The organism is Gemmatimonadetes bacterium SCN 70-22 (assembly GCA_001724275.1).
Lineage (GTDB): Bacteria > Gemmatimonadota > Gemmatimonadetes > Gemmatimonadales > Gemmatimonadaceae > SCN-70-22.
This window is the reverse complement of record MEDZ01000013.1, coordinates 1-57,671: the sequence shown is the minus strand read 5'-3', so window position 1 is coordinate 57,671 and position 57,671 is coordinate 1. Positions and strand designations below refer to the sequence as shown.

36 protein-coding genes (1 of these 36 running past the window's edge) are annotated in these 57,671 nt (G+C 68.9%); 17 read left to right on the top strand and 19 right to left on the bottom strand.

Annotated features, from left to right (window positions below):
- Positions 1 to 281, top strand: the end of a protein-coding gene (locus ABS52_08555; GenBank protein ODT03646.1) for a serine hydrolase. 958 nt of this gene lie to the left of the window's left edge; only the last 281 of its 1,239 coding nucleotides appear in the window; its start codon lies off the left edge, out of view; its stop codon occupies positions 279 to 281.
- 186 nt (positions 282 to 467) lie between these two features.
- On the opposite strand, the gene ABS52_08550 is transcribed toward ABS52_08555, so the two are convergent.
- Both ABS52_08550 and ABS52_08545 read right to left on the bottom strand, forming a co-directional pair.
- A complete protein-coding gene (locus ABS52_08550) occupies positions 468 to 1,100 on the bottom strand; it encodes a hypothetical protein (GenBank protein ODT03645.1) in 633 nt (210 codons plus the stop codon).
- 309 nt (positions 1,101 to 1,409) lie between these two features.
- Positions 1,410 to 3,563, bottom strand: a complete 2,154-nt coding sequence (locus ABS52_08545; protein ODT03644.1) for a hypothetical protein — start codon at positions 3,561 to 3,563, stop codon at positions 1,410 to 1,412.
- Positions 3,564 to 3,759: 196 nt separating this feature from the next.
- Between ABS52_08545 and ABS52_08540 the strand changes: the two genes are divergently transcribed.
- From ABS52_08540 to ABS52_08500, 9 genes are all read left to right on the top strand, one after another.
- Complete coding sequence (locus ABS52_08540) at positions 3,760 to 4,968, top strand: hypothetical protein (GenBank protein ODT03643.1); 1,209 nt, start codon at positions 3,760 to 3,762, stop codon at positions 4,966 to 4,968.
- A 209-nt stretch (positions 4,969 to 5,177) separates the two neighbouring features.
- Positions 5,178 to 5,777 carry a hypothetical protein gene (locus ABS52_08535; protein ODT03642.1) on the top strand — a complete coding sequence of 200 codons (600 nt, stop codon included), beginning with the start codon at positions 5,178 to 5,180 and terminating at the stop codon, positions 5,775 to 5,777.
- A 129-nt stretch (positions 5,778 to 5,906) separates the two neighbouring features.
- Positions 5,907 to 7,091: a hypothetical protein gene (locus ABS52_08530; protein ODT03641.1), complete on the top strand. Its 1,185-nt coding sequence runs from the start codon at positions 5,907 to 5,909 to the stop codon at positions 7,089 to 7,091.
- A gap of 186 nt (positions 7,092 to 7,277) precedes the next feature.
- Positions 7,278 to 10,241: a hypothetical protein gene (locus ABS52_08525; GenBank protein ID ODT03640.1), complete on the top strand. Its 2,964-nt coding sequence runs from the start codon at positions 7,278 to 7,280 to the stop codon at positions 10,239 to 10,241.
- Positions 10,242 to 10,263: 22 nt separating this feature from the next.
- A complete protein-coding gene (locus ABS52_08520; GenBank protein ODT03639.1) occupies positions 10,264 to 11,508 on the top strand; it encodes a hypothetical protein in 1,245 nt (414 codons plus the stop codon).
- Positions 11,509 to 11,721: 213 nt separating this feature from the next.
- Entirely contained in the window at positions 11,722 to 12,042 is a 321-nt protein-coding gene (locus ABS52_08515) for a hypothetical protein (protein ID ODT03638.1), read from the top strand.
- Positions 12,039 to 13,058, top strand: coding sequence for a hypothetical protein (locus ABS52_08510; protein ID ODT03637.1), 1,020 nt, complete (start codon positions 12,039 to 12,041; stop codon positions 13,056 to 13,058). The genes ABS52_08515 and ABS52_08510 overlap by 4 nt, the downstream gene beginning before the upstream one ends.
- 98 nt (positions 13,059 to 13,156) lie before the next feature.
- Positions 13,157 to 14,539 (top strand): hypothetical protein, encoded by a 1,383-nt coding sequence (locus ABS52_08505; GenBank protein ODT03636.1) that lies wholly within the window; start codon positions 13,157 to 13,159, stop codon positions 14,537 to 14,539.
- A 206-nt stretch (positions 14,540 to 14,745) separates the two neighbouring features.
- Positions 14,746 to 16,680 carry a hypothetical protein gene (locus tag ABS52_08500; protein ODT03635.1) on the top strand — a complete coding sequence of 645 codons (1,935 nt, stop codon included), beginning with the start codon at positions 14,746 to 14,748 and terminating at the stop codon, positions 16,678 to 16,680.
- A gap of 89 nt (positions 16,681 to 16,769) precedes the next feature.
- On the opposite strand, the gene ABS52_08495 is transcribed toward ABS52_08500, so the two are convergent.
- Together ABS52_08495 and ABS52_08490 are read right to left on the bottom strand one after the other, a co-directional pair.
- Complete coding sequence (locus tag ABS52_08495) at positions 16,770 to 19,904, bottom strand: glycoside hydrolase (GenBank protein ODT03658.1); 3,135 nt, start codon at positions 19,902 to 19,904, stop codon at positions 16,770 to 16,772.
- A 322-nt stretch (positions 19,905 to 20,226) separates the two neighbouring features.
- The gene (locus ABS52_08490; GenBank protein ID ODT03634.1) at positions 20,227 to 20,634 is read right to left on the bottom strand and encodes a hypothetical protein; all 408 of its coding nucleotides are present in this window, start codon (positions 20,632 to 20,634) and stop codon (positions 20,227 to 20,229) included.
- A 235-nt stretch (positions 20,635 to 20,869) separates the two neighbouring features.
- Between ABS52_08490 and ABS52_08485 the strand changes: the two genes are divergently transcribed.
- The 3 genes from ABS52_08485 to ABS52_08475 all read left to right on the top strand — a co-directional run bounded on the left by ABS52_08485 (position 20,870) and on the right by ABS52_08475 (position 25,958).
- On the top strand, positions 20,870 to 21,373 hold the full coding sequence (locus ABS52_08485; GenBank protein ODT03633.1) for a hypothetical protein: 504 nt from the start codon (positions 20,870 to 20,872) through the stop codon (positions 21,371 to 21,373).
- 239 nt (positions 21,374 to 21,612) lie between these two features.
- Positions 21,613 to 24,645: a hypothetical protein gene (locus ABS52_08480; GenBank protein ODT03632.1), complete on the top strand. Its 3,033-nt coding sequence runs from the start codon at positions 21,613 to 21,615 to the stop codon at positions 24,643 to 24,645.
- Between the two features lie 59 nt (positions 24,646 to 24,704).
- Entirely contained in the window at positions 24,705 to 25,958 is a 1,254-nt protein-coding gene (locus tag ABS52_08475) for a hypothetical protein (protein ID ODT03631.1), read from the top strand.
- Between the two features lie 115 nt (positions 25,959 to 26,073).
- Here the strand turns inward: ABS52_08475 and ABS52_08470 are convergent, their stop codons facing one another.
- Positions 26,074 to 26,769: a serine protease gene (locus ABS52_08470; protein ODT03630.1), complete on the bottom strand. Its 696-nt coding sequence runs from the start codon at positions 26,767 to 26,769 to the stop codon at positions 26,074 to 26,076.
- Between the two features lie 281 nt (positions 26,770 to 27,050).
- Here ABS52_08470 and ABS52_08465 point away from each other — a divergent pair, with 281 nt between their 5' ends.
- Positions 27,051 to 28,694: a dihydroorotase gene (locus tag ABS52_08465; protein ODT03657.1), complete on the top strand. Its 1,644-nt coding sequence runs from the start codon at positions 27,051 to 27,053 to the stop codon at positions 28,692 to 28,694.
- Between the two features lie 91 nt (positions 28,695 to 28,785).
- Here ABS52_08465 and ABS52_08460 read toward each other — a convergent pair whose 3' ends face one another.
- Positions 28,786 to 30,024 carry an oxidoreductase gene (locus ABS52_08460; GenBank protein ID ODT03629.1) on the bottom strand — a complete coding sequence of 413 codons (1,239 nt, stop codon included), beginning with the start codon at positions 30,022 to 30,024 and terminating at the stop codon, positions 28,786 to 28,788.
- A 297-nt stretch (positions 30,025 to 30,321) separates the two neighbouring features.
- Here ABS52_08460 and ABS52_08455 point away from each other — a divergent pair, with 297 nt between their 5' ends.
- Positions 30,322 to 31,833 carry a hypothetical protein gene (locus ABS52_08455; protein ID ODT03628.1) on the top strand — a complete coding sequence of 504 codons (1,512 nt, stop codon included), beginning with the start codon at positions 30,322 to 30,324 and terminating at the stop codon, positions 31,831 to 31,833.
- On the opposite strand, the gene ABS52_08450 is transcribed toward ABS52_08455, so the two are convergent.
- The 5 genes from ABS52_08450 to ABS52_08430 form a co-directional block, all read right to left on the bottom strand.
- The gene (locus ABS52_08450) at positions 31,830 to 32,366 is read right to left on the bottom strand and encodes an O-acetyl-ADP-ribose deacetylase (protein ID ODT03627.1); all 537 of its coding nucleotides are present in this window, start codon (positions 32,364 to 32,366) and stop codon (positions 31,830 to 31,832) included. The two genes, ABS52_08455 and ABS52_08450, sit on opposite strands and share 4 nt — an antisense overlap.
- The gene (locus ABS52_08445) at positions 32,360 to 33,163 is read right to left on the bottom strand and encodes a hypothetical protein (protein ODT03626.1); all 804 of its coding nucleotides are present in this window, start codon (positions 33,161 to 33,163) and stop codon (positions 32,360 to 32,362) included. Before ABS52_08445 ends, ABS52_08450 begins: the two co-directional genes overlap by 7 nt.
- A gap of 32 nt (positions 33,164 to 33,195) precedes the next feature.
- Positions 33,196 to 33,873, bottom strand: a complete 678-nt coding sequence (locus ABS52_08440) for a hypothetical protein (protein ID ODT03625.1) — start codon at positions 33,871 to 33,873, stop codon at positions 33,196 to 33,198.
- A gap of 4 nt (positions 33,874 to 33,877) precedes the next feature.
- The gene (locus ABS52_08435) at positions 33,878 to 34,081 is read right to left on the bottom strand and encodes a hypothetical protein (protein ODT03624.1); all 204 of its coding nucleotides are present in this window, start codon (positions 34,079 to 34,081) and stop codon (positions 33,878 to 33,880) included.
- A 102-nt stretch (positions 34,082 to 34,183) separates the two neighbouring features.
- On the bottom strand, positions 34,184 to 34,558 hold the full coding sequence (locus ABS52_08430; protein ODT03623.1) for a hypothetical protein: 375 nt from the start codon (positions 34,556 to 34,558) through the stop codon (positions 34,184 to 34,186).
- Between the two features lie 479 nt (positions 34,559 to 35,037).
- Between ABS52_08430 and ABS52_08425 the strand changes: the two genes are divergently transcribed.
- Positions 35,038 to 35,220, top strand: a complete 183-nt coding sequence (locus ABS52_08425) for a hypothetical protein (protein ODT03622.1) — start codon at positions 35,038 to 35,040, stop codon at positions 35,218 to 35,220.
- Between the two features lie 92 nt (positions 35,221 to 35,312).
- Here the strand turns inward: ABS52_08425 and ABS52_08420 are convergent, their stop codons facing one another.
- From ABS52_08420 to ABS52_08385, 8 genes are all read right to left on the bottom strand, one after another.
- A complete protein-coding gene (locus tag ABS52_08420) occupies positions 35,313 to 36,533 on the bottom strand; it encodes a hypothetical protein (protein ODT03621.1) in 1,221 nt (406 codons plus the stop codon).
- Positions 36,534 to 36,564: 31 nt separating this feature from the next.
- Positions 36,565 to 37,806, bottom strand: a complete 1,242-nt coding sequence (locus ABS52_08415) for an AAA family ATPase (GenBank protein ODT03620.1) — start codon at positions 37,804 to 37,806, stop codon at positions 36,565 to 36,567.
- Between the two features lie 278 nt (positions 37,807 to 38,084).
- Positions 38,085 to 39,017, bottom strand: a complete 933-nt coding sequence (locus ABS52_08410) for a hypothetical protein (GenBank protein ODT03619.1) — start codon at positions 39,015 to 39,017, stop codon at positions 38,085 to 38,087.
- 429 nt (positions 39,018 to 39,446) lie between these two features.
- A complete protein-coding gene (locus tag ABS52_08405; GenBank protein ODT03618.1) occupies positions 39,447 to 43,757 on the bottom strand; it encodes a hypothetical protein in 4,311 nt (1,436 codons plus the stop codon).
- On the bottom strand, positions 43,754 to 47,083 hold the full coding sequence (locus ABS52_08400) for an AAA+ family ATPase (protein ID ODT03617.1): 3,330 nt from the start codon (positions 47,081 to 47,083) through the stop codon (positions 43,754 to 43,756). Before ABS52_08400 ends, ABS52_08405 begins: the two co-directional genes overlap by 4 nt.
- A gap of 3 nt (positions 47,084 to 47,086) precedes the next feature.
- Positions 47,087 to 49,999: a hypothetical protein gene (locus ABS52_08395; GenBank protein ID ODT03616.1), complete on the bottom strand. Its 2,913-nt coding sequence runs from the start codon at positions 49,997 to 49,999 to the stop codon at positions 47,087 to 47,089.
- A 365-nt stretch (positions 50,000 to 50,364) separates the two neighbouring features.
- A complete protein-coding gene (locus ABS52_08390; GenBank protein ODT03615.1) occupies positions 50,365 to 51,984 on the bottom strand; it encodes a transcriptional regulator in 1,620 nt (539 codons plus the stop codon).
- Positions 51,981 to 55,568: an RNA helicase gene (locus tag ABS52_08385; protein ID ODT03614.1), complete on the bottom strand. Its 3,588-nt coding sequence runs from the start codon at positions 55,566 to 55,568 to the stop codon at positions 51,981 to 51,983. The genes ABS52_08390 and ABS52_08385 overlap by 4 nt, the downstream gene beginning before the upstream one ends.
- 968 nt (positions 55,569 to 56,536) lie before the next feature.
- Here ABS52_08385 and ABS52_08380 point away from each other — a divergent pair.
- Positions 56,537 to 56,800, top strand: coding sequence for a hypothetical protein (locus ABS52_08380; GenBank protein ID ODT03613.1), 264 nt, complete (start codon positions 56,537 to 56,539; stop codon positions 56,798 to 56,800).
- Positions 56,801 to 57,671: the final 871 nt, after the last annotated feature.

Here is a 57,671-nt window from a genome sequence, read left to right as displayed (position 1 = left end):
GCGGCGTGTGGGGCGACACGCGCATCCTGTCCGAGGAGTGGGTCAAGCGGTCGCTCACCCCTACCGTTCCGCAGCCGACGTACGGCTACATGAACTGGTTCCTCAACACCGACCGCAAGTGGATGCCGAGCGCCCCGGCGTCGGCCTTCGGCCATGTGGGGAACGGGACCAACATCATCTTCGTCGATCCCGAGCATGACCTCGTGGCGGTGATCCGGTGGATCGAGAACGGGCAGGTCAACGACTTCCTCGGGAAGCTGATGGCGGCAGTGGTGAAGTAGCGCCGCCCCGCCCCTTCACCGGCTCGCGGCTTTGTGCCTGGCGGCGGACGCCCGGGGTGCCGCGCGCCCACGGGCGGCTGTTCGGCGCTCCACGTCATCGCCGAGATGCGCCAGCGACCGTCCTGCCGCACCATCGTGAAGACGTCGACGCCTCGCCCGCGAGGAGGGAGCGCGTTTGTCTCCCGCCTACCGCCCGCCCTCCCGCGCGTACAGCGAGTCGAGCACCCGCTTGTACTCGGCGAGAGGTGGCAGGCCCAGCGCGCGCCGCCGAGCATCGACCCCCGCGGAATCCTCGATCGGGTCGATGATGACCTTGCCGTCGACGATCGTGGTCTGCGAGCCGTAGCGCTGCGGACGCCCCCGTGCCTTGGCGACGCGGTCGGTGAGGAGGGCGAGCTCCTGGCCGGTGACATCGCCCGAACGGTGGAGCGCTTCGAAGGTGGGGAGCATCTCGCCCTGGAAGTCGGGGGCCGCGTCGGCGTGCTGAACGAGAAGCGTCGCGGCCGCCACGCCGTCGCGCCCGACCTGCGCGTGCGTCGGGAATCCCTGGCTCCGCACGACCTCGCGCAACCACAGGAAATTCGCCGAGTCCACGCGCGACATCGAGGCGAAGAGCGCAGGGGTGATGGTTCCCGTCTGCCGCAGCTGCACCTGGAACGTGTCACGTACCGCCTGGTCCCGGGCCACGCGTGACAGCAGCTCCGCGCGCAGGGCGGGTTCGGAGTAGGGCCCGGTGTTGCGCCTCGAGCACGCCGTCAGGAGCAGGGTCACGATGCCGACCCGGTAGAGCGAGCGGCGTGGATGTCCAAGGAAGGGCATGTCGTCTCCGTCGGGCCGATGGCGACAATCTTCGTCCGTGCGCCGGGGGACGCCAGTCGCCGCTTGCCCATGCTGGCCGCGTGAAGGCGGCGACGCGCTTCGTGCACGCGGCCAACGACGACCGCGTCCCCTGGGCCGCCGGGCGTCGCGACCCGGGACGGCCGAAACCGAAGCCCCCGCCGGTGCGCGACGCGAGCGTCGGCCACGGCGGGGGAGGCGCTGGAGCCTAACGACCCAGGAGGTGTCCCACCACGTACCGGGCGTCTTCGTGCGCCGGTCGAGCTGCCCCAGGCGCGAGCAGGCTGCGACTCAGAAGCTGGTCCGCACCGACAGCACCACGTGCCGCCCCGGCTCGGGGCGGACGAAGGCGCTGTTGGCCGCCTCGGCGTAGAGCGCGTTGCCCACGTTGTTGATCGCGAGCGCCAGGTCCTGCGGACGCCCGCCGATCGTCGCCACGCGGAGCCCGCCACGCAGGTTCACCACCGTGAACGACGGCAGGACAGGGCCAATGGGCGACTCCCCGAGGTTGATGTCCTGTTGCCGTCCCTGGTGGCGCACCGCCCCCTCGGCCCAGTAGCGCCCGCTCGATGGGCGGTAGCCCAGCGCCGCGTTGAGCTTGGAGCTGTAGGTCCCGGCGACCGGGATGTCGGGGGAATCGGGGTTCTTCGTCTCCAGCTTCGTGTAGTTGCTGGTGAGGTCGAAGCCGCGCGTGAGGTCGATGCGGAGCGATGCCTCGTGCCCGTACGTGCGCAGGCGCTCCACGTTGATGTTCTGGTACTCGGCCTGCCGCCCGATCATGCGCCCGGTGGGGCGCGTCAGGATCCCGTCGCGCAGGTTGTTGCGGAAGTAGAAGTACTCCGCGTCGACGCGCTTGAAGTTGAAGCGGAGGCCGACGTCGACGTTCTTCGAGGTTTCGGGCTCGAGCGCCGGGTTGGCGATCTGGATCGCCGTGCCGTCGGTCGACGGCCCGGAGAAGTAGCGCTCGATGAGGTTGGGGGCGCGGAAGCCGCGGCCGTAGGTGGCCACCGCACTCACGTGGTCGGTGACGCGGTAGATCCCGTTCACCGCGTAGACGGTGGTGCGGTTGTTGGCCACCAGCCCCGCCGTGCTGTCGGGGAGCCCGGTGGTCTTCCGCGTCTCGGCGTGCACCTCGTGGTGGCGCACCCCGGTGATGAGCGAGAAGCGGTCGTGCAGGCGCCAGTCGCCCTGGACGAAGGCGCCGAGGTTGCTCATGTCGGCGTCGGGCAGCGAGGGGCGCGTGTTGGAGCTGACGATCGGCGCGGGGCCGAAGCCCGTCGTCCGCGACCAGGCCGAGTCCTTCGCCGTGGCGTCGTCGCGCACCGCGTCGACGCCGTAGGTGAAGGTGGCGCGGCTCAGCACCTTGGCGGCCTCGATGCGCAGCCCGGCGCTGTTCACGTCGGTGCGGTTGAAGCTGCGGCTGTTGATCACCGCCGTGCGTCCGGGACCGGTGGGGATGTAGACGTCCACGAACGAGTCGAAGTCGCGGTCGTTGCCCTGCGCGTAGAGGCTCAGGTCGACGCGGTCGGCGATCGGCGAGCCTAACGAGGAGAAGTTCACCCCGGCCGACGTCTTCTGCACCGACTGCCACGGGTACACCAGCTTGATGCGTGCCGACGTGTCGCCCAGGATGCGCGGCTCCACGAAGCCGAAGCCAGCGTCGCGCGCCACGTACCGATCGTGCCGGACCCAGGCGCTGCTGCGCCCCGTCCCGCGCCACGAGGCCTGCAGGTTCAGCGAGCGGTCGCGCACGCCGGAGTCCTCGAGCCTGATCCCGTCGGGAAGGGTGAGGTCGCCGAAGCTCCCCCCGGGGACCTCGTAGTTGCCGGCATTGCGCAGCGAGCCGCTGGCGGTGAAGGCGAAGGCGCGGCGCGTGAAGGTCACCGAGCCGTCGCCCCGCTGCTGGTCACCGGCCCCGGTGAAGCGGTACCCCAGGCTCCCGCGCACGCGGGTGGTGCCGTCGCTGCGCGGCGTGCGCGTGATGAGGTTGATCACCCCGCCGATGGCGTCGGAGCCGTACAGCACCGACGACGGGCCGCGCACGACCTCCACGCGCTCGATCTGGTCGACATCGACCAGCGCGGGGAGCTCGCCGAAGTCCTGCTGGCGACGATTGTTGTTGAGGCGCAGCCCATCCTGCAGCAGGAGGATGCGCTGCCCGCGCTGCCCGCGAATCGAGGGGCGCCCCTGGTTGGGCCCCGTCCCCACGACGTCGACGCCGGGGGCCTCGCGCAGGAGGTCGGCGGCGCTGTTGGGGGTCAGCTCGCGAATGCTCGACGAATCGAGCACCGTCACCGGCGCCGGCACCCGGCGGATGTCGGTCGGCTCGCGCGTCGCCGTCACGGTGACGGTGCGCAGGGTGCGAGTGGAATCGGCGGGGCGGGGGGGGCGTTCCTGCGCCGCCCCAGAAGTCGAAAGGGCGATGGCGAAGACCAGCGCCCCCATGAGAGGTCGGAAAAGTGGGTTTTTCGGCATGTACATACGATCTGTCGCCCGCGGCAACAGGTGAACTGTGGCAAGTACGTAGTGGTGCCGTCGGGCATGCCCCTACATGCCCCCGCGGCGTCGCGACGGGAGCGCGCGGGCTGGTGCCGCCGGGGTGCGAGGTCGAGCTTGTAGCACCCCTTCAGTGCCATCTCCCATGTTGATCGCCCCCCCGATCCTCGCCGTCGTGGCCGCCGTGTCCCTTGCGCCCGGCGTCCCCCCCGATGGCATGCCCCGAGTGTCCCAGGACGGCATCAGCGGCGTCGTCTTCGCCGACCGCAACGGCAATGGGGCGCGCGACGCCAGCGAACCGGGGATCGCCGGGGTCGCCGTCTCCGACCAGGACACGGTCGTCGTCACCGACGGCGCGGGGCGCTACCGCCTGGCCAGTCGCAACGGGACGGGGGTCGTCTTCGTGAGCGTCCCCGAGGGTTATCGCGCGGCGGGGCGCTTCTGGGCCCCCGCCGCCAGCGGGGCGATCGTCGACTTCCCGTTGCGCCGCCGCGCACCGTCGGCGCGCATCACGTTCATCCACGCCTCGGATGTGCACGTCGACCAGCGGTCGCTCCCGCGCATGCGCCGCCTCCTGGCGCTGGTCGACTCCATCGCCCCCTCGTTCGTGATCGTCACCGGCGACCTGGTGCGAGACGCGCTGCGCGTGGGCGAGGCGGAGGCGGCTGGCTACTACGAGCTCTTCGGCGCCGAGGCGGCGAAGGTGAAGGTCCCCCTGTGGACGGTTCCGGGGAACCACGAGATCTTCGGGATCGAGCGTGAGCGTTCGGGGGTGAGCGCGGCGCATCCCCTCTACGGGCGCGGCATGTACCGGCACTTCCGTGGCCCGGATTACTACTCGTTCAACGCCGGCGGCATCCACTTCGTCGGCCTCAACACGGTCGACATGGACGACACCCGGTACTACGGGCACGTCGATTCGTTGCAGCTGCAGTGGCTGGCCCGCGACCTCGCCGTGGTCCCGCCCGGACGGCCGGTGGTCACCTTCAACCACATCCCCTTCTTCAGCGCCCTCGAGGTCATCCATGGCTATTCCGAGGAGCCGCCGGCGCCGAGCGTGATCGACGTCGGGGGGAAGAAGTCGTTCCGCCACACCGTATCGAACGCCAGCGCGGTGATCGAGCGGATGAGGGGGCGGCCCTATCCGCTGGCGCTGGCGGGGCACGTGCATGCGCGCGAGTCGCTCCGGTACGCCGGCGTCGACACGCGCTTCGACCAGGGCGCGGCGGTGCTCGCCCCCACCGAGGGGGGAGGGGTCACCTTTCCGTCGGGGGTGACGGTCTATGAAGTGCGCGCCGGGAGGGTGGGAGAGGGGCGCTTCGTCCCGCTGGGGCTCGGCACGGCGGGGCGCTGAACGCGTCTCCCAGCCGCTCCTCGCGGCGCCGGATCGCGCGGCATCCGCCAACGTCCCTCGCGCCCCCAACCGGCTCCCCGGTACATTCTCCCGCTCGCTCCCGTCCACCAACCCGACCGCGCATGCCCACACCACGTCGACATTTCCTCTCCTGGCTCGGGGGCGCCTCGCTGCTGGGCGTCGCCGGCACGCCGTCGTTGGCGCGAGCCATGTCGGCGCCGACGCCGTTCCCCGACGATCACCCCCTCCCCGTGGCCGACACCTGGGACATGAGCTGGGTGTCGCGCGTGACCGGGAAGTACCGCGCCGTCTTCGACGGTCCCGAGATCTCGGATGGCGCGCCCATGGTGCGCGCCGCCGCCTGGGCCGACTTGTACAAGGAAGTGTACGGCGTCGAGAAGCGTGACATCACCTCGGTCCTCGTGCTGCGGCATGCGGCCATCGACCTCGTCATGAACGACGACTACTGGGCGCGCTTCGACCTCGGCAAGGAGCACAAGCTTCGCGACGACAAGGGGAAGAAGTGGACGAAGGTGAACCCGATCAGCGCCCGCTCCCGTCCCGACACCGAGCAGGCGCGCCGCTACACGCTCGAGACGTTCATCGCGAACGGCGGCATCGTCCTGGCCTGCGGCTGGGCGTTCCGCTTCGTCGCCTCGCGCATCCAGCAGGCAGACAAACTCGATGCTGCTGACGCGCGCCAGCGGGCTGCCGAACAGCTGGTCCCTGGGGTCATCCTGCAGCCTAACGGGATCTTCGCCGTCCTGCGTGCGCAGGAAGCGGGGTGTCATTTCGCGTCGGCGAGCTGACCGTGGCGCCGGGCGCGACGTGCTGATGTGACGCCTCTAACCGGGCGCGGCGCATGGGGCACCGGGGGGCCCTTGCTCGCCGGTGCCCCGCGTCCATATTGGGCGTCTTCTCGTCCGCATCATACCGCCGTGCATCGTCCGTTCCATCCGCTGCTGGAGCTTTCGCGCATGCAGGTCCTCCTCCCGTCCATTCCGCGCCGGGCATGGATGCCGGCCACGATCCTCGCCACCCTCGTGCTCGCTGGACCGGCGCTGGCGCAGTCGGGGGCGAACCGCGGCTCGGGCAACGGCGCCCGGCCGCGTCCCACCACCCGCGCCGAGTCGTTGTACGTCAGTGCCGACCCCGCCGACCATCCGCAGCGCAATCACGCCGCGGACATGAAGGACAAGGCGCGCATCGACAGCATCTATGCGGCGCGCAGTGCGGGGGTGATGGACTTCCAGAAGGTCACCTATCGCAGCGCCGCCGGCGACATGGACATCCCGGCCTACCTGTTCCAGCCGCTGAGCAAGCGCGGCCCCCGCGGGCACGCGGCGATGATCTGGGTGCACGGCGGGGTGCACGGCAACTGGGGGGCGACGATGCTCCCCTTCGTGAAGGAGGCGGTGGCGCGCGGCTACGTCATCATCGCCCCGGATTACCGCGGGAGCACCGGCTACGGCGCCGAGCACTACAACGCCATCGATTATGGCGGCAAGGAGCTGGACGACGTCTTCGGTGCGGTGGCCTACCTCAAGACGCTCCCGCACGTCGATAGCGAGCGCATCGGGATCATGGGGTGGAGCCACGGCGGCTTCATCACGGCGCACCTCCTCTTCCGTGGCGAGACGCCGCTCAAGGCCGGGGCCGCGATCGTCCCCGTCACCAACCTCGTCTTCCGCCTCGGCTACAAGGGGCCCGGCTACCAGCGCTCGTTCTCGACGCAGGCGGCCATTCGCGGGCTCCCGCACGAGAAGCGCGAGGAGTACATCAAGCGCTCCCCGCTCTATCACGTGGAGAAGCTGCAGCGCCCCATCCTCGTGCACGTCGCCACCAACGACGAGGACGTGAACTTCGTGGAAGACGAGCAGCTGGTGTGGAAGCTCCGCGCCCTCAAGCCCGACCTCGCCGAGACGGTGGTCTATCACGACCCGGCGCCGTGGGGATCGTCGGTGGGGCACGCCTTCAGCCGCCGGGTCGATTCGGAGACGCTGGAGCGGGTCGATTCGCCGGAGCAGATCGACTCGTGGAACCGCACCTGGACCTTCTTCGACTGGCACCTGCGACCGTACCTCGATCTCTCCAAGCCGCAACCACCGCTGCGCACACGCTAGGGCGTCGAGCGGCGATCCGACGGCGCGCTCCATCGCGCCGCGGCTCGCAGCGCGACTCGTCCCAATCCCGTTGCCTTGGTGACGGGGCGTGCTGCATGATGTGGCGCTTCCCGCCCCCGCCGTCGATTGCACCATCCGTCGTTCCCCCCCAGGAGTTCACCCCCCATGACAAGAGACTTCCGTCGAATGCTGCTCGGCCCGGCTTTGGCTGCCGGCCTCGTGTTCGCCCTCGCCTCACCACTCGCGGCCCAGGCCACCGGGTCGGTGCGCGGGCGGGTGACCGTCGAGGGAGCCAATCGCCCGCTCCCCCAGGCCCAGGTGGGCGTGGTCGGGACGACGATCGGCACCATGACCAACGACGAGGGCGAGTATCGCCTCAGCAACGTCCCCGCGGGTCCGCGCACGATCCGTGTCGTGCGCCTCGGCTTTGCACCTGCCACGGCACAGGTCACCGTGGTGGCCGGCGAGACGGCGACGCTCGACTTCACCATCCGCGAGGCGCCGGTGGCGCTGGAGCAGGTGGTCGTCACCGCCACCGGTGACGTGCGCCGCAAGGAGATCTCCAACTCCATGGCCACGATCTCGGCGGAGCAGATCCAGAACGCCCCGGTCGCCAACGCGCAGCAGCTCCTGTCGGCGCAGACGCCGGGGGTGACCGTCCTGGCAAACTCCGGGCAGCCGGGTGCGGGGGGGCAGATCCGCCTGCGCGGCAACAACTCCATCTCGCAGGACAACAACCCGATCATCTACGTGGACGGCGTCCGCATCTACAGCGGCAACAGTCCCACGGTCCCCAACGCTCGCCAGACCATCAACCCCTTCAACGACATCCGCTCGGAGGACATCGAGCGCGTCGAGGTGGTGAAGGGGGCGGCGGCGACGACGCTCTACGGCACCGAGGCTGCGGGGGGGGTGATCCAGATCTTCACCAAACGTGGCCGCTCGGGGAAGCCGCAGTGGTCGCTCGACCTCACCGGCGGGACCAACGACCTCGATTACCTCGACGTCAAGGGCGACCCCACCGCGGTGTACCTCAAGGATTGCCGCGGCCCGGAGCTCTTCGGCATCGACATCGTCCCCACGAGCGCGAAGTTCGGCGAGAACGTCCCGTTCGAGGATGCCACCTGCCCGTCGCGCGGCAAGTGGATCCGCACCGGGATGGTGCAGAAGGCGGCGCTCTCGGTGGCCGGCGGGACCGACGTCGCGCAGTACTTCCTGGCCGGGAACCTCTCCGACGAGCAGGGGGCGCTGGAGTCCAACGCGTACACCACCGGCGGCTTCCGAGGCAACTTCTCGTTCCGCCCGTTCCAGAAGCTCGAGCTCGCGCTCAACTCGTCGTACCAGAAGGGTGATCAGGACTGGGTGGCCGACGGCAACCTGGCCAATGGCTTCCTCCTGAACGTGGCCCGCGGGACGGCCGGCAACTATCGCGGCTCCGGGTGCAAGACCAGCGGCATCATCTGCATGAACAACAATGCCGCGCTCACCATCGGGACCAAGACGAAGTCGGACCACTACATTTCCGGCTTCACGATGAACTACAACCCGGTCGACGCCTGGACGAACCGCCTGTCGGTCGGCTACGACTACAACAACGTCGAGAACCGCTCGATCATCCCCTTCGGGCACCTGCGCAACGCGGTCGGGCAGCTCTCGCAGTCCGAGTGGGTGCGCCAGTTCCTCTCGATCGACTACGCCTCCACGTACAAGAAGGACTTCCGCGGGAACTTCACCACCGCCACGTCGCTGGGCGGGCAGCTCTTCCAGGACAACCTGGTCAGCACGTCGATCACGGGTGACGAGTTCTCGGGGCCGGGCGACCCCGTGCTCACCAGCGCTGCGCGGCGCACGGTGGGTGCCGATACGCGCCGCCGCGTCGTGAACGCGGGGCTCTTCTTCCAGGAGCAGGTGGGGTGGCGGGACCGCGCCTTCCTCACGTTAGGCATGCGCGTCGACGGCAACAGCGCCTTCGGCAAGGACTTCGGCCTGCAGTGGTACCCCAAGGTGGGCTTCGCCTACGCCCTCTCGGACCACGACTTCTGGCCCAAGGACAAGATCGAGACGTTCAAGCTGCGCGCCGCCGTCGGCGAGTCGGGGAAGGCTCCCGGCGCCTTCGACGCCGTGCGCACGTGGGACCCGATCGCCGGCGACGAGGCCAAGCCGGGCTTCACGCCGAACCAGCTGGGCAACAAGAATCTCGGACCGGAGCGCACGCGCGAGACCGAGGTCGGACTCGAGGCCAGCGCCTATGCCGGCCGCATCTCGGTCGACATGACCTACTTCAACACCCGCACCCAGGACGCGCTCATCCAGGTGCGGTACCCGCCCAGCCAGGGCTTCCTCAACCGGCAGCTCGAGAACATCGGTGAGGTCAACAACCGCGGCTTCGAGGCCAAGGTCGACGCCGGGCTCGTGCGGCGCGCCGCCGTCGATTGGCGCGCTCGCGTGAACTACACGAACATCAAGAGCGAGGCCACCGACCTGGGCGACGAGCCGCTCATCACCGTCGGCGGGTCGTTCACCGAGGTGCGCGTCGGCTATCCGGTGACGTCGCTCTTCGCCCGCAAGATCCTCAACGCGGGGAAGCTCGAGGCGCCGGTGCGGTCCGACACCAACATGTACATCGGCCCCACCTGGCCCACCAACATCCTCGGCCTCGGCTCCACGCTCACGCTCTTCGACAAGCTCACCATCGACGGGCTGGGCGAGTTCCAGAAGGGGGGTTACAACATCAACTACATCGGCTACCAGAACGCCATCCGTGGCAACTGGCGCCCGTGCTACGACGCGCAGCGCAAGATCATCGCCGCCGCCAAGGGGCAGGCCGGTGCCGCCGATGGCCTCACCGCCCTCGAGCGCGTGAAGTGCGGCTACAACTCGGCGCAGAACATGGCCGACGCGTGGATCGAGAAGATCGACTTCTTCCGCCTGCGCTACGTCTCGATGTCGTACAAGGTGCCCTCGCACTGGATCCCGGGGTCACGGGGCGGCACGCTGACCCTGGCCGGGCGCAACCTCTTCATCAGCACCGACTACACCGGGCTCGACCCCGAGTCGGCCGACCAGACCGACAGCCAGATCGGGCGCCGCGAGTACTACAACCTCCCGCAGCTGCGCTCGTTCTCGCTCTCCTTCCGGACCAACTGGTAACCCCTACCGAGGATCAGACACGATGCGACTGAACAGGATCGTGCGACGCGCCTCGGCCGCTGTCGCCCTCGCAGCCATCACCGGCTGCAACTTCTTCGACGTCTCCAACCCGGGTCCCATCGCCGACGACAACCTCAACGTCGCCACCGCCATGCCCGGGCTGGTGACCGGGATGTCGTTCGACCTCTCGCGTGCCTACGACGCGGTCACGCAGGGCGTCTCGATCATGTCCGACGACCTCTATCACTCGGGGAGCTACGGCCCGGGTGAAGGGCTCTGGAACCGCGGGATCATTCGCCCCGAGGACATCAATGGCGATTGGGGCGCCATGCACCGGGCGCGATGGGTGGCGGAGCAGGGGATCGTGCGCATGAAGGCGGTGCTCGGCACCGCGTACGACACCTCACCGCTGGCGGCGCGCGCCAACATCTACGCAGGGCTCTCCAACCGCCTCCTGGGCGAACTGGTCTGCAACTCCGTGATCGACGGCGGCCCGTCCGGCGACTACAAGCTCCACTTCTCGCGCGCCGAGGCGCAGTTCACCGAGGCCATCCGCATCGCGACGGGGCTGAGCGGCGCCATCAAGGATTCGCTCCTGCGCGTGGCGTATGGCGGGCGCGCCTCGGTGCGCGCCTGGCAGGGGAACTGGAACGCCGCCGTCACCGATGCGCAGCTGGTCCCCACCAGCTACGTCTTCGTGGCGCCGTTCTCCACCAACACCTCGGCCGAGAACAATGACCTCGTCTTCGAGACCACGACGCGGTCGGAGTTCACGGTGTACAACACCTACTGGGCGACGGTGAAGGATCCGCGCGTTCCGTGGGACACCGTCCGCACCAGCAGCGGCGCCCTCGCCGTCGGGCAGGACGGGCGCACCACCTTCTTCCGCCAGCGCAAGTACCTCAACCTCGGCTCCGACATCCCCATGGTGAAGGGAACGGAAATGCTCCTCCTCCGCGCCGAAGCTGCGTTGCGCGGCAACGACGTGGCCGGTGCGATGACGCTCATCAACCAGGTGCGTGCGTTCTACAGCACGCCGGCGGCTCCGCTCCCCTCGCTTTCCGCGACGACGCTGGCCGAGGCGTGGCCGATCCTGCAGCGCGAGCGCGGGGCGACGCTCTGGCTCGAGGCGCGCCGCCTGTGGGACCTGCGCCGCTGGAACGCCGAGACCGGACCGGCCAAGAACTCCTTCCTGGATGCGCGCGACAAGTGCATCCCCATCAGCCTCAACGAGACGCAGTCCAACCCCAACCTGCGTGGCGGGTGACCGCTGGGCGCAGGGAGTAGTTAGATGGACCTTGGCATGACCATGCGTGACGACCGGGGCGGCGTGTCGCCGACACGCCGCCCCCGGTTGCGCGCGGCGGCTTCGGTGCTCGCCACCTTGCACCTGTTTACCGCCTGTTACACGTGGATCCCCGCACGCCCGGCACCGGCGCCTGGCGCGGCACTCGCCTTCGAGCTAACCGACACCGGGCGCGTGGCGCACGCGGCCGCCCTGGGCCCGGGCATCCTGAAGGTGATGGGCGCGCTCAAGGCGATGGAGGGCGACCGGTACGTCGTCGACGTCACGGCGGTGACGCCCATCCGCGGGCAGGAGCTCCCGGTCAGCGGGGTGGCGGTCACCCTCGGGCCGGGCGACGTGGCCGACGTGCAGGTGCGCAAGCTGTCGCGCAAGCGCACGGCGATCGCGATCGGGACGGCGCTGGCCGTCGTCGTGACGTTCTTTGCCACCAAGGGGTTCAAGACCGGGAGCACGCCGCCGGCGGGGCCCGATGGTGGGGGAGGTCCGGACCAATGATCGGGAATCGGATCGCGCGGGGAGCGCTGCTGGCCGCGCTCGTCGCCTGTGGAGGCGATGGCTCCGGCGCCTCGGGGCCGGGCGGCGGGTCGAGCGCGCCGTCGCTCGTGGTGTCGGTGCACGGGCTCGTCCCGCTCGACCCCGTGAGCCAGGGACACTACGAGGCGTGGGCCACCGACGCCGCCGGCCGGACGGTATCGTTAGGCACGCTGGAGGTGACCGGCGCCGGGACGGCAACCGTGCGGGCCGGCTTCCCCGCCGCATCGCCCGCCTCGATCTTCGTCACCGTGCAGCGCCCCGGCGCCGCGGGCGCTCCGTCGGAGCAGCGCCTGTTGCAGGGGAGCTGGCGCAACGGCCGCGCGACGCTCGCCGTCGAGGGGGCGCTCACCCGGGGCGACCTCCCGCTCAAGCAGGTCCCCGGGCAGTTCACCATGTTCAGCCCCAGCGACAACCACCTCAACGGCTATCCGAGCTTCGAGGAGTGCGGCGTCTGGCTGTTCAACATGCAGCCGCGCCAGACGCCGCAGAACGACCAGTGGGTCCGGCTCACCTCGCTCACCCCCGGCTGGACCTACGAGGGGTGGATGGTGCGCGACATCGACGCCCCCGACGCCATCTGGCTGTCGTACGGCAAGTTCCTCCCCGACGCGGGCGGCGCGGTCTCGTCGCGCGACGACACGGGGTGGGGTCCCTTCTCCGGCGTCGAGGACTTCCAGACCGCCGGCGAGGAGGAGTTCCCGGGCGACGACTGGTTCTCCAACCCGTTAGGCTTCCCCTTCCCCTCCGTCCTCACCCTTCCGCTCGACCTGCGCGAGAAGGACGCGACGGGGGCGAGCCGCTGGACGCACGTGATCACGATCGAGCCCATCACCGACAAGGGAGAGCCGATCGGAAGCGAGCGTCCGTTCGCCATCCGCCCCTACCGCGACGGCTTCGGTGACAGCGCGCCGGGGACCCCGCGCACCATCACCTTCCGCCCCCAGGGGGTGCCGGGGGGCGAGGGGAGCCGGCAGTGAGCGGACCGAAGGGTGGCGGGCACTCGCCCCGGCGACCGCACGGGCGAGGCACCGGCCATGGCTGGCGTCCCGCCCTGGCGGCCTCGCTCCTCATCGCATTGCAGCTCGCCGCCTGCGCCGAGCCCAGCACCGCCCCGCAGCGCCCCGCCGAGCCGCGGGCGGCCACCTGGTCCACCTGGGTGCTGGCCGATGCCGGGGTGCTGCGCCCCCCGGCGCCGCCGGCCGGCGGCTCTCCGCAGGTGCAACAGGAACTGGAGGCGATCGTCGCGGCGCAGGCGAATCGCACCGCCGCGACCGACTCGCTCATCCGCACCTACGACGGCGACCCCACCTCCCTGTGGACGCGCGAGGCGGTCGATCTCCTCGGCTTCTACTGGACCATCCTCCCCGACGTCCGCATCGCCACCCCGGCGCGCTCGGCGCGCCTGATGACGCTGCTGCACGTGGCCATGTACGACGCAGTGGTCGCCACGTGGGACGCGAAGTATGCCTACAAGCGTGCGGCGCCAGCGCGGACGGGCGGCCGGGTGCGCGCGCTCGTCACCCTGGGCGACGCGCCGAGTTACCCGAGCGAGCACGCGGCGGTGGCCGCCGCCGCCGCCGAGGTGCTCATCGCCCTGGCCCTGCCCGGCGACACCGCGCGGTTGCGCGCCATGATGCACGAGGCCGGCCAGGCCCGCGTCGCCGCCGGCGCCGCCTGGCCCAGCGACGTGCAGGCGGGTTACACGTTAGGCACGGCGGTGGCGCGCCGCGTCCTGCAGCGCGCGGCCACCGACGGCGCCGACGCCACGTGGCAGGGGAGCCCGCCCGAGGGGGCCTACTCCTGGAAGCCGACGCCCCCCCGCCGCGTCGCCGTCCCCTTCGACGCCCTGGCGGGGACGTGGCGCACCTGGGTCATTGCCGGGGGCGACGCCTTCCGCCCGCCGCCCCCCCCGTTGCCCGGCTCCCCCGAGTTTGCCGCCAACCTCGCCGAGCTCCGGAAGTTTGCGGCTGGCGGTCGCACGGTGACCCAGATGGATCGCGCCCGGTACTGGGCCACCGAGGCCCCCACCGCGCGGTGGGACCTGTACATGGAGGAGGAGCTGGAGCGGCGTCGCTGGAGCGTCCCCCGCGCCGCGCGCGCCCGCGCCTACGTGAGCATCGCGATGTACGACGCCTTCGTGGCCTGCTGGGACGGCAAGTTCCACTACTGGCTGGCGCGCCCCATCACCATCGACCCCACCCTGACCACGATCTTCGCGACGCCGCCCTTCCCGTCGTACCCCTCCGGGCATTCGAGCATCTCACCGGCCGCGGCGATGGTCATGGGCGAGCTCTTCCCCGACCGGAAGCGGCACTACGACGACCTGGCGGTGGAGGCGTCCGAGTCCCGCGTCTGGGCCGGCGTGCACTATCGCTTCGACATCGAGGCCGGAGAGGCGCTGGGGACGAAGGTCGGGGAGGCGGTGATCGCTCGGATGCGGAGCGACGGGGTGCGCTGACGGGGTGCGCTGACGGGACGTGTTCCGCGCGGGACGCCGGGAGGACGCCTCCAGGACGCCCCCGCACGCCCCCCGCAGCAGCACCGGCCCGGGCGCCGGCCCGCGGCATAGTGGGGGAATCGCCGATTGCCGTCCGCGTGCGCGGGAGGAACGATACGGGGCGCGCCCGTCCCGGGTGCGCGCCCAATCCCCCTTCGCGCACCACCATGTCCAGCCGCCGTCGCCGTGCCGTCCCTCGCCTGACCCCTGCGTTCGCCGTCGTGCTGATGGCCCTCGCGCTCTCGGCCGCACCGGCCGCCGTGGCCCAGCAGCCCACTTCCACTCCCAGCGCCGAGGCCGTCCGCGCGGCCTACGCCAAGCGGGAGGTGATGATCCCGATGCGCGACGGGGTGCGCCTCTTCACGTCGATCTACGTCCCGCGCGACACCACGCGCCGCTACCCCGTGCTGATGTCGCGCACCCCGTACTCGGTGGCCCCGTACGGCGCCGACAACTATCGCGCCGCGCTGGGCCCCTCGGGCAACCCTCGTTATGCGGCCGACGGCTACATCTTCGTCTACCAGGACGTGCGGGGGCGCCATTTCTCCGAGGGGACCTTCGTCGACATGACTCCGGTGCGCGAGCGGCACGACACGCCCGCCGACATCGACGAGGGGACCGACGCCTGGGACACCATCGAGTGGCTCCTCGCCAACCTTCCCACCAACGGGAAGATGGGGATCTACGGGACGTCGTACCCGGGCTTCTTCGCGACCACCTCGTGCCTGTCGCGTCACCCGGCGCTCGTGGCCTGCTCGCCGCAGGCGCCGATGACCGACATCTGGATGGGCGACGACAACTTCCACGGCGGCGCCTTCCTCCTCCCGCACAACTTCGGCTTCTTCACCTCGTTCGGGCGCGGGCCGCGCACCGAGCCGGGGTACGACAAGCGCTACCCGTTCAGCATGGGGACGCGCGACGCCTACAAGTTCTACCTGGAGATGGGGCCGGTGGGGCCGGGGTCGCGGAAGTACTTGCAGCCGGCGGGAACGGCCCCGATGTGGGATTCGATCCTGGCCCACCCGGCCTACGATGACTACTGGAAGTCGCGCAACGTGCGCCCGCACCTCACGGACGTGAAGGCGGCGGTGCTCACCGTGGGCGGCTTCTACGACACCGAGGACCTGCATGGGCCGTGGTGGGTCCACGACGCCATCGCCCGCCAGAGCCCCGGGACGCGCAACACCCTGGTGGAGGGGCCGTGGTCGCACGGCGGGTGGAGCCGCGGCGACGGCACCTCGTTAGGCACCCTGCGCTGGCGGTACCCCACCGGTCCCTTCTACCGCGACTCCGTGGAGTACCCCTTCTTTGCCCATCACCTGGCCGGGGCCCCCGACCCGCAGCTCCCCAACGTCCTCGTCTTCCGCACCGGGGGCGACCGGTGGGACCGCTACGACCGCTGGCCCGCCCCCAACGCCAGGCCAGTCTCGCTGTACCTGCATCCGGATGGCAAGCTTGCCTTCACCCCGCCAGCGGCACGCGGGGGCTTCGATGAGTACGTCAGCGACCCCGCCAAGCCCGTCCCCCTCGTGGACCGCATCGAGCCGCAGGGGATGCCGCGCGACTACATCACCGCCGACCAGCGCTTCGCCGCGCGCCGCCCCGACGTCCTGGTCTACCAGACCGACGTCCTCGCCGAGGACGTGACACTCACCGGCCCCGTCGCCCCGGTGCTCCACGTGAGCACCACCGGGACCGACGCCGACTTCATCGTCAAGCTCATCGACGTCTTCCCCGACACGGCGTCCAACTGGATGGGCGACACCAGCGGCTTCATCGTGGGCGGCTACCAGCAGCTGGTGCGCGGCGAGCCGATCCGCATGCGCTACCGCCGCTCGTGGGAGAAGCCGGCGCCGATGGTGGCCGGGCGCCCGGACTCGGTGCGCTACGAGATGCCCTCCATCCACCACACCTTCCGCAAGGGGCACCGCATCATGGTGCAGGTGCAAAGCACCTGGTTCCCGCACATCGACCGGAACCCGCAGAAGTTCGTCCCCGACATCTTCGAGGCGAAGCCGGAGGACTTCGTGAAGGCGACGATGCGCGTGTACCACAGCGCGGCGCGCCCCACGCGGCTCGAGGTGCGGCGGCTGGACCAGTAGCGAGGTCCGGCCGATCACGGAACGGGGCGCGACTCCCGAGTGGGTCGCGCCCCGTTCACGTATGCCACGGCCCGCCGGCGGACGGGCGCCTAACGCATCGCCCGTGCCCTGGCCTGCGCCGCCCGCCACCGGGCCATGACGGCGACGTACTGCTCGCGCGCCTTCGCGCACGCCGCCACCTGCACCGCCGTGGGCGCCACCTCCGCCCCCTGCATCGCCATGGCCGCCGACTGCAAGGCATTGCTCACCGCCTCCAGCGACGGCGTCGCCGGGGCCGCGCCCCGCCGGCGGAAGCCCCCCTGCCTCGTGCGCTGCAACCCGGTGGGAGCCAGCGCCTCGAGCTCCGCCTTGAGCGCCTCCGCCTCGGCGCCGCCCCGCGATGCCACCTGCGCGGCCAGCGCCCTGGCCTCGTTGAACGCCCGGTGCGCGGCGACGGCCCCGTCGTACATCTCCACGCTCAGGGCGTTGAGCTGCGCCAGCGCCGCCGGCACGATCGTCACCCGCGGGTCGAGCCTCACCTCGATCGGCTGCGCGTACGACTTCCCCTCGACCGCCAGCCGCACCGTGTACCGCCCCGGCGGGACCCACGGCACGTTGTAGTTGGGGTACGTCCGCCCCGGCACCGCCCCCGTCGCCTCCTCGTCCCCCGCCGGGATCAGGTCCTGCGGCGACACCGGGTCGAAGCGCAGGTCCCAGCTGAAGCGGTGCATCCCCGCCCTGGTCGAGACGATGTACTGCGGCGCCGGCCAGTACAGCGGGAGCCCGCAGTAGGCGGCGGTCGGGTTCTTCCGGCACACCTGGTCGTACGCCGCCATGTCCTTCCCCGGGTCCGGGTCGAAGACCGGCTCGGTGCTGGAGTACGAGCGCACGACCTTCCCCCCCGCATCCACGATCTCGAGCTTCACCTCGCCGCTCGCGGCGCGCGGGAGGTAGTAGTCGATGATCGCTCCGGGCGGCGGGTTCTCACCGGATGGGAGCTCCGGCGGCCACGGCGTGGGCTCGTTGGTGCCGAAGCGCACGCGCACCGCCGTCCCCGGCTTGAACAGGTAGGGGGCGCCTGACGAGAGCGATGCGCGCGCCGCCGCCGCCTGGCGCAGCGGCGTCACGTCGTCCAGGATCCAGAAGCCGCGCCCGTGCGTCCCGGCGATCAGGTCGGCGCAGTGGCAGGTGGAGTCGTCCTTCACCTGCAGGTCGCGCACCGAAATGGCCGGCATCCCGTTCTTGAGCGACTGCCAATGGTCGCCGTCGTCGAACGAGACCCACACCTGCAGGTCGGTGGCGGCGTACAGCAGCCCCTTCTGCCGCGGGTCCTCGCGGATCGCGTTGGCCACCGCGCCGCCCGCAATCCCCGTGTTGATCTCGGTCCACGTCTTCCCGCCATCGTGCGTGCGGAAGAAGTGCGGGTTGATGTCGTCGAGGCGGAGCGTGTTGGCCGCGGCATACGCCGTGAGGTTGTCGAAGTGCCCCGCCTCGATGTTGAAGATGCGGGTCCACGCCCTGATGGACGGAGGGGTGACGTTGCTCCAGGATGTCCCGCCGTTGGTGGTCACCTGGATCTGCCCGTCGTCGGTCCCGGCCCAGATGACCGACAGCGACCTGGGCGACGGCGACAGGGCGGTGATGCTCCCCCAGGGGCCGGGCGTGACGCTGGCGGCGTACTTCCCGGCATTGGCCGGCACGTCCCAGGCCTGCCGCGCGAGGTCGGGGGAGATGCGCGTCCAGCTGTGTGCCTTGTCGGTGCTCTTCCACACCACGTTCGACGCGTAGTACATCGTGTGGTGGTCCACCGGCGAGAAGTGCAGCGGCATGGTGCGCACGTTGCGGTTCATCGCCCCGCCGCCGGGGAGCGTCCCCGAAACGTCGGGCCCCACCTGCGTCGTCTGCCGGGTGCGCCGGTCGTAGCGCGAGACCCCCGAGCGCTGGCTCCCGAAGACGATGTCGGGGTCCCGCGGGTCGGGCGCCGCCATCCCGTATTCCTGGATGTTGACCGGGTGCCAGTCGTGGAAGGTGATGCGCCCGTCGTCCGAGCGGCTCTGCACGCACGCCGATCCCGAGTCCTGCTGCCCGCTGCACACGCGATAGGGGAAGGCGAAGTCGGTGGTGACGTGGTACATCGCCGCCGTGTTCTGGTTGTACCAGTTGCTCCACGACGCGCCGCGATTCGCCGAGACCACGGCCCCCTGATCGGCGACCGCGACGAGGATCTTCGGATCGTTGGGGTTGATCCAGATGCGCTGGTAATCGTCGCCTCCCGGGGCGCCGCGCACCGCCGACCAGGTGAGTCCGCCGTCTTCCGTCCGCCACATCACCACCGAGGCGCTGTACACCACGTCGGCGTCCTTGGGATCGACCGTGAGCGTGGGGAGGTCGCCTCCGCCGATGCGCGCAAGCGGTCGCATGTCCTGCCGCCCCCCGGCGATCTCGTCCCGCGGGCCGCGGACGGGCTGGTACCAGTGCGCTCCCCCGTCCACCGACTTGTAGAAGCCGATGGCCCCCTCGCCGGGGGCGACGACGGCGTAGAGGATGTTCGGGGCGCTGGGGGCGATGGCGATGTTGGCCTGGAGCGCCGACGGGAGCCCCGTCGACAGCTGCACCCACGTGGTCCCGCCGTCGGTCGACTTGAAGATCCCCATCCCCGCGCCGCCGAAGTCGCGCCCCTCGATGAAGCTCTGCTGCTGCTGCCAGAGCGTTGCGTAGACGGTGTTGGGGTCACCGGGGTCGATCAGGACCTCGTTGGCGCTGGTGTACTCGTCCTTGTAGAGCACCTTCTCGAAGGTCCGTCCGCCGTCGGTCGAGCGGAACACGCCGCGCTCGGGGTTGGGCCCATACGGGTGTCCGAGGGCGGCGACGAAGAGACGGTTCTCGTTGCGCGGGTCGACCGCGATGGCGGCGATCATCTGGCTCTCGCGCAGCCCCAGGTGGACCCACGACTTGCCGCCGTCGGTCGACTTGTACATCCCGTCGCCGATGGCGAGGTCGGGGCGGATGATCCCGGCCCCGCTCCCCACGTAGATGGTGCTGGGGTTGGTCGGCGCCACCGCGATCGCCCCGATGGACCCCGTCGGCTGGTCGTCGAAGATGGGGACCCAGTTGGCGCCGTAGTCGGTGGAGCGCCAGACGCCGCCGTTGTCGAAGCCGGCGTAGAACGTGTTGGGGAGCGACGGGACGCCGGCCACGGCACGGGCGCGCCCGGCGCGGGTGGGGCCGATCTCGCGCCATTGCATGGCGTCGAAGGCGAGCGCCTGGGCGGACAGCGCGGCGAACGGGAGGCACGCGGCGCACACCGCCAGGGCGGCGAGCGCCGCCGCACGGAGCGACCAGCGGGTGGGGCGGCGGCAGGACATCGGCATGGGGAGGTGAAGTCGCGGGGGGCGGGGAATATGCGGCGTTCCGCGGAGCCAGCCGGCCAGAAGCTGCACCCCCCGCTCGCCGGGCGACAAGGTCGCGCCGGGAGTCTTCACACGTTCCACACGCGCGACGAAAGCGGCCGCCCCCGGAGCGGGAGCGGCCGTGTCGATGCCTAACGAGCCCGCGTGGTGCCGAGGCTCAGCTGCGCTCCCTCCCCTTCAGCTTCCCCACCTCGTTGCCGAGCGACCAGCGCCCCGTGGTCAGCGGCCTCGCCCCACCCTGGCTCTCCCGGCTGAGCGTCAGCGTCAAAACGCCACTCGGCGTCTCGCCCTGCACGATCACGTCGGACTGCAGGACCGTGACCTCCAGCGGACGCGCCGCCGACTCGCCCGGCATGCGGGCGCTGGCCACCAGGATCCCGGCCGAGTCGGCGACGGTGACGATGGAGGGGAAGGCGCCCCGATGGGCCATGTCGAACCGGTACGTCGCGACGACGCGCGCGCCGCGCGCCGGGTCGCTCGGCCGCTGGGCGGCGGCGGTCGTGGCGCTGGCGCCGATCATGATGGCGGCCATCGCGATGGCGGAGAGGATGTGGCGCGTGGGCATGGACGGTCTCCTTGATGATGTATGCGCTGCACGGACTGTCGTGACGGGGCCTACGGGCGCCCGCGGGCCGATGTTTCTCGGCCTGATGGGTCGTTTGACCCATGGGCGGCGGACGCGGCCGTGAAGCCGGGATGATCCGTCCGGATCGGTGACGAGTCGCGATTGCGCGGGGCGCACGGCGGCGTGATTATCCGGGCCCCGATGGTCACCACCCCTGACGCGCAGGACGATCGCCATGAACGACAAGATCGAGCAGTTCGCCGCCACCTGGGCCCACGAATCCGACGGCACCCAGAAGTGCCTCGACCGGCTCACCGATGCCTCGTTAGGTACGTCGGTCAACGCCGACGGGCGCACGATCGCGCGCCTGGCGTGGCACATCACGCAGACGATCCCCGAGATGATGGGGCGCACCGGCCTGGCGGTGTCGGGGCCCGGCGAGCACGAAGCGCCGCCGGCGCACGCCGCCCAGATCGCCGCCGCCTATCGCACCGCCGCCACGTCGCTCGTCAACGAGATCCGCGCCCGCTGGACCGATGCGTCGCTCGAGCAGCAGGACGAGATGTACGGCGAGATGTGGTCGCGATCGCAGACGCTGAGGGCGCTGGTGGCGCACCAGATCCACCACCGCGGGCAGCTGACGATCCTCATGCGGCTGGCGGGGCTGGCCGTCCCCGGGATCTACGGTCCCGCGCGCGAGGAGTGGGCCGGGATGGGGATGGAACCGCCGGCCATCTAGCGGCGCCCGGGGCGGACGAACGGGGGGAGGGGCATTGGCCCCTCCCCCCGTTCGTCATGAGAGCACACCAACGATCGGCAGTGTGCCCGGTGCGGGTGGCTCAGCCGCGACGGGGGCGATCCGATGAGGGCGGACTAACGCCCGGAAGGATCTCTTGCGGAGCGACCGCCCCGGCCCCCAGAGTGTGCGCCTCGCGCAGGCGCCCTGCGCGCCCTCCCCCCTGCACTCTCCGAGGTGCCATGTCCAACCGCACGTCCATCCGCGGCATCTTCGTGCCGCTCCTCGCGCTCCTCTGGGCCGCCCCCGCAGCGGCGCAGCAGGGGACGGGGACCGTGAGCGGCCAGGTGGCCGACTCCGCATCACGCGCCCCGCTGGTCGGGGCGGAGATCATCGTCACCGGCGATGCGGGGGCCGGTGTCCGCACCGTTCGTACCGGCGTCAACGGGCGCTACACCGTCGCCGGCCTGGCGCCCGGCGCGGCGACGGTGAGTGTCCGGCTGGTCGGCTTCGCCCCGCGCGCCCTTCGGGTCACGGTGCGCGCCAACGAGACGGTCACCGCCGACTTCTTCCTCCCCGCGCAGACGGCGCGGCTCGACCAGGTGGTCGTGACAGGTACGGGCGGGGTGACGCAGCGCCGCGCGGTCGGGAACGTCGTCGAGTCCATCGACGCCAAGGACGTGATGGCCGTTGCCCCGGCGCGCTCGGTGCAGGAGGTGATCGGCGCCCGCACCCCGGGGCTCATCGTCCTCCCCGCCGCGGGGCAGGTCGGGACCGGCGCCCAGCTGCGCGTGCGCGGCGTGGGCTCGCTCTCGCTCTCCAACGACCCGATCATCTACATCGACGGCGTGCGCATGGACGCGGCGCCGGCGCGTGGCCCGGTACAGCGCGGCGGCGGCGGCGCCTCGCGCCTCAACGACATCAACCCCGAGGACATCCAGTCCATCGAGGTCATCAAGGGGCCGGCCGCCTCCACGCTCTACGGCACCGAAGCCTCCAACGGCGTCATCCAGATCATCACCAAGCGCGGACGCACGGGGAAGCCGCAGTTCAACTTCACCACCCGCCAGGGGGCCAACTGGCTCGCCAACCCCGAGGGGCGCGCCGGGCTCCTGTACGGGCGCGACCCCGCCACGCAGGAGATCATCTCCTTCAACCTCTACCGGAACGAGATCGACAACGGCAACGGGCCGATCTTCACCACCGGCCAGAACCAGGGCTACCAGGCCGCCCTCAACGGCGGGACCGACGCCAACCGCTACTACATCGCGGCCTCGTGGGACCATGACGTCGGCGTGGTCCCGTGGAACTGGAACAAGAAGTTCTCCGGGCGCGCCAACGTCGACATCCTGGCCAGCAACACGCTGCGGCTGCAGGGGAGCATCGGGCACATCCGCGATCGCGTCCGCCTGGCGCAGCAGGCCATCGACGTCGACCCGTTCTCCCAGCTCCGCTGGGGGACGCCGCTCACCCGCAACACGGGGAAGCGGGGCTTCCTCAACTCGCCGCCCGAGGAGTGGAAGACCGCCGAGGCGCACGCCGACAACGACCGCACCACGCTGAGCCTCACGATGGAGTACTCCCCGATGACGTGGTTCACCAACCGCCTCATCACCGGGCTCGACGTGGGCGCCGAGAACAACTGGACGCTCTACCGCCGCCAGCCGTTAGGCAGCCTGGACTTCCTGGGACAGAACGGCCTCGGCGCCAAGAACGCCGCCCGCACCACCCGTTCGTTCCTCACCCTCGACTACTCGGGGAACGTGAGGTGGGGCTTCGGCGAGGACATCCGCCTGACCTCGTCGGTGGGCCTCCAGGCCTATCGCTCGGAGATCAGCACCATCGGCGCCACCGCCAACACCTTCCCCGCCATCCCGATCACCACCATCACCGGCGGCGCCACGCGCAGCGGGACCGAGGACTACCTGGCCAACGCCACCGTCGGGATGTTCGTGCAGCAGCAGGTGGCGTGGAAGAACCGCGTCTTCGTGACCGCCGCCGTGCGCGGCGACGACAACAGCGCCTTCGGCAAGGACTTCTCCGCGGCCTACTATCCCAAGGTCAGCGCCTCGTGGGTGGTGAGCGAGGAGCCGTGGTTCAAGGTCCCCTTCCTCGGCGAGACGCGCCTGCGCGGTGCATTGGGCGCGGCGGGGACGCAGCCGGGCACCTTCGACGCCTCGCGCCTGTACGACCCGAGCGTCGGCTACCAGAACAACCCGGGGCTCATCCCGTCGTCGTTCGGCAACCCGGCGCTCAAGCCCGAGCGCTCGCAGGAGCTCGAGCTGGGCTTCGAGACCACCCTCCTCAACGGGCGGGCCGACGTCTCCTACACGCACTACGGGCGTGACATCACCGACGCCATCGTCAACGTCCCCATTCCCCCCTCGGCCGGCTTCCCCGGCTCGCAGGTGGTCAACATCGGGAAGGTGAGCGGGTGGGGGAACGAGCTCGCCGTCAACGTCCGCCTCATCGAGGGGCGTCGCTTCGCGTGGGAGATGGGGACGCAGCTCGCCTCCAACGGCAACCGCATCGAGGACATGGGCGGGTCGCAGTTCCTCGCCGTCGGTGGTGGCGGCCAGGCGCAGAACCGCGTCGGCTACGGCATCGCCGACTTCTTCATGTACAAGCTCCGCTCGGCGAAGATCGACGACAAGGGAACCGTCCTCGAGTCCATCTGCGACGGCGGCCGTGGCAAGGGCGGCGTCGATCGCGGCGGCGCCGACGTCCCGTGCTCGCAGGCCCCGCGCGTGTACTGGGGGCACTCGCAGCCCACCTGGCAGCTGGGGGTCAACACCTCCGTCTCGCTCTGGGAGAAGCTGCGCCTCTACGCGCGCGTCGACGGCAACGGGGGCCACATCCAGTCCAACACCGAGATCCGCGCCCTGCACAACCAGGGGTCGACCCTTGCGGTGATCAAGCGCGACGACCCGTTCCTCCAGGTCTATCGCGCCATCGAGGCCGACGCCCCGGGGACGTATCGCGCCGGCTTCCTGCGCCTGCGCGAGGTGTCCGCCAGCTACAACCTCGCCCGCTCGCTCGTGCAGCGCATCGGCGCCTCCAACGGATCGCTCACCGTCGGCGGGCGCAACCTGATGATGCTCTGGACCCAGCAGGACGGGTGGGGGACCTCGCGCGACGGGATGATCAAGGTCGGCATCGCCGACCAGCGCGTGTGGGACCCCGAGATTCGCGCGGTGGGGCAGCTCTCCAACGGCTACCAGACCATCCTCCCCCCCACCGTGAGCTTCGTGACGACGCTCCGCCTCACCTTCTAAGCGACGGAGACGACGACATCATGCATCGGCATCACATGACCACGACTTCCAGGGGCGCCGTGCTGCGCCATCGAGCGGCCGCCGTCGGGGTGGCGCTCCTCTCCATCACCTCCGCGGCGTGCGACAAGCTGCTGAGCGTCGAGAACCCGGGGCGCGTCGCCGTCGAGGCGCTCGAGGACCCGGCGCTCGCGCCGGCCCTGGCCTACGCCTCGCTGCAGAGCTTCCAGTGCGCCTTCGGCCAGTGGGTCTCCACGGCCGGGATGCTCTCCGGCGAGTACTGGTCGGCCAACGGCTTCGTGAACAACCACATCTGGGAATGGCGCGGCGTCCAGGAGATCAAGAACGAGCCCGGCGCCTGCACCACCAGCCGCGCCGCCACCAACATGGGCTTCTACTCGCCCATGCAGCAGGCGCGCTGGCAGCTGGACGATGCGCACAAGCGCATCTCCGTCTTCACCGACCAGCAGGTGGCCAACCGCGCCCGCATCCTGGCCGAGATGCGCGCCTACGCCGGCTACACCTACGTGATCCTCGCCGAGTCGATGTGCGAGATGACGGTCGACAACGGGCCGAAGATGAACAAGGCGGAGGTGCTGGCCATCGCCGAGGCCCGCTTCACCGACGCCCTCGCCTCGGCGAACACCGCCAACGACGCCTCGCTGCGCAACATGGCGTACGTGGGGCGGGCGCGCACGCGCCTCGATGCCGGGAACCTGGCCGGCGCCGCCGCCGACGCGCAGCAGGTGACCGCCGGCTTCGTGCGCAACGCCGAGTTCTCCGAAACGACCCCGGCGCGCGAGAACCGGCTCTACAACCTCTCCGTCCGCAACGACTTCGTCTCGGTGACGCCGGCGTACCGGGGACTCACGCTCGAGAACGGCGCCCCCGACCCGCGCGTGAAGGTGGCCGACATGAAGCGCATCGGCCCCGACAACAACACCGCCATCTGGCAGCAGCAGAAGTTCACCGGGAGCGGTGCGGTATCGCTCCCGATCGCCTCGTGGGCCGAGGCGCAGCTGATCCTGGCCGAGGCGTCCACGGGGACCGCGCAGCTCGACGCCATCAACCGGGTGCGGGCGGCGCAGAACATCCCGGCGCTCGTCCCCCCGCCCGGGGCCGACATGATGTCCATCATCCTCGAGGAGCGGCGTCGCCAGCTGTTCAGCGAGGGACATCGCTATGTCGACATGCTGCGCAAGAACCTCCCGTTCCAGAGCGGGGTGAACCGGAAGGGGCAGACGTACAGCACCCTCACCTGCATTCCGCTGCCTAACGTGGAGACGCAGAACAACCCGAACTTCAAGTCGAGCTAGCGCGCGCGGCGGGTTGGTGAGTCGAGAAGGGGCGGAGCCGCGGTGGCTCCGCCCCTTCTCGCGTCATCCTGTCGGGTGGCGGTTGGCCCGCCCGCGAGGTTGCGCGCAGGCGGCCCTAAGGCGTGAGCCCGAACGCGGTCGATAGCCAGTCGAGGGCGTCGGCGCGGTCGAGCCGGTACACCCCTCCGGTCCCGACGCAATTGCCGTTGATGGCGAACGACGTCACCCCGCCCACCACGTTGCTGGAGCCGATGAAGTTGGGGCCCCCCGAGTCGCCGAAGCAGGTGCCGCCGGTGGACGCGTTGTTGGAGAGCATCAGCGAGTAGCCCCCCACGTAGCCGGTGTTGATCTGCACCAGCCTGGGCGTGGCCGACATCCGCACGCGTTGTCCCTCGACGAAGACGGGATTGATCCACTGCAGCCCGTAACCGACGGCGGTGAACGTCACGTTCTGCGTCCCGCGGGCGCGTGCCATCTGGTCGATGACGTTCAGCGGCGGGAGGGCGCCGTACGCCGGCATGCTCACGGGTGCATCGAGCACCACCATGCCCACGTCGTGGCGATAGAAGGCGTTCGGGTCGTAGCTCGGATGCGTATACGGCGTCCCCCCGACATCGCCGCTGAAGGGGTAGCCGTTCCCCGGGATCCCCGACTCCACGTCGGCGTCGAACCAGATCTCGGCATGGGCAGCCGGCGATTCGGTGCAGTGCCCGGCGGTGAGGAAGTGTGTGGGCGACACGAGGGTCCCCGAGCAGCGCCAGAGCGGGTTCCCGATCCCGCGGACATGTCCAGAGTGGCGCGCGTTGCGCATCGGGCCGGCGAGGGTGGGCCCCGCCTGGCGGCACGCCACGACACGTCACCGCGTCCCGGGCGGTCCCACATGGGCCCCTCGGCAGCACCGGTAGCGTCGCGCCTCCCCCGTGCGTACGATTGGCGACCGCAATGCCTGCGGGCCCGGACGCCATCCCTCTCACTCGCCGTCGTTCCGCGATCACGCCTCTCGCCATGATTCCCACTCGTCTCCGCACCGCGTTCGTCCTACCCCTCGTCCTGCTCGCGACGATCTCCGCCGCGTGCGCCCCCCGGGCCGGCGTGGAGAGCGGGGCCGTGGCTCCGGCTGGCGCCTACGACGTCGTGATCGAGAATGGCAAGGTCGTCGACGGGACCGGGGCGGCCTGGTTCTACGGCGACGTGGCGCTCCGGGGCGACCGGATCGCCGCCATCGGCCCCCGCGGCGCCTTCCGGACGGCGCGCGCCGCGCAGCGCGTCGACGCCACCGGGCAGGTCGTCGCCCCCGGCTTCATCGACATCCAGGCGCACTCCATCGCGCACTACATGATGGGCGACGGGCGCGCGCTCTCGATGATGACCCAGGGGATCACCACCGCCATCCATGGGGAGGGGTCCTCGTTAGGGCCGGTGAACGACAAGATCCTCGCCGCCGAGACCGACACCGCCACCCGGCGCATCCTGTCGCAGTTCACCGGGGCGCACGGCTTCGCGAAGTGGCTCGAATACATGGTGGGGCGCGGCGCCTCGCAGAATGTGGGGTCGTTCCTCGGCGACGGGACGGTGCGCGTCTACGCCAAGGGTGAGGAGGCGGGGCCGTTGACCGCCGCCGAGCGCGACACCATGAAGGCGATGGTCGCGCGGGCCATGGAGGACGGGGCCTTCGGCATCGCCAGCGCGCTGATCTACCCGCCCAACACCTACGCCAGCACCGAGGAGCTGGTCGAGGCGGCCCGGGCGATGGCGCCCTACGGCGGGGTGTACATCACCCACATGCGGAGCGAGGGGGACAAGTTCCTGGAGGCGATCGACGAGGCGCTGCGGATCGGGCGAGAGGGCGGGGTCCCCGTCGAGATCTACCACCTCAAGGCGAGCGGGCCGCGCAATTGGCCCAAGATGCCCCTGGCCATCGCCAAGATCGACTCGGCGCGCACCGCGGGGCAGGACGTCCAGGCCAACATGTACCTGTACCCGGCCGGGGGAAATTCCTTCGCCAGCTGCATCCCGCCCAAGTACGCGGCCGGGGGGAAGCTGCTCGACAACCTGCGCAACCCGGCGCTGCGGGCGACGATGGTCGCCGAGATGCACGCCATGGACGCCGGCTACGAGAACCTCTGCGAGATCGCGACCCCGGCCAACGTGATGGTGACCGGCTTCCGGAAGCCCGAGCTGAAGCGGTTCGAGGGGAAGCGGCTGAGCGAGATCGCCGCCGCCTTGGGCAAGGACTGGGCGGAGGTCATCATCGACCTCAACGTGGAGGAAGAGCTGGGGCTGGGGGAGATTCTCTTCCTGATGAGCGAGGAGAACATGAAGCTCCAGCTGCAACAGCCGTGGATCAAGTTCGGGACCGACGCCGGCTCGCAGGACCCCGCGACCGCGCGGGGGATGACGCACCCGCGGACGTACGGGAACTTCCCGCGCATCTTCGCCAAGTACGTGCGCGAGGAGCGGGTGCTCCCGCTGGAGGACGCCGTGCGCAAGGCATCGTCGGCGGTGGCGACGCGGCTCAACCTCACCGACCGCGGCGTGCTGAAGGTGGGGCTCAAGGCCGACGTCATCGTCTTCGACCCGGCGACCATCCAGGACCACGCGACGTTCGAGCAGCCGCACCAGCTGTCGACCGGGGTGCGCGACGTCTTCGTGAACGGGGTGGCGGTGGTGCGCGGTGGCGTGCACACCGGGGCCAAGCCGGGGGTGGTGGTGCGGGGGCCGGGGTATCGGCGGTAAGGGGGCTCGCTCTCGTGCGTCACGCCTGACGAGCCGACCACCCGGGCGGCTCGTCGCGGCACGCGGGCTGCGCACGGGCTGCGCGCGAACGTCAGCTGCGCTCGCCCCGCCCGACCATGGCCGCTGCCCCTCGCCCCGCCGCGCGCCCCGTTGCCCACGCCCACATGAAGTTGTAGCCGCCGATCGGCCCAAAGGCGTCGAGCGCCTCGCCGCACACGAAGAGCCCAGGGTGCCGGCGGCTCTCCAAGGTGCGGGTGTCCACCTCGCCCAGGCTCACCCCGCCGCCCGTCACCTCGGCCTTCTTGTAGCCCTCATCGCCGCTCCACGGGAGCGTGCCCCGCACCAGCATCTCGACGAGCCGCTTCCGTTCCGCGCGTCGCAGTTCGGCCAGCGGGCGCGTGTGGTCGACCTCCGCCTTCGCGAGGAGCACCAGCGCGAGCCGCTCGGGGAGATGGGCGCGCAGGGCCCCGGCCACCGTGCGTGGCCCGTGCGGGCGCAGCGCCGCTTCCCACTCCTTCTCACCCAGCTCGGTCCACTGCACGATGAGCCGCGCGCTCGAGTCGCCTTCCAGCCGCGAGCGCGCCACCACGTGCGACACGTCGAGCGCGGCTGGGCCGCTGTAGCCGTGGTGCGTGAAGAGGAAGCCCCGCTTGGACGTGGCCGCGCGGTGCGCGTCGATGGCCGACAGCGTGACCTCGAGCGAGACGCCGCTCAGCGCCGCGAAGGTCGCGTCGCGCGAGGTGATGGGGGTGAGCGCCGGATAGGTCGGGTGCAGCACGTGGCCGAGCGCGCCGAGCAGGCGCAAGCCGATCCCGTCGCTCCCCGTCGCGGGGACGCTCAGTCCGCCAGTTGCAACGACGACGGCGTCGGCCTCGACCGGCGACGCGCCGTCGATGGCGATCGCCCACCGTCCGGCGTTCGGCGCGAAGCCGGTCACCAGGGTGTCGAATCGGATGTCGACGCCTTCACGCCGCGCCTGCGCATGGAGCCCGTCACGCACGTCGCGCGCCTTGTGCGAGGCCGGGAAGCGCTTCAGCGACTCGCGCTCCTCGGCGAGCGGGATGCCGATCGCCTCGAAGAAGCGCACCTGCTCGTCGAGCGGCCACGAGCGCAGCATCTTGCGCAGCGTGTTGGGCGAGGAGTCGGTGACGAAGCGCGACTCGTCCACCTCGAGCGGCAGGATGTTGCAGCGCCCTCCGCCGCTGATGAGGATCTTGCGCCCGCCGTCGCGGGTGCGCTCGAGCAGGGTGGTGCGCGCCCCGTCGCGCGCGGCGAAGATTGCCGCCATCGTTCCGGCCGCCCCCGCGCCGATTACCACGACATGTCGCATGGGGGGAGAATAGCGACCATGTGCGGGCGCCGCTTCCCCGGTCAGGTGACGGACGCCCCCAATGGGAGTGGCCGGCCTACGGAGCGCTGGATGCGTCCGGCGTCGTGCCGGGCCAGCCGGCGTCAAGCCTCACGCCATGCGAGCCGCCGCTACCCTCTCGTCATGCAGGGCGGAAGCACGATGCCGAGGCGAAAGGGGGTCGATGGCGGCGGAGCGAGGGCGCCGCGCATTGCGCCCGTTCGTCCCCCGCCGCAACGTCTCGCCGTCACCCCGTCTCCGCCAATCGCACTCCGCCGCATGCGCGCAATCCGCCCCCTCATCGCCCTCGTCCTGGGTGCCTGCACCTCGGGCCCCGCCGGCACCACCATCACCAATGTCCGCATCGTCGACGGCACGGGCGCGGCGGCCGTGAGCGGTGCGGTGCGCTTCGTGGGCGACACCATCGTGGCCGTGGGCGCCGTGCACCCCGCCGCCGGCGATTCGGTCATCGACGGCGGCGGCCTCGTCCTCGCTCCGGGCTTCATCGACACCCACTCCCACCACGGCGGCGGACTCCTCGAGACGCCGGACGCGTTAGGCGCGGTGAGCCAGGGGATCACTACCATCGTCTCGGGCGCCGACGGGAGCCATCCATTCCCGCTCGCCAAGCGCATCGACACCCTCGCCAAGGTCGCCCCCTCGGTCAACGTCGCCTTCTACGCCGGCCACGGGACGCTGCGCGAGCAGGTGATGGGCGGCGACTTCAAGCGCAAAGCGACCCCCGCCGAGGTGGACTCCATGGCCGTCCTCCTCCAGCAGGAGCTCGACGCCGGTGCCCTCGGCCTCTCCACCGGGCTCGAATACGATCCGGGGATCTACTCCGGCCGCGCCGAGGTCATCGCGCTGGCCAAGGTGGCGGCCAGGGCCGGGGGGCGCTACGCGAGCCACATCCGCAGCGAGGACCGCTGGTTCTGGGAGGCCATCGACGAGATCATCGCCGTGGGGCGCGAGGCCAGGCTCCCCGTGCAGGTGAGCCACATCAAGCTGGGGATGATCCCGCTGTGGGGGCAGACGGACTCGCTCCTCCACGTGCTGGGCGCGGCGCGCAACAGCGGCATCGACATCACGGCCGACATCTACCCGTATCCCTACTGGCACTCCACGCTCACCGTCCTCTTTCCCAAGCGCGACTTCGGCAACCGCGCCGAGGCCGGGAAGATCCTGCGCGAAATCGCCAGGCCCGAGGGGTTGCTGATCGGGCGCTTCGAGGCCAATCCGGCCTACAAGGGGAAAACGATCGCCGAGATCGCCGTGATGCGGAAGGAGGACCCGGCGAGCACGCTGATGGGGCTCATCCGCGAGGCGCAAGCGTGGGAGAAGGCCAATCCCGGCAAGGACGGCGAGAGCGTGGTGGCGACGAGCATGTCGGAGGCCGACGTGTCGAAGCTCATCGCCTGGGAGCAGGCCAACATCTGCTCCGACGGCGCCCTGGACGGGGCACACCCTCGGGGGTTCGGCGCCTTCACGCGCGTGCTGGGGCGGTATGTGCGCGAGCAGAAGGTCCTCACGCTCGAGGAGGCGATCCGCAAGATGACCTCCCTCTCGGCGGCGCACGTGGGAATCAAGCGGCGCGGGACCATCGCCGCTGGGCAGTACGCCGATCTGGTGCTCTTCGACCCCGCGACCGTGATCGACCGCGCGACGCCGGCGGAGCCGCACCTGGTGTCGGAGGGGATACGGCGGGTGTGGGTGAACGGGAAGGTGGTGTGGGCCGACGGCAGGACCGTCGCCAGCCGCAGCGGGCGCGTGATCAGGCGGGCGGACCGTTAGGTGTCGTCGTCGCGCCGCCCGACACCTTCGGCGCGATACGCCTCCAGCACCTCGCCCGAAAAGCAGGCGAAGACCACCCGCTCCACGTCTCCCCGCTCCGCCGCCGCGCGGGCCTCGCGCACCGCGATCTGCGTCGCCGCCTGCAACGGGTAGCCGAAGATTCCCGTGGAGATGGCGGGGAAGGCGATGCGCGTGATGTCGTGCGCGCGGGCGAGGGCGAAGACGGCGCGGTAGGCGCGGGCCAGGAGCTCCGGCTCGCCGTGGTGTCCTCCATGCCAGCGAGGGCCCACGGCGTGGATGACGTAGCGTGCCGGGAGCGCGAAGCCCGGGGTGATGCGGGCGTCGCCGGCGGGGCAGGGGGCCACGCGCTCGCACGCCACCGCCAGCTGCGGTCCCGCCGCGGCGTGGATGGCGCCGCAGACCCCGCCGCCAGGGGCGAGCGATTCGTTGGCGGCGTTGACGATGGCGTCGACGTCGAGACGGGTGATGTCGGCGAGGACGGCGGTCAGGGGGGCGGTGGGGGCGGTCAGCATCGTTTGGACTTGAATTCAGCAGGGCGGCAATCGAGCCCGCCCGCCGGCCAAAGCCCGCGCCCTTCAGTGCGGGCGGTACGCTCCGCGCCGTCCAGCGCGACGCGGTATCGCGCCGTGCGGCCGTAGGGGTACGCCACTGCCCACCCCATCCGCGCCATCACCCAGTTGACCATGATCTCGTCGCTCCAGACATAGGCGAGGCGGCGGCTGTACCGGTCCTGGTTCTCGACGTCCAGTTCTAGCTCCACCACGGAGCCGACCGGAATGAGCGAGGTAAGCGCCGCTGTGGAAACGGCGAACCAGGGCGATTGCGCGCGCTCGGGCGCGTCGATCCCGATCAATCGCACCTCGCCGAGCTCGCGACACTCGATGCCATCGCCGTCCACAATGTGCGACACCGTGCAGCGCTCGAGCGTTGTGGTGGGGCGACGTGGAGATGCCGGGTCACGGAGGGCGGCGAGGAACGACGTCGGCTGCTCGGTGCCCTCGCCGGACAGCGGTCGGGGTCCGTGCTCGAGCCTAGCCGCCCCTTTTGCTCCCCCCGCACATACCCGCCCCCCCGCCGGCCGATACCGCCGCGCCTTCGCGTCCGCCTCGCTCACGTAGAAGCCGCGCGCCGTCGTCCCGTAGGGCGGCGTCCCCGGGCAGTGGTATACCCCGGAACGTGGATTCACCCACACGCGCACCGCGGAGCTATCCGCGGAGGCCTGCGACGAGGCGCTGGTCGCGGCGCAGGCCACCAGGAGGAGGGCGACGGCAAGCGGAGTGTGGCGACGGGTCATGCTGGCAATCTCCACGCTGCGGTTACCTACGGGACGACCATCACGCGCTACCGCTTCACCCCTCGCGCCGTGACCGAGTCCACCATCACCCGCCCCCGGTCGTCGAGCCGCGCATGGAACTCCCCGATGCGCCGCACATAGCCGATCGTCTCCTCGTGCCGCCACCGCTTCACCTTCGGGGCGACGGTCTCGATGCTCGGCCACGATCGGGGGTCGAGCCTCGACGCTCGCGCCTCATCCTGCGCATTGAGCACCGTCCTGCGCCCGGCGTTGTAGCTGGCGAAGGTGAAGGCGCGCGTGTCGGCGATCACCGAGTCGCCCTCCCAGCGCGTCCAGAGCGCCCGGTCGTACGCAATGCCGGCAGCGATGTTCATCTCCGGGCTGTCGATGCGCTGCAGGTCGGGGTTCCTCGACCGGATCTCGTTGAACGTCGCCGGCATCAGCTGCATCACCCCGCGCGCCCCCACCCAGCTCCTGGCCTTGGGATCCAGGTTGCTCTCGGCCATCCCCTGGGCCTTGAAGATGCGCCAGTCGAAGGCGGGACCGAAGTAGCGCTTGCTGTACTTGCGGAAGGCGTCGTCGTAGCGGTCGGCGGGGCGACGGGGCTGGGCCGGCGCGTCGCGAGGGGCGAGCGCGACGAGTGCCGCCAGGAGCAAACCGGCGCGCAGGATCGCCCCCGGCACAATGCCGTTCCGTGACAGCAGGGAGCCGCACACGGCGCTCATGCTCCTAGTTGAGCGCCCCGCCGATCACGATCGCCACCGAGATGAAGATGGCGGCGATGAACAGCCCCACGGCGACGTTTCCCTTCCTGAGTTCATCCTCGAAATCGACCTTGGGTGTCAGGAGATCTATGACGCGGTAGGCGACGAACATCATCGCGACGCCGAGGGCGGCGTAGAGGAAGTTGAGGGCGACGATGGACCACTGCATGCCAGTGACCGAGGTGAGGGTGGCTGGAAGTTGCCGCCGGGGGCGCCGGAGGGAAGGGGGGGGGCGTCATCCAGCTTCCGGGCCGTCACCGCCCCGCCGGACCTAACGACGCTGCAGCTCGTACATCACCGACCAGATGTCGCCCAGCGCGTGGTGATACCCCGCGCCGTCATCGCCCTGGTACTTCTCCACCTCGTCCTTGAAGTTGTCGTAGTCGATCTCCTCGGCGAGCGCCGCCGCGACGCGCGTCCACGCCGCCTTGCCGACGAAGAGGCGGAAGGCGTAGTCGCTGCGCTTCGTCTCGACGATCTCGCACCCCTCGAGCTCGTCGGGGAAGCGCGCCGTGAGCGCCTCGAGGTGCGGGCGAAGGCGGGCGCGGACCATGATACGGGAGGGGTCGACGGGCTGGCCGTGGGCGCCGTCGCCCTGACGGGCGCAGACGGCCGAAAAGAATCCGTGCTTCGTGAAGAGCCACATGTCGCGATTCGGATGGGTGTGAAGGCGAATGGTTACCGGGGGGGAGGCGCCGGCGGCGACATTATCGGCCCGACGCCACTTCGTTTGCCGCCATGGACCTGCCGTACTATACTCGGCCAAACCGAGCGCCTTGCCAATGACCACAAAGGAGCTCCTCCATATCCAGCCGCCGCGCGACACGCACGGATTCAGCAAGCTGGCGCCGGACCTGGTGGCAGAGGAGCTGTCGCGCGACGAGTGCCCGGGCAAGGTGCTGCCGGGGTTTGCGTGCACGGTGGCGGAAATACTCTAGCCGTGGACGCGACCGAAGTACCGCTTCACCCCTACACGCCAGCGGTGACGCGCCCTCGCGCGGCTGCCACGTGAACGACTCGGCCAGGATTTCGGGCTCGTCGATTCCCGGACGCCAGCGCTCGACCAAGCGATTGGCCGGGTCGACGATCCACTCCTCGGGGACCCCCGCCTGAGCCAGTTCGGGGGTGCCCCGCGGGTGGCGCCACGACGGCGCCGGCGTCACCAGCAGCTCCCCGTCCACCACCTCGTACCGGTGCTCGTTGTCGGGAAGGACGTTCCGTTCCTCCATCGTCCAGATGCGATGGGTGAGGTTCGAGAGAACCGACGAGGGCGCCGGCATGACCACGGCGTACGCTCGGCGCAGTTAGGGAGGCAAGGGGGCATGCTCCACGGTGGGGGCGATCCCGTGGCCGGACCGTACCATTTCCCGACGATTGGTGCCGAATCGTGTACTCGCTGACTACCGTGCCCCCTCCCCCAGTACATCCCCTCGCGGCTTCTCCCACCCCGGGATCCATCGCGGGCACGCCTCGCCCGGGCGCGACACCACCGTCGTGAACGATCCCTCGCCGCTTCCGAATCGCAGGTCGTACATCGTAACGACTCCGTTCGCCCCGCGTTCCCACACCGGGACCCGGATGAACTCCAGCGCTGCCGCCAGCTCGCATCGCTCGGCCGCGAGGGCGCGCAGTTCGGCGACCGGCGCGCTCCACGTGCGCCCCCAGCCGATCGCCGGCGAATCGCTGCGGTCCGCCCGTGAGGCCTCGGCCGCATCCCCGCGCCTCACGTTGCCGCACGCGCTCGCCGTCAAGAGCGCCGGCACCGGCGCCACCGTGGCGGTGGTGGCCGAGTAGGTGCCGTCGTATTCGGTGACGACGATGGCCGCCAGGCACAACGGGTTCCCCGGCGCCGGGGTGAGTACCGCGTCGCGGAGCGGCGCGCCGACCGCCCGTACCACGGCCTGCCGCCCCAGCGCCGACCCCGTGAAGGAAATTGCCTCGAACGCTCCCCACGCCACGAGCGCCCAAGTCGCCCGGCGCGAGGGCGCCAGCTGCCAGCTCACCAGCGTCCAGGCAATGGCCCCGATCGTGAGTACCGCGGCCACGTTGTGCCCCACCATCTCCACCCGCCACGCCGCCACGAGGATCGTCAGCAGCAACGCCCCGCTCAGCAGGCGTCTCAGCGTCCCGCGAGCGATGAAGAGGAGCGGCCCCAGCGCCGCGATCCAGAGCCACGGCTCGATGATGAAGACCGCGTCGCCGTAGATCCACCGCGCGCTCAGCGGCCACCACGGATGCACGCCGTAGTTGTTGGTGTAGTCCAGGGCTACGTGCGAGAGCGAGGCGATGAGCGAGAGCCCGAGCAGCGTTCGCGACCACGGTTGGGCGCGCAGGTCGCGGCGGTACAGCAGCGTCACCCCCCACGCCGCCAGCCCCGCCACGATGGTGAAGAGGACCGTGTGCGTGTGTCCGCGGTGGTGAAGCAGGTAGCCCAGCGGACCGATGCCGAGTACGTCGCCCGAGTAGGCGATGTCGAGGTCGGGGAGCTCGGCCAGGACGATGCCGAGTGTGTAGGCCGTGGGGCGAAAGGCGACAGGCGGGGGCGATGGGGCGCGCGCCACACGCTGCCAGGCGGCTTCGGCGAGGAGGGCGCCGGCGAGGGCGTGGGTGATGTTGTCCATGGAGGGGAGAACGGAGGCGCGCGCCTGGGCGTCAACGCGCCCAGAGGGTGCTCATGGGGAGGGCATGGAGTCCCTCTCCGAACGGGGCGGAGGTCTCGCCATCGTACAGCACCACCCCGGCCGAGAATCGCCGCCCCGTGGCCTCGCGCAGCTTCCGCAGCCCGCGAAAATCCGCGTCCGTCACGGTGGCCGCGGCTTTCACCTCTATCCCGGCCACGCGCGCACCGCACTCGAGCACGAGGTCGACCTCCACACCATCTCGATCGCGGAAATGGTAGAAGGTGACCGTTTCGGGGTGCCAGCTCGCCTGACGCCGCAATTCCTGAAAGACGAATGTCTCGAGCAGCGGGCCGAACGCCGACCGATCCGCATGGAGTGCGGTCGCGTCGAGTCCGAGCAGCGCGCAGGCGAGACCCGTGTCGCCCATGTGCAGCTTGGGCGTCTTCACCAGGCGCTTGAGCCGATTGTAGTGCCAGGGGGGAAGGGTGTCGATGAGGAAGACGCGCTCGAGCAGCGTCACGTAGTCCTTGATGGTCGGGCGGGTGAGGCTGAATGGGGCGGCGAGCTCGCTGATGTTCAGCGTCTGCGCCGTGTTGGCCGCGGCGACCGCGAGCAGACGAGGGAGCGCGTCCAGCGCGCTGATCCGCGACATGTCGCGTACGTCCCGCTCGACGAGCGCGTCGACATAGTTGCGATACCACGCCGCGCGGCGACGCGGTTGCGCACGCTGCAGTGCGGCGGGATATCCGCCAGCGACAACTCGCTCGACCAGCTCTCCGGCCAACCGACGGCTTCGGGGCCGCCTGAACGAGCCGGTGAAGAGGGCGTCGATGAAGTGAGGTTCCGTGCGCGCGATCTCGCCCTGCGACAGCGGATGCAGGCGCAAGATCTCCATCCGTCCCGCGAGCGAATCCGAGAGTCGTGGGACTAGCAGGACGTTGGCCGATCCGGTGAGGATGAATCGCCCGGGCGTGCGCGCGCGATCGATCGCCGCCTTGAGGGCCGAGAAGAGGGTGGGGACGTGCTGGACCTCGTCCAGGATGGCTCGTCTGGGGAGATCGGCCACGAACCCGATCGGGTCCGCGCTGGCCGCCGCGCGCGCCACGTCGTCGTCGAAGGTGGTGTACTGGTAGCCGAGCCGGTCGCCCACCGAGCGTGCGAGGGTCGTCTTCCCACTCTGCCGCGGCCCGTGGATCAGGACCGCGGGGGAGTCGGCGAGCGCCTCGGTGAGACGCTCCTCGGAGTAGCGTGGATAGGCAGTAGTGCCGGACATGCCGCGGATCGTAACACAGGAGCGCGGCAGATTGCAAGGTTAGTATACGGCAGAATGAAAGGTTGGCGGGCGGCAGATTGAAAGGTGACTACGGGCGGTTGTCGTCAGGAGATGCGGGTGCCGCCCTGCTGGGTGATCGGCCCAGGTGCTTGTCGCACCGCCGCTCACCCAGCAAGGGGAGACCACTGGACGCCGCCTCTCGCTGGGCCGAGTGCGAACGCTCGGCGGCGCGCTTCGCCGCCGCGCGGACGCCTAGCTGTTGATGACGAAGAGGTTGTTCACTGCTTCGCCGCGAGGCGCTGGAGCGGGGTGAGGAAGTGGAGCGCGGTATGACGGCGCTCGGTGTTGTAGAAGCGAAGGTACGCGGGTAGGGCGCGGGTGCGATAGACGGAGCGGCCGTAGGCGTGCGCATACGCCCACTCGTGGAGCAGGGTGCGGATGAAGCGTTCGGCCTTGCCGTTGGTCTGGGGCCGGTAGGGACGCGTGAAGTAGTGCCGGATCCGGTGCGCCTTGCAGGCGGCCGCCAGGGCCGCGCTCCGGTAGTTGCCGCCGTTGTCGGTGAGCAGGCGGCGGATCGTGACGCCGTGGGCGGCATACCAGGCGTAGGCCCGCTGCAGAAAGCCCGCGGTGGTCTCGCCCTGTTCGTCGGCGAGCACTTCCGCGTAGCCCAGGCGCGTGCAGTCGTCGATGGCGACATGGACATACTCCCAGCCGATCCCGCGTACGCGGGTCGTGCGGTCGCCGTGCATGCGATGGCCGACGCGGCCGATCTTCCCCAGCTTCTTCACGTCGAAGTGGACGAGCGTGCCGGGGCGCCGGCGCTCGTAGCGCTGCACCGGCCGGGGCGGTTCCAGGCGCGCCAGCCGGTTGAGGCCGTGGCGCCGCAGGATGGTCACCACCGTGGACACGGCCAGCGCGTAATGCTGCGCAATGCGGAGCGAACTCCAGCGCTTGCGGCGTGCGCGGAGGATCTGGCGCCGCTGGTGCCGGGGGAGTTGTCGTGCGATCCGGCGGGGGCGCGAGGAGCGATCCGTGGTGCTCCGCGCCGTCACCTCCCCCAGCTCGCGGCAGCGACGGACCCACTTCCACACGGTCCGGACGGACACCCCACACCCGTGGGCGACAACGGGCGCGCGTTCGCCCGCGAGGACGCGCTGGACCGCGAGGGCTCGCCCCCGCGGGGTCAATCGTGCATGCTTGTGGACGTTCACTGAGCCCTCTGGCAGTTGCCGGTTGTGGTCTCGACAACTCCAGCTTGCCCTGCTACGGCTCAGTGAACAACCTCCTCGTCAATTACACCTAGGGAGCCTTCAAGTCGAGCGTGGCCAGGGAACTGGCGGCGAGCTTCGTCAAGGTGCGCCTGTGGTCGCAGGACGACCTGCTCGAGGACTTGCTGTCAAATTATGAGAAGCTCGATGACGAGCTGAAGGCAGAAGCGCCGCAACGACGCATCTGGATCGTGGCGGCACCCGACGAGGGGATCTGAGCATGGTCTACCACGCGCACTCCGGTAGGCTCGCTTCTCACGCCTTCAGCGAGGAGTAATCCGCCGGGGGCCTCGATCAGTCTACACCCGAACGCGTCGCGCGCTCAACTCGATGGGTGGGTCTGGCAGCGAATGTGCGATGTGGTATGCATCATCACGCAGTCATCCTCTCCCTGATGCGCTTGAGCACAGCCGTTGGGGTCTCCCTAACGTCACGCGCGGTGAACTCGAGTACCCGGTAGCCTGCCCCCGCGAGCGTGAGAGCTCGCGCTCGCTCGCGCTCATCGCGTGGCTGCTCCAACTCCGTCAGGGCGCGCACGATCACGGCGAGGCGATGGGCCTGCGGTTCAGCCAAGACGAAGGTCGGCGTCTCGTTCCCAACCTTCGGGTGCACTCTCGGGACCCACCCCTCCATGGTCATCCAATTGAAGAGCGAGAGCTCTTCGATGATGCCATTGCGGAGTACATCCACGTCGTCGAGATAAGCGGCTAAGTCCCCCAGGAGCCCGCTCTGTTTCCTGCAATAGTCCAGATTGGCCACGACGATCAGCCCGTCCTTCGCACGAGTCAGCGCGACATTCAGCAGATTCGGTGGTTGTTCGACCCACCGACTGGTTCCTGACTCAACGCCGTCACTAACCACCGCGCTAAAGACGATGACCTGGCGCTCATCTCCCTGAAATCCGAAAGCGGTGTTCACGTGCACCTGTTCGGGTACGCCAGACTCCCTGAGGAGCACACCGATGCGCTCCTTCTGTCCGGCGAACGGCGTGACGACCCCCAGTTCACGTGGTTCGATGCCGGTCGCCAGGACGGTCCGTACGACCTCAAGGACAGCCCTGGCCTCCTGTTCGTTCACCCATGAGCCTCCGCTCTTCCGGTACGGACGTCCATTTACATGCTTGTGGGAGATTCCCTGTCTAATGGACGAGGAAGCGGGCCCTGAAGGTGGTCGCCGCAGGATGAGCTTCCGTTGGTAGACGTAGCGATTCGCAAAGCCGATGATCAGCGGATCGCTTCGATAGTGCTCATCGAGCATGATGACATCCGCTGCACCTCTTGGAAGCGCTTCCCGCGCCACGGAAAACAAGTCTCGGCGATCGTGGCCGTACTCGAGCAGGAACCGTCGGACGTCGTGTTCCTCGGCCAAATGCCGCTCTTCGCTCGGCCCAACGACTGTGATTGCGGGAAGCTGCTGCGGATCACCGATGACGACCAATCGCTTCGCTCTGTAGAGCATGGGGAGCAGGTTGGTCAGCGTGCACTGCGACGCTTCATCGATTACCACCAGATCGAACAGCTGCGGAAGAAGCGGAATGGAGCGCGTGGTCTGTGCGGTGGTGATCCACACCGGAGCCACGCGCAGTGCCTGGCGAAAGACGTCTCCGTGCGCGGTGAGGTCACCCTGCCCGCCATCCCCCGCAAGATGCTTGAGCGTCGTGACCGCCTTGAGCGCATCGACCTCGGTATGAAGTCGCTGGAGCCAGGCGCTACGCCCTTCATCCATTGCGGACTGTGATAGCTCCGCTTGCAGCTCATCCAGGCGAAGCCTGATGCCCTCCGGCAGGAACGGGGCGAAGCGCTCCTGCAGCTGCGATATCGGCCACTCGTTGTCTGTCGAGAGGATGCCGTCAACTTCCTCGCGAATGCCGGCGGACGCGCTGCCGGGGGGTATGGATGCAGCCGCTTCTCGAAGGCGCTCCGACGCCAGGGTTCGCTCGACGTGTATCGCCTTGAGCAGCCCGGGGCGGTCACCGTCATAGAACGCCGTCCACTCGACGACCCACGCCCGCAGCATGGACAGGCGCGCTTCAAAAGCACTCCTGTCCGGCCAATCGGCTTGGTCAGTCGGTAGACTGAGCACGTACTCACCGCGTGACGACCACGCGGCTTGGCGACGCTCTGCCTCGGAAGGAATCGCATCGCGGCGACTCGCCGCGCGCATCGATTCGTCTTGGCGAAGCACGGCGTCGTGAACCGACTCGCACAACTGCATCAGGGGGCCCGACTGCAGATACTCATGCGCGATCTCCAGCACCCGAGACGTTGGGGCCGTTGTGAGCGCTGTCATCGCGGTATCGACGTCCTTCCCTCGCTCGGACATCCACGTGGCGAGGAGCGTTCCTCCGTGCGTCAATTCCGTCCAGCTCGAACCAACGAGCGCGAGCCGCTTTCGAAGCTCCTCCCGGCTCTCTCTCGCACGCCATCCGTGATCCGCGTCAAGGGCTGCTTGAGCAAGCGCACGCAACTCCTCGGCGATAGCCAGCCAACCCTCGATATCAAGCGGCGAGCGCGGAGGCGAGATACCAAGGGAAAGCAGTGTTGGGGCGAGCGCCGCAAGTCTGGCGGCGACCTCTGATGCGGCAGCGGTGGCTGGAACTAGTCGCTCACGGGCCTCCATGAGCCTGAGCAGGCTCTCCAGGACGTCCGCCAGTCGACTACGCCCCGCGTCATTGAGCGCTCCGACGCTCCTCCAGACGTCGAGGGGGAGGTCTGGACGTAGGGATGCCTCGATGACGGCCTGTTGGCGACGCACGCGCCGACGTGTGAGCCAAGCGACAGGGTGGTAGGACGAGTGCGGAAGGGCAAGCAGCTCGGCATGAAGCGACAACCACCGGCGAAGCCCGTCGGGAGGAATGGACGGCTCGGTGACATGCGGAGGCCAGCCCGCGCCGACAAGGGCGTGTCGCCGTTCGACGTGGAGAGCGCGCGCTTCATCAGCGGTTGCGACCGTGGTCCTCAGAGCCGGCAACAGTTCCACGACGCTCGCGAGCACCGTGCGCGCCGTGTCTACGAACGCCAGTGCATGTGTCGACGAGGTCCATCGATCCCACGCTGTGGACCACTCCTCATCAGCGAGCAGACGTGCCCCCTGCGCAGTGACAGTCTCACGAGCGGCCAGCATCCAAGCGCGGAGGCTGCTGTCGATTGAGGAAAGCTGTGGGACGGACTCCTGGTCCGTGAACGAGGAAGGTGAGACCGCGCACTCCGTCAGCGCCTTGAGATAGTGGTCCCGCGCCCCCCTCGCCTCGTCGTCGAGTCTCTCGCGCTCGGCGGTATCGAGTGGAACCTGGTCGCGAAGTGCCGCGACCTGCAGCAACCACTGCTCGGTGCTGCGAAGCACGTCTCGCGCCGCCGTCGGCGAAATCGGTAGCCCCGTAATGAGCCGAAAACGATCAGACAGGACCTCCAACCTCTGCTGCAGGTCGGCGTACATGCGCCGCGAGCGACTGAAAGTGGATAGGGCCGAAGCCAGCGCCTCTTCAACCTGCTGGGGTGTGCCTGAATCGAGATGCCCTCGCAGAACCTGTCGCTCCTCAAGGAGAGAGCCAACGAGCGCCTTGGACCATTGCGCCTTCTGCGACGTCGTGGCTCCAGCGGACTGAATGATGCGTCGCAGCGCAGTCGCAACGTTGTTGCTAGGGCCACTCCCGGCCCGGATGGCCACCGGGCTGTCCTCGTCAAATGGAGCGAGGCGTTCCGCCACCACGCTCACGGCCTTGTTGTTATTGCTGGCGAACAGGACCGACTGCCCGCGGGCCCACGCGTTGAGAAGCAGCGACACGACCACTTGGCTCTTGCCGCAACCGGGTGGCCCGGAGACCACCGTGACCGGCTGTCCGCCAAGCATGGCGCTGACTGCGCGTTCTTGCGCAGTGTTGAGCGCCACGAACGGAAGCACCTCCGCATGTCGCGGCGTCGCTGGCTGCGCGATCGGGCGAAGTAGCGAGAGACCGCCAACCTCGGACGGCTTCTGCAGCACCAGTAGGCGCTCGAGCTGGTCGTAGTCGCGGATGAGGTGTCGATTGTAGGGACCAACACTCGTGGGGGGGCTGAACAGCACCCATCCAGTAGGCGGTGTGGTCGGAAACGCTCGCCGTGGGTCGAGTTCGAAGCGAGACTCGACTTCCGGAATGAGACGTACCAAGGCACGATACAGCGCATCGTGCGCGGGCGAGCCGTCTTGCTTGAGAATCCGGCGCGCTTCCACGAGAGCCTGAGCGCTCAACGCGTCTGGCTCCAGGTCGGGCCGTAGTTGCCAGCGATCGAGTCTCTGGTGCACAGGCGGACTCAGTACCCACGTGTCGCCAGACGGGCGAATCTCCAGGCCGCCCTCTCGCTCGTTGATGGAGACCTCACGGTAGAAGAGGGGCTGCCAGGAGCTCTTCAACTTCGAGCCGAACGTCGCACTCCCGACGAAGCACGGGCCACCGAGGAAGATCGTCTCGAGCTTCCCCTGATGCAGCAGCTGCCGCCACGGCCCACTGTTCAGTTGAGCCGCCTCGATCTGCCATGGCCCGTCCAGCTCCAATGGGACGAAGGCCTGCACGCTGCTCCACCTCTCACTCGTGCTGGAACTCGCGTCGAGCGCCCAGAAGCCCTCCTCTGCACGCCGAACGATGGCACGATGGAATGCGACTAGCTTCGGCCACGGAATCTCGAATTCGTTCTCCACAGCGATCACTCCCTCTCGAATCCCTGCCCCGCAAACCGCAACGTCCTCCCATTCTCCATCACGATCCGCACGACATTCTCCGGCACACCACCAGGCACCTCCGCTGAGATCTCCAGCGTGACCGTGACCTTCGCTCCGTCGAGTCCCGCCAGATGCGAGATGACCTCCTCAGCGATCTTCCCCGCGTCTCGCCCAACTCGCGCTGCCTCGAGAGTGACAGTCCCGTAGTACCGCTTGGGCAACGCGGGCGGGGTTGGAGGAGGCGGCACGGATGGCCGGCCGCGACCACCACCGCCCGGTTCGACTCCCAAGCCCTCCGGAGGCGTTGGCCTCGGTGGTTGTCCGCCCGGTTGAACACGATCGAGCTGCTCCCGCGCCGCGCTCGGCTTGACGAGAAGGCCCGCTCCCTCAACCGCGATCGACTGCACCTGTTGCCCACAACGAAGCCCGCGATATCGCTTCCCCGTCTGGTCGTAACTCTCCGCGAACGCGAACGTATCCGTCTCCCAGGTGAGCAACGCCACCCCGTCGCGCGCGGCTCGCACCAGCACCTCCGCCCCAGCGAGCCTCGGCAAGTAGGGGTACTTCGCGAAATCCTCGACCAGCTGACGCACCTCGACGTGATCGCCGCGCCACAGCGGCACGTCATCCATCCGCATCCGCAGCACGGTTGACCCGAGCGCGCCTATCAGCGTCTCCTCGCTCTTGAGCTTCCGGCTCGCCCGCACTGCGAGCGCATCGCTCCCCGTCAGCTTCGCCGCGCGCAGGGAGATGGGCTCCTGCGGCGTCGCCTGCTCGGGGATGATCAGCCACTGGTACGCCTCGGGGAGGCGCGCGGTCACGGTCGATTCGGCGGTCCTGCGCTGCGACTCGGCCTGGCGTTGTTGGAACGGTGTCAGGTTAAGCGTCTCCTTCTCCGCCAGGATCGACTCCCACGCGAGGTACTTGCGTACCGCCTCGTCGAGGTCCTGCAACCTCGCCTTGTCGGCAGCGAGAAAGACCAACGTGTTCCTGTACAGTCGCGGTGCGTTGCCGCGCGACTCGAGAATGGCCCGGGCGGCGTTGAAGGCTGCGTTGTCGGGCTCTCCTGCGTACGGGTACTCGGCGGAGAGCACGACGAGCCGAGCGTCGAGATCATCGGGCACATCGGCGCCACTGCGCGGCACCGGATGGATGCGCGAGAAGTCGCCGTGCTTGCGCAGGTCGAGTCGCAACCGCTCCTCGATCTCGTGCGCCACCTTGTCGGGCGATCGCTTGAGTTGCTCGGCGCGGTCAGCGGCCAGCTTGGTGACGGTGGGCTGCGTGTCATACCAGGCGCGGGATTCGTCCTGGTACAGGTACGTCGCCGCCGCCGCGAGCTGCCGCAGGGCGTCTCCATATACCGCGGGCGGCTCGCCCGGCATCACGCACCCAAGCTTGATGCGCTGGTCGTCGATGCCGCGATGAGCGGTGCCGGAATGCGGCGCGGAGCCCAGGTAGATGGTGCGTGCGACGCGACGGGCGGCGTGCAGGCGGCCGAGCGCGGGGTTTTCGTCGAGCTTCTTGGGGAGCGAGCTGGGGCCGTCGACGTCCTTCTCGATGATCGGGACCCAGTTATCGGACAGGTAGCGCGTGAGTTCGAACTGCACGCGCGGATCGTCGATGGGGATGGTGGAGGGGAGGATGAGCGGGTTGCGATCGCCCTTCTCCCACAGCGAGTGGATCACCGCCGCCATCAGGCGCAGCACGCCGCGCGTGCGCTGGAACTTCACCAGCGTCGACCAGTCGGTGTACAGTCGGTCGAAGACCTCGGGGTGGATGGGATACGCCGCCTGGATGCGCTTCTCGTAGTCGACGGTGCGCGACTCGCTGGGAAACTCCCCGGTCTGGCTGCGATAGAGTTCCGCGAAGGCGCGCGCCGTGATGTCCCGCTGCTTGAAGCCAGCATCGCCGGCGATGGGTTCGAACAGACGTCGCCGCACAATCTCGAACCCTTCTTCCGCCGTCGCCGGGCGCCACGACGACTCCACGCGCCCAACCACGTTGCGCAGCCGGTCGAGCGCCGTGCGCCCGCGCACGCCGCCTACCTCAACGTCGTCGGAGAGCGTGTGCGGCGACCCGGTCGTGTCCGACGCCGGGAGCGAGATCACCAGGAGGCAGTTGCCGGCGAGCTTGGCCGACTCGGTGAGCGCCTGGGCGAAGGTGAACTGCGTCTCGAAGCTCCCAGCCGGAAGGTCCGACTGGTCGTGCAGCTGGCGGGCGTACGCCACCCACTCGTCGATGAGGATGAGCGCTGGGCCGTGTTCGACGAACAGCTCGCGCAGCGTGTCGCCGGGACTCGTCGCGCGCTCGTCGTCCTCCCTGATGCGGGCGTAGGCCTTCTTGCCGCCGAGCTGATACGCCAGCTCTCCCCACAGCGTGCGAACCACCGTGCCATCAGGCTTCGTCGAAGGGCTCCCCGCCGAGATCTTGTTCCCGACCAGGACCACCCGCTTCGCCTTCGGGAGCGACTTGACCCCTGCCTCGGCGAGCAGCGTATCGACCCCCGGGAGGTCCGGGATGCGCGCGCCGGAGAACAGGTGGTACAGCGCGAGCATCGAGTGCGTCTTGCCGCCACCGAAATTGGTCTGCAGCTGCACGACCGGGTCGCCCCCCTGCCCAGAAATGCGCTGGATTCCACCGATGAGGAGCTGCTTGAGGCTCTCGGTGAGGTAGGTGCGACGGAAGAACTCGGCGGGCTTCTTGTACTCGTCCGAGCCCTCCCCGATGTGCACCTGCCAGAGATCGGCGGCGAACTCCGCCTGCTGGTACCGGCCGCTTGCGACATCCGCGTGCGGCGTGACCACGTCGCGCCAGGCCGAGATGGTGCTGGCGGCAGTCGGCTCGATCAGTGTTCCGCCCGCCCGACGATGTGCCCCGCGCACCTGTTCGTCGTAGATCGTGCGCCGCAAGTCGAGCTTGAGCTTGCGGACCTCGTCGGCCTGTGGCGCGGCGACGCTGTTGAGCAGCCGTTCGACCGAGTCCAGTGCGCGGTCCACGTCATCGCTGCTGAACGAGTCGGCATGTGCCCACTTGTTGCGCACGTCGGTGAGTTCGAGCGCGAGCGTGCGGTCGCTCCGGGAGAGGATGTTCCCGAAGACGGGCCCCCACAGCTTGTCGGTGACGAAGAGGAGGACCTGCGGATCCTGCAGCGGGTTGTCGCCCATTCCGATGTTGCGCCCGGCGAGGCCGGCGCGGAGTTCGGCGGGCCAGCGGTCGCCGTACTTCGACTTGAGTTCGCGTTCGACGAACGGCTGAAGTCCGTCGCGCAAGAGGTCGAGGCCGCGGGTGACGCGGTCGCGGTTGGTGATGGCCATGGGCTACTCCTCCGTGTCGGCGAAGGCGTCCACCTGTGTGACGCGTGCTTTGCCGTCTTCCTGCGCCAACCGCGCAATCTCCGGCCAACTCTGCACCAACCCATTGTACGCCAACGCATCCGCCGCCCGCTTCTTTCGCTCGGCGATCGCATATAACCGATACGCCAGCTCCCGCGCCACCTCCCCCTTGGCGCCGAGCGCCTTGAGCAGCGCCGCCGCTTGCGTCACGCCCCCGGCGTTGAGCGCGCGGATGAGATGATGCACCATCTCCCACGCCGTGAGGCGCGTGTCGGTGGCCGGGTCCCAGTCGGCCGGCAGCTCGTCGGCAGTGAGCAGCCGCACCTTGCTGCGCTTGGACTCCAGCACGCCCGCCTCGCGCAGCCCGTCCACGCTGGTGTTCTTGGCCCGCGCCAGCACGTCGGCCACGCCGAACTCCCCCTCGGCGAACCCCTGCTGCTCGAACCAGGTCACGGCGAAACGGGTGTCGGCGTCGAAGTCCCCCTCCTGCTCGGCCAGCGTCTCGTCGAGCACCTGGTTGATGAGCGCCAGCGCCTCGCGCACGGAGAGCGGCTTGCCCTGCGCGTCGAGCACCTGCGCATAACGAGTGTAGATCGCCATGCCGGGGCCGATGGCGGCTTGCGCCAGGTCCACCGGGGCGATGTTGCCGCGTTGCAGGTGCGCGAGCGCCGCGGGGAGTTCGGACTTGAGCGCGGCGACGAACTCGCGGCGGGTGGCGGTGGGGGCGTCGGAGGCGCGCTTGCGGCAGGCAAGCACAATACTGGATGCGAGAGCGTTCGAAGTCTGGCCTCTTAGGCGAGAGTCATTCTCGGTACGCATTGGCCATGTACCCGTCGTGCCGAATCCAGCGCGAATCACCGCGTCGAGGAATGTTTCCCAACCAGTGCTGGCAGTACCGCTCTCCGCGGAGCTCTCAGACTGTTTGAAGGCATAGTAGATGGTGACCGGGAACGCTGGATGGGACTGGTCGACAAGACGGCGCATTGCGCTCGTCATGCCATCAAGGAAGTATGCTTCGGCGCCCTTCTTCCCTTCCTCGTGTCGATAGGCGAAAGCCACGAGTTCCTCGGCCTTCGGTACTGCGACTGTTGCGAACAGATCCGGGAAGACTCCACGGAGAGAGCGCCGTAGCCAGACGTAGAAGAAGTCCGAAAGGTCGGCATAGGGGACGTTGTCGTAGTATGGCGGATCCGTTGAGACAATCTTGTCAACAGAGATTCTTTGCACACTTGCGTCGCCTTGTTGCGCGTGACCTCGTGCGGTGGGGGCAACGTGCTCAAAGGCCCTTGTGTGCGCCTTGACGATGCCATCAAGGAACACCGTCCATGCGCCTGAGCTGTTTCCCAGGGGATTACCCTCGGCATAATCCCAAAGCATTGGAATGGCCTGCCGACCGAAGAGGTGTCGCGGGCACTGAGCAATCGGCTCCCATCCGCAAAGGCTGTTGGCAAGGTCCGCCTGCTTGCTAAGCGCAAAAGCCAAGTACACCGCGACAGATTCTGCATACGCCGTCGCAGCGCTGCCGCCGTCGCGCAGCGTCATGCCGTCATCCTTTAGTCCCATACCTACGGCGTGACGATGCACCTGCTGCATCGCTTCGGATATGAGACCTGAGAACGTCGTTAGCGCCAGCGTTTGTCGTTCGGTGAAGATTGCATCGAAGCGTTCGACTCCGTAGGGCTTCACGCCTACGTACTGCGTGCTTCCGGAGATATTCAGCTCTGGCCTCCACTCCGGCTGCGCCTTCCGTGCCGCCGCTTCATGCTCAGGCGTCGGCGCGAGATACACGCGCCCTCGCTCCCCCTCAGCCACGATCGCCATCAGTCGCGCCCCCATCCGCCCGGCTTTGCCTTCTGCCTTTATGTAGTCGCCCTCGATCGGCGCCCCCGACATCAGGCACGCGAAGTTCGCCCCGCGCGACAGCTTGGTCCCGCTCTTTGCCCGCGCCGCATTCTTCGGATTCCCCACCTTCACCGTGAACCGGTAGCCACCCTCCTCGATCAGCGGCTCCACGTACGACTCCTTCCCCGCCTTGGTCGACAGCATGAAGGTCGAGGCCAGCGGCACGTCCACCTTGGCAAACGCCGGGTTGGGGCTCTTCACCGTGCGCGCCCACAGCCAGGCGATCACCGTGAGCTTCTGTCCCACGTACGGCCTGAGGTCCGGCCGCCCCTTCGCCATCTCGGCGGTCACCTCGATGGGCGGATACAGCTTGCCGATCCGCTTCTCCGCTTCGTCGCGCATCCACTGCCCGTAGTAGCGCACGTCCTCCGCCAACCCCTGCGCTCCCTTCCACTGCCGGTGCATGAACTCCGGCGGGTCGTCCTTCGACCGCGGCCGCACCGGCGGCTTTCCGGCAAATCGAGGCGGGATCTCGATCATCGCCTTGTTGATCAGCACCGCCACCGGGTTCAGGTCGCTCGCGTACGCCTCGAGCCCCAGCCGTTGCGCCTCCAGCGGCAACGCCCCGCCGCCGGCGAACGGATCGTGGAAGGCGGGGAGCGTGTGCCGGTCGAACAGCTCCTTCGCCCGCGGGTGGTCCGCGTTCTCGGCGCAGGCGCGGCGCCAACTCTGCCAGATCTCGTTGCGAGCCTTCTGGAGAACCTCCTCGTTGGTCGTGTTCTCCCACTGCACCAGCTCCTCGATGATCCGGAAGAGTCGCTGCCGCTCCTTCTCCTGCGCCTTCTCGGTGGGAAAGAGGTCCGGACACGACGATGGGTCGTCCACCATTTGCGCGAAGATCACCGCCCGCGCCGCCGCCAGCGGGCGCCGCGCCCACCACAGGTGCAGCGTGCTGGGGTGGCCGTGCCGGATCGACTTCTCCCGCGCCGAGGCCTTGTTGATGGCCTCGAGGGGGAGGGCGACTTCGATGAGTTTCTTGTGGGACTTGACGGTCATGGGTGCTCGTTGACCACGAGAGGTTCTTCTGGCTGACTTGACGCCGTCGGAAGCGCTGCCGATTGTGGAAGCGCCCCCCGCCGGCGATAGCATCACCGGCCCGACGCCCCGCCAGGGGCGTTTCTTCTTCCGGTCGACCGCGAGAGTTAATCGGGGGCGTCACGGCCTCGCGCGTCGGCTGGGTCGGGGGGAGACAGGTCGGCGGTCGCCGCCGCTGCCCTATGTGCCGACTCTATGACATCATATGCACGTTTCTTCGGAGGGAGTATTCATAGAACCTGTTGCGATACAAAGACTTACGCTTCTAAGTATGACGTTTAAGCGTAGAATTCATAGTCGGAGATTCATAGCGACCGGGCGGCAGTCTACGCACCGACCGCAAACCAGCGAGCCCAACGCCGCAACCCCTCGACGCGCACCCGCCCCGCGTCCCGAAGCTCGACCAGCAGCGTCCTGAGTTGCCCACGCGAGAGACCGGGGAGCACCTGCTGCAGCTCGGAGAACGGGCTTCCGTCCGCGCCCACGTCGATCAGGTGCTTCATCAGAAGCTCCCTATTGGCCCCGCGGTCCAGTCCGCGCCGTCGCGTGTAGGTTCCGCGCTCCCCGATCGCCGAGTAGTACCGGCGACTCAGGAGGTAGCGCGTGCCCCGTCCCCCGCCGATTCGTTCGATGAGTCCGAGTTCCAGGAGGCGAGGGAGGCGGTCCCGAAGGGCGTCGGGAGTGGCCTCGCCTCGCTGAAGGGAATCGAGCACGAGCAGGTCGCGCGTATCGAAGGAGGACAGCGTCTCGGCCCCCACTCGCTCGATGAACCTTAGGAACGCTGGATTCGACACGTCACCGCGGAGCGTGAGCCGGACCTCATGCCCTGCCGAGCCGCGGAAATCCGGGAGCGGCTTGCTCTGCTTGATGGCCTGCTCGAACATCACGTTCATCCCCTGACCCGCGCGCTCGATCAGCCCGCATCGAGCGCAGGCCTCGGCGAGACGTCGATTTCGCGGGTTCTGCTGGTCGAGGACGTTGTCCGGAGTAATCCCCGCGGGAAAGCCGCCCGGACTCACCACTTCCAGCCGGCGCGCGAACTGTCGTACGAAGACAGACGCTCCCAGTCGGTAGTCCCGATGGCAGAACGCGTTGAGGATCGCCTCTCGAATGCTCTGTTCGTCGAAGGTCGCGACTTCGGCGCGAAAGAAGCCGTCCTGATAGCTCTGTCGTTCGTTCCGCTGGTTGATGCGATCCCACAGACGGTCGTGGTAGCCGAGGAATCCCTCGCGAAACTCCAGGCGATCCTGCGCCGGTCCGGCGGACTCCGACGACCGATACTCGAACACGATCTCTGCTTGCGGCAGAAACTGCCCGAGTGCGCCCGTGGCCCCGAGCAGCAAGAGCGCAGCGAACGTGATCCCGCGTTCCGAGGTTAGCTCCGCATTCCGAAGGAGCTCGTCGTCCGTCCAGGCGAGAATGCGGTCGTTGCCGCTGCGAGCAGCCCAGCGGCGACGGAACTCCGCGATGGACGTTGCCGCCAGATCGGCGAGCACGGCGTCTGGACAGATCTCGGCCGAAAAGTCATGGGCAGATTCATTGTGAATCGCGCGCAAGGTGTCGTCGGACATCGGTTGCAGCGCATCTCCTGCCCGCATCCAGTACTGTCCGCGATCGCTCCACGGAGCGCCCGCAGACCGAGGCGGCACTCGCACGATCAGCACGCGATGGGCGTCATGGATCAGCTCCTCGATGCTTACCCGATGTCCGAGCCGCTCGAAGATCCCCGCTTCCGTTCGACCCGGTTCAGAAAAGGCCTGGCTGCCGACCACAGTGCGCGGGCGGGTATCCGTGACGCCGAGCAGGATGGTGCCGCCGCCTTCGTTGGCCAACGCAACGCAGTAGCGCACCAGCTCATCGAACTCGAACCGAGCGCGCGCCTCCTTGCACTCCAGGCGTGTCCCTTCTGGAGCGTTGAGCAACGCCAGGAACTCGGAGCGCGTCACCGCGGCTCCTCCCCCCGCTCCACCAGCTGCGCGAACGGGAAGTTCACGCTCGCCCCGTTGAAGTCCGTCGTGATCCCCGTGCGATCGAACGGCCGGCGCACGTAGTGCACCCGATGCCGCTCGTCATCGAGAAACTCGACGATGGCCAGGATGAAGTGATCCGGCTTGTTGAACGAGTAGAGGATCTCGTTCTTGGTCACGGTGAGCGTGTCGGCGCCGCTCACGCGCCCCTTGACCTCGATGAAGCGCAATTCGCCCGTCCTGGGATCGCTGCTCTCCACGTCGTAGCCGAGCTTCTCAAACTCGCGGTCAGTGGGGTGGAAACCGAGCGACCGCTCCACGTCCATGATCACGCGTCGCGCGCGCGCGGCCGACGCCTGGGTATCGGGCGACGTCGTCTCCACCGGAGTCGAAACGCCGCTGATCTGGTTCAGGAGGCCGATCGGAACCACGACGAGCCCCCCTCGCACGACTGGCGATAGCGCCGACATCTGCGCTTCGCGCTCCAGTTCCGCCAGTCGCTTCTCCAGGCGAACCTGTAGGTCGTCGGCCCGACGCCGCGCTTCCTGGGAGTTCTGGCGTGCGTTCGGCTTTCCCGCCGCCTCATCCAGTTGCAGTCGCGCGGCGCGGTGGTCCCAGTACGTGATCTCCTTCGTGAGTCGGTCCCTCACCGCGGCGCGTGTCTTCTGGATCAGCTCGAGGCGCCGATCACGGACCTCCTTCACGTGCTCCGGGACGACGTGCTCGACCGCGTAGCGAGCAGCGGTCGCTTCCACCTCGCGCGTCACCCAGGCCAATTCGGGTCGGGCGAGCAAGGCATCGCAACCGGGTTCCCCTTCCTTCAGCGGCCGGTAATCGAGATACGGCGCGTACTGCAGGTGCCGGGTGTCGCCCGCTTTGTTGATCTCGACATAGAGCATCCGGCGCGAGATGGTGCGACGTTCTCCGGAGGGAAGCAGGCTCGCATTCTGGATACCGTGCTCGATGAAGAAGAGCACGCGCGGCTCGGTTCCGGGGTCGCGCTCGTCGACGAGAACGGTCCCCCGCTTGAGGAGGTCAGCGTGGCGCTCCAGGGTGAGGTCGAGCGTCGCGTCGAGCAGCGGGTGCCCCGGGCAGACAAATGCCCCGAGCGGCTGCCCCGGCGGCGCGATCAGCTCCTTCTCGAAGACGATGCGCTCGTAGCGCGGGAGCACCGGGTCACCCGTGCCGATGACCCGGTCGCGGTTCCGCACAGGGGCCGGGATGTGCGACACCTCGTAACGCCTGGCCTCACGCAGGCGCGCGTTTCCGCCCAGCTGCCGGAACGCTTCAAGAAAGAAGGACTCGATGTAATGCGGCTGGAGGCGTCGCGCATCGGCCCGTTCCATCTCCTCCCGAATCCGCGCCACCCGGCTGGCGTCCATGGCATCATGCGCCAGGGCCCGTTCCTCGATCAGTCCTTGCAAGTGGCTCCGATCGACGCCGTTGGCGATCGATCGAGTGAGACGCGCCCGCACCTCGGGCTGATCGCCGTATCGAATCGCCTCCAGCAAGAGCTCTCTCAACGCCTTCCCCTCGAATTGAAGCTTCCCTAGGACATCGAAGACCTGACCGCCTAACGCCTTTCGTGCTTCCTCCAGCTTCTCCAGCAGCGTTCTGTAGACGTCACCCTCGCGCGTCTCGTCAGCGACGAGGTTCCAGAGATGGCACACCTCGGTCTGCCCGATTCGGTGGATGCGACCGAATCGTTGCTCCAGCCGGTTCGGGTTCCACGGGAGGTCGTAGTTGACCATCAGGTGGGCCCGCTGGAGGTTGATCCCCTCGCCAGCGGCGTCTGTCGCCAGCAGCACCTGCACGGTGGGGTCGTGGAGGAAGCTCTCCTGCGCCTTCCGCCGCTCCTCGCGTCCCATCCCGCCGTGGATCAGGACGACGGCATGCGGGCGACCGAGGAGCGAGGCGATCTGGCGCTCCAGGTAGTTGAGCGTGTCCCGGTGCTCAGTGAAGAGCACGAGTTTCTGGCGAGGTGACGGGACGGGAGGGAAAATCTCTCCGGCACCCCGAGGGGGCTGTCGCTCGCCGACGGCGCCAGGATTGCCGCCGTTCGATGAGAAGATCTCGCCCAGCAGTCGCGAGAGTTCGCGCCACTTCGTGTCCTGCCCGCTGCGGCGCACATCGGTCGCGAGCTGCTCCAGTCTCGCGAGCGTCGCGATTTCAGCCTGCAGCTCGGCGATGGTGCTGGCGGCCGTCGCCTGATCGAGGATCTCCTCCTCGACCGCCTCGACCTCGTTCTCCGGCGCCTCTTCGAGATCCTCGACGTCGTCGGCATCGAGTAGGCGCGGCGCGGGTTCTCGTGCGACCGGCGCGCCACCGCGCTGCAGGAGTTCCAGCTCGCGGAGGCGCTTCTCCAGCCGCTCTCGGCGGCGCTTGATCGACTGGTAGATCGCCTCGGGTGAAGAGGCAAGACGGCGCTGGAGGATCGTCAGCGCGAACCCCACCGTGCCGGCGCGCTTGTCGTTCTGGAGCGCGTCGGCGCGATTGAACTCCTGACGCACGTAGTCGGTGACCTCGCGATAGAGCCGAGCCTCGAGGTCGGAGAGCTTGTAGGGGACGGTGTAGGCGATTCGCTCGGGGAAGAGCGGGCGACCGTCGAACTTGAGCAGGTTCTCCTTTACCATGCGGCGCATCAGGTCCGACACCTCGACCTGGTGCACGCCATCGCGGAAACGTCCCTCGAAGCGGTCGCCGTCGAGCAGCGCCAGGAAAAGCTGGAAGTCCTCCTCCTTGCCGTTGTGCGGCGTCGCCGTCATCAACAGGAAGTGGCGCGTGAGCGTGGAGAGCAGCTGCCCGAGCTTGTAGCGCTTGGTGTACTTCACCTCCCCGCTGAAGAACGTCGCCGACATCTTGTGCGCCTCGTCGCACACGATGAGGTCGTAGCGACAGTCCGGCGCCGAGAGCTTCTGCTGGATGTCCTCGTTGCGCGAGAGCTTGTCGAGGCGCGCGATCGCGAGGTCGTTCTCCAGGAACCAGTTCCCCGTGCGCGCGGCCTCCAGCTTGTCGTTCGTGAGGATCTCGAAGGGAAGGTGGAAACGGCGGCTGAGCTCGTCCTGCCATTGCTCCACCAGGCTTCCGGGGCAGACGATGAGGCAGCGCCGCAGGTCGCCGCGTGCGATCAGCTCCTTGATGAGGAGCCCCGCCATGATCGTCTTGCCGGCGCCCGGGTCGTCCGCCAGGAGGAAGCGGAGCGGCTGACGGGGCAGCATCTGCTCGTAGACCGCGGTGATCTGGTGCGGGAGCGGGTCCACGAGCGACGTGTGGACGGCGAGGACCGGGTCGAAGAGGTGGGCGAGGCGGATCCGGTGCGCCTCGGCGACCAGCCGAAAGGCGGCGCCGTCGCCGTCGAAGCTCCAGGGGCGTCCGACCGCGACCAACTCGAGGCGGGGTTCGTCGTCGCGGTAGAGGATCTCCTCGGCGAGGCGGCCCTCGGGGCCACGGTAGACGACCGTGAGGGCGTTCGAGCCGTGCCAGGTGACGCCGACAACGGTCGCCAGCTCAGAGGGGAGGATGCCGCGGACGGTGGCGTTCGGTTTGAGCTCTTCGAGCGTCATGCGGGAGCGTCGGCGTGCGATCGTGGCGAAATCCGCACCTGCGGAGCGGGGCATTCCCCTGAGCGTGCTTCGCGCCCCTCTGACGGCCGAACCGCTCCTTCAAGAATCGTCGCTCGCATCCATTCTCCGCCTCCGAGTACGCGATCACTTACTAGACACCTCGCGCCGAATCCCGGGACCACGGTATCCCCCGGGACTGACGGTCGGCCAAGCACCGGCCGAGTCATGCCAAGGTCTCATCCGAGGGCCTAGGGCGCAACCCGGATGAGGCTGCCTGACCAGTTGCCCTCGTAGGGCGAACACCCGTCTCGGGGGTGACGATTCGACTCGGCAGTCCTCAGTGTGGCCCTCCGTGAAAATCATTACCACCGCTGCCGCAGTCTGGCGGGCGACGTTCTCGTCGGCGCGCGGGCATCGAGTTGGCGTTCGTGATGCTCGCACTGGCATCGCCGATCCACGCCATCGCCGCGCAGGATTCGGCTTCAGTTGCCGTCACGCGCGCCAACGTCCGGCGTGCCCCCACTGCGGACGTCACTGTGGTGGCGACACTCAAACGCGGCACGCAGCTCGCGGCGCTCGAACGATCGGTGGGAGGGACGCGGATACAAGGAGTGAGGGCCGCCGGCTGGATACGAAGCGACCTCCTGCACCCCGCTGCTCGAGGCGACACAGCGGCAGCGCCCTCACCCGCTCCGACTCAGGTATCCACCGACGACGGGTCCGAGCGCGGGGCACTTCGATCCACAGACGGCCTCGTGGAAACAGGTGGGGCGACTCCTCCCGCCGCGGCATCCGCTTCGGCATCCGCCGCGCCGTCCGGAAGGTCATCTGCCGCAGGACTCGATGACAAAGATTGGGAGTATCGCGATCCCGCCCTCGCCAGGAGGTACGCCCTCGTTGCCGCCGGAGGAGGGCATCTCTACGCGGGGGAGCACCTCAAGGGAGCGGCACTGCTTGTCGGATCGGTCGTGGTCCTCTTCAACGGCATCTCGCGAGTGCAGTGCGACCAGGGGATGCTGCTGGTGCTGCACGTGAAGTGCGCGCCGGTAAATACGGCTCTGCTGTTAGGGGCGTATGTCTTCGGGTTCCTCGATGCGGACGACAGTGCCAATCGCATGCACCGCGAGCGCGCTCGGCAGCATGCCGGCGTACGGCCGAGGGTATCGCCCGTCCTGCTAACGGCACCCGACGGCGGGAGGCGCATCGGCATCGAAGCAGTATGGAGCTGGTAACACTCACCCTGACTGACCACAGCATGAGAAGCGTGCAGATGGGGAACTTCGTTCGGCGACTGTTGACCATCGGGATCGCATGGTTGCACGGTACCGGTTGCCTCTCGGTCACCCCACGACGCGGCGGGGTGAAGATCGAGGAGTCCTTCGTTCAGTCCATCTCCAAGGGATCAACGACCGGAGAGTCCGTGCGATCGAAGCTGGGCGCACCGCAGTCGATCACGCGTGCCGCCAACGGCACCGAGACCTGGACCTATACGGGATGGGAAGGAAGGCCGGCAACGATCGGTTATGGATACGATCGAATGCGCTCTCGCTCCCTTTCTCTCACCATACGCAATGGGGTCGTTGTGGACTACACGTATTCGACTTCGGATTCACGACCATGACGCAGGATTGACTCTCCGCGCGGTCGCCATCGCGTCCGGCGCTCGGCTCACCAAGATCCGCCAAAGGAAGCGCTAACCAGACGATCCGTCATCAGTCCTCGTCCTCACACAACTACCAGTCCGATGCTGCGCTCGAGGAGAGCCTCTCCAATGAGGCACTGCTCGAGTTTCACATTTGGCGGAAATCGGGCTGATGCTGGACGCCGAGGAGGCTCTCGGGCCCGGCCGGCTCGCCCGAGTCATCGGCCTGCACGTCCGCCGCCTCCGCGACATGCACGATGAGCGACGGGGTGGGCGCGCGCGGCGCCCCACACTCACAGCCGCAAGGCGGGAGCCTCCTCTAAGGCCGCGGCGGTTCAGACTAACGCTCATGGCGCGCTGCGGGGGGATGTACCGTCGCGAGCGGTACTTCGCCCCCCCGCACCTTCCTCCCCAATCCGTGTATCTCTCAGAGTCGCCCCCCACCCCCCGCCCCCCTCCAC

What these genes read in the sequence shown, in the direction of transcription:
- ABS52_08385 (ODT03614.1), bottom strand. Translation starts at nt 55,568, where the DNA reads ATGACGCTCGAAGAGCTCAAACCGAACGCCACCGTCCGCGGCATCCTC.
- ABS52_08435 (ODT03624.1), bottom strand. Translation starts at nt 34,081, where the DNA reads ATGCAGTGGTCCATCGTCGCCCTCAACTTCCTCTACGCCGCCCTCGGC.
- ABS52_08510 (ODT03637.1), top strand. Translation starts at nt 12,039, where the DNA reads ATGATCGGGAATCGGATCGCGCGGGGAGCGCTGCTGGCCGCGCTCGTC.
- ABS52_08450 (ODT03627.1), bottom strand. Translation starts at nt 32,366, where the DNA reads ATGCTGACCGCCCCCACCGCCCCCCTGACCGCCGTCCTCGCCGACATC.
- ABS52_08430 (ODT03623.1), bottom strand. Translation starts at nt 34,558, where the DNA reads ATGTGGCTCTTCACGAAGCACGGATTCTTTTCGGCCGTCTGCGCCCGT.
- ABS52_08470 (ODT03630.1), bottom strand. Translation starts at nt 26,769, where the DNA reads ATGCGCAACGCGCGCCACTCTGGACATGTCCGCGGGATCGGGAACCCG.
- ABS52_08485 (ODT03633.1), top strand. Translation starts at nt 20,870, where the DNA reads ATGAACGACAAGATCGAGCAGTTCGCCGCCACCTGGGCCCACGAATCC.
- ABS52_08540 (ODT03643.1), top strand. Translation starts at nt 3,760, where the DNA reads ATGTTGATCGCCCCCCCGATCCTCGCCGTCGTGGCCGCCGTGTCCCTT.
- ABS52_08550 (ODT03645.1), bottom strand. Translation starts at nt 1,100, where the DNA reads ATGCCCTTCCTTGGACATCCACGCCGCTCGCTCTACCGGGTCGGCATC.
- ABS52_08460 (ODT03629.1), bottom strand. Translation starts at nt 30,024, where the DNA reads ATGCGACATGTCGTGGTAATCGGCGCGGGGGCGGCCGGAACGATGGCG.
- ABS52_08490 (ODT03634.1), bottom strand. Translation starts at nt 20,634, where the DNA reads ATGCCCACGCGCCACATCCTCTCCGCCATCGCGATGGCCGCCATCATG.
- ABS52_08415 (ODT03620.1), bottom strand. Translation starts at nt 37,806, where the DNA reads ATGTCCGGCACTACTGCCTATCCACGCTACTCCGAGGAGCGTCTCACC.
- ABS52_08440 (ODT03625.1), bottom strand. Translation starts at nt 33,873, where the DNA reads ATGAGCGCCGTGTGCGGCTCCCTGCTGTCACGGAACGGCATTGTGCCG.
- ABS52_08495 (ODT03658.1), bottom strand. Translation starts at nt 19,904, where the DNA reads ATGCAATGGCGCGAGATCGGCCCCACCCGCGCCGGGCGCGCCCGTGCC.
- ABS52_08420 (ODT03621.1), bottom strand. Translation starts at nt 36,533, where the DNA reads ATGGACAACATCACCCACGCCCTCGCCGGCGCCCTCCTCGCCGAAGCC.
- ABS52_08525 (ODT03640.1), top strand. Translation starts at nt 7,278, where the DNA reads ATGCTGCTCGGCCCGGCTTTGGCTGCCGGCCTCGTGTTCGCCCTCGCC.
- ABS52_08480 (ODT03632.1), top strand. Translation starts at nt 21,613, where the DNA reads ATGTCCAACCGCACGTCCATCCGCGGCATCTTCGTGCCGCTCCTCGCG.
- ABS52_08395 (ODT03616.1), bottom strand. Translation starts at nt 49,999, where the DNA reads ATGACCGTCAAGTCCCACAAGAAACTCATCGAAGTCGCCCTCCCCCTC.
- ABS52_08545 (ODT03644.1), bottom strand. Translation starts at nt 3,563, where the DNA reads ATGGGGGCGCTGGTCTTCGCCATCGCCCTTTCGACTTCTGGGGCGGCG.
- ABS52_08500 (ODT03635.1), top strand. Translation starts at nt 14,746, where the DNA reads ATGTCCAGCCGCCGTCGCCGTGCCGTCCCTCGCCTGACCCCTGCGTTC.
- ABS52_08520 (ODT03639.1), top strand. Translation starts at nt 10,264, where the DNA reads ATGCGACTGAACAGGATCGTGCGACGCGCCTCGGCCGCTGTCGCCCTC.
- ABS52_08455 (ODT03628.1), top strand. Translation starts at nt 30,322, where the DNA reads ATGCGCGCAATCCGCCCCCTCATCGCCCTCGTCCTGGGTGCCTGCACC.
- ABS52_08400 (ODT03617.1), bottom strand. Translation starts at nt 47,083, where the DNA reads ATGGCCATCACCAACCGCGACCGCGTCACCCGCGGCCTCGACCTCTTG.
- ABS52_08535 (ODT03642.1), top strand. Translation starts at nt 5,178, where the DNA reads ATGTCGGCGCCGACGCCGTTCCCCGACGATCACCCCCTCCCCGTGGCC.